This window comes from Actinoplanes sp. NPDC051537, assembly GCF_055586105.1.
Window position 1 is genome coordinate 564,042 of record NZ_JBVJIU010000002.1, and the last position, 56,296, is coordinate 620,337.

Genomic DNA, 56,296 nt, shown 5'->3' on the forward strand with positions numbered 1-56,296 from the left:
GCCCAAAACCACCACCCCGCACCCCCCCGCCCCCCCCCCCCCCGCCCCCCCTCCCCCCCCCCCCCCCCCCCCGCCCCCCCCCCCCCCCCGGGCCGGGTGGGCGGCGGCGAGTCATCGCAGGCCGGCCTCGTAGAGCAGGCGCTCGAGCAGCTCGTCGGCGTCCACTCGCAGCCCCCGCTGGGTGAACCAGCCCGCGACGTTGCGCACGTCCCGGGCGATGAAGTCGGCGCCCTGCGGGTTGGCGACGACGTCGACGATCTGCGGCAGGTCGATGAGCACCAGCCGGCCGTCGTGGACCAGCGTGTTGTACGGCGAGAGGTCGCCGTGCGCCACCTGCGAGCGCGCCAGCACCGACAGCGCGTCGGTCATCTGCCGCCACAGGTCGGCCAGCTCGTCCGGGTTTGCCCGCACCTGCGCCAATCGAGGTGCGGCCTCGCCGGTCTCCCAGTCGCCGATGAACTCCAGCATCAGCTCGGTGCCGATGAGCTGCACCGGGTAGGGCACCCGGACCAGCCCGCTGACCTGCCCGAGCTCCCACAGGTGGGACAGCGCGCCGAACTCGGCCACCGCCCACTGCCCGGCGATCATCTCCTTGCCGAACGACGAGCGGTTGGTCATCGCCCGCATCTCGCGGGAGCGACGGACCCGGCGCCCCTCGAGGTAGCCGGCGTCGCGGTGGAAGAGCCGGTGATCGCCGTCGCGGTAGCGCTTGGCGGCCAGCATGCTGATCTTGTCGGTGTCGGGGACATGCCGGCGTACCAGGAAGACGTCCGCTTCCTTGCCGGTCTTGAGCATGCCCAGCTCGTCGTCGACCGCGCCGTGCTCGGTGCGGACCCAGTCGGGCCGGGGCGTGGGGCCGTGCAGGGCGCCATCCCAGGTCGACCAGTTGTCACCGGTGTCGGGCAGGTCGGGTTCCTCGACGAGATGAGGCGTGGCGAAGCTGCTTCGCTTCAGGAAGTCGGGCTCGTCATCGTCGAACTTGCGGCGGCCCTTGCGCGTGGTTGCCGGGCCGAAAGAGTCGTGCGAACGCACTGGAGGATCTCCTCAGAGAAAGAAGGAAGGAAGAACGGGACAGCAGGCATCACAAAGGCAGCCACGAAGTCCACACCCCCTTCTTTCCGAGGAAACTGAGCACGAGTACGTGCGGGGATCACTGTGCCGGGGCCGGGAAAACCCCGCAACCGATTTATTGCGCGGCCATGATGGCCGACAGCCCCTGGATCACGTTGCCCACCACGCGGGTCGGCGCGAACCGGTTGTCGACCCAGTCCCGCCCGCGATGCAGCCACACGCTGGGCAGACCCATCGCGGCCGCGCCGCCGATGTCGGCCTCGGGGCTGTCGCCGACCACCCAGGCGCCGCCCAGCCGCATGCGCACACGCTGCGCGGCCAGGGCGAAGATGCGCGGGTTGGGCTTGCTCACGCCGGCCTGCTCGGAGATCACCCAGTCCGCCACGTATCGGTCGAGACCGGTGCGACGGATCCGGCTGTCCTGCACCTCGGCCTGCCCGTTGGTGACCACCACCGGCACCAGGCCCGCGTCGCCGGCGATCTGGAGGGCGCAGCCGACCATCGGGTCGAGCCGCTCGAACGTGAGCGGGCCCTCGTGCAGCTCCTCGAGCAGATCGATCGAGGGAATCGTCAGCCGGTACCGATCGCGGATCAGGTCGGCGAGGTCCCACCGCGAGGTGAGGCCGTCAGCATCAACCGAGAGTAACCAGTCGAGATCGTCCTGTGGAGCGCCGATCTCGTCCAGGAAACCCTTCGCCCACAGCCTGAACGCACCGCTGCGGTCGAGCAGGGTGTCGTCGAGAGCAATGAGGACGAGAGGCACCCGCGCACTTTACGTGAGGTAGGGCGGAAGCGAACAGTCCAGGACTGTTAACAACTTCCGGGCCGGATGGTGGATTTCGCATCATCCGGTCGTACCGGAGCACGTCGTTGACAAGACGTACGTACGGATTGCAGAAGAAAGCGCCTGCGTGACACGATCCATGACGTGCCCCGTGTGAGTCAGGACCAGCTCGACGCGCGACGCCACGAGATCCTCGCGGCCGCGCGGGACTGCTTCGCGCGGTTCGGCTACGAGGGTGCCACCGTACGCCGCCTCGAGGACGCCACGGGCCTGTCCCGCGGCGCGATTTTCCACCATTTTCGCGACAAGGAATCGCTGTTCCTGGCCGTGGCCGAGGACGACGCCGCGGCCATGGTCGAGACCGTCGCCCGCAACGGCCTCGTTCAGGTGATGCGCGACCTGCTGGAGCGGGCCGGCGGCAGCGAGGGCGACACGGCCGGCTGGCTCGGCACCCAGCTCGAGGTGTCCCGGCGGCTGCGCACCGACCCGGCGTTCGCCAAGCGCTGGGCCGAGCGCTCGGCCGCCATCGCCGACGCCACCCGCGACCGCCTCCAGCGCCAGCGCGAGGCCGGCGTGCTGCGCGACGACGTGCCGGTCGAGGTGCTCACCCAGTTCCTCGAGCTCGCCTACGACGGCCTCGTCCTCCACCTGGCCACCGGCCGCCCGCCCGGCGAGCTGAGCCGGGTCCTCGATCTGGTCGAGGAAGCCGTCCGCCGGGCCTAGATCGGAACCTTGCGCCAGTCTGCACAATGAGGCCATGCAGGACACCTGGGGGATTCCTGGCCCGACCTTCATCGTCGGGTATCTCGCCGCGCTGGGCATCGTGGCCCTCCTCGCCTATCTTCACCGGAAGATCAAGTTCAAGGGCGATGCGAGCGTACGGATCGACGACCTCGGTCCGCAGCAGCTCGCTTTCCTCAACGGCGGCGACCGGCTCGCCGTCTACTCCTCGCTGGGTGGCCTCCGCCAGGCGGGCGCTCTCGGCGCCGGCCCCGGCCGCACGCTGGTCCAGACCGGGTCGATCCCGGCCGGCGTCACCCCGCTCGACTCCGCCGTCCACCACGCCGCGAGCCGCCAGATCCGGGTCCGCGACCTCACCGACGACCAGTGGGTGCGCTCGGCCCTCGACGACCTGCGGTCCGGCCTCGAGCGCCGCCGCCTCGCGGTGACCGCCGAGACCGTACGGCAGACCCGGATGTGGGCCTTCGCGGCCGGCGCCCTGACGCTGGTCGGCATCTTCCGCCTGATCGCCGGCATCGAGAACGGCAAGCCGGTCGGCTTCCTGTTCCCGGCCGTGATCGTCGCGGCCTTCCTCACCTGGAAGCTGGCCCGCACCAAGCGGCTCGCCACCACCACGGCGCAGGCCCGCATGCGCGAGCTCCGCAGGCAGAACGACCACCTGGCCCCGCAGCTGTCCCCGTCCTACGCGACCTACGGCGCGACCGGGGCGGCGATGGGCGTGGCCCTGTACGGCGCCGCGTCGCTCTGGGCGATGGACCCGGCGTTCGCGGCCGAGGCCGAGATCCAGCGCTACACGATCGACGGCCTCTCGTCCGGCACCGCCGGCAGCAACTCGACCTGCGGCTCGAGCAGCTCGTGCGGCGGCAGCAGCTCCTGCGGCGGGGGCGGCGGGGGCGGCGGCTGCGGCGGCGGGGGTGGGTGCGGTGGCTGACCGCGCCACGTACGGCGTGGGGATCGGCTGGCGTCCGGAGATTTCCGGTTTCGTCGCCGGGCTGCCGGGATTGAGGTTCGCCGAGGTGGTCGCCGAGTCGGTGCACGCGCACGGCGACCTCCCCGACGGCCTGGCGGCGCTGCTCGACCGCGGCGTGGCGGTCGTGCCGCACGGCGTCCGGCTCTCCCTGGGCGGCGCCGAGCCGGTCGAGCCCGGGCGGGTGACACACCTGGCCGCCGTCGCCGACCGGCTGGGCGCGCCGCTGGTCAGCGAGCACATCGCGTTCGTACGGGCGGACGGCGTCGAGGCCGGCCACCTGTTGCCGATCCCGCGCAGCCGCGAGGCGGTCGACGCGGTGGTGGCCAACGTCGCCCGCACCACGGCCGAACTGTCCGTGCCGCTGGCGCTGGAACCGATCGCGGCTCTCTTCGACTGGCCCGACGACGAGCTCACCGAGGCCGACTTTCTCACCGAGATTCTCGACCGTACGGGCGCATTGTTGTTGCTCGATGTGGCCAACGTCTACGCGAACGCCCGCAACCGCGGCGAGGACCCGCTCGACCTGCTCGGCAAGCTCCCGCTCGACCGGGTCGCCTATGTCCACGTGGCCGGCGGCGCCGAGCATCAGGGGCTCTACCACGACACGCACACCGACGCCGTCCCGCCGGCGGTGCTCGACCTGGTCACCGAGCTGTGCGACCGGCACCGCCCGCCCGCGCTGATGCTGGAACGCGACGGCGACTACCCACCGGCGGCCGAGCTGAGCGCCGAGCTCGACGCGATCGCCGCCGCCTCCGGTTACCCGGCGATCACGTGAGCGACGACGACGGCCTCCGCGCAACCGGCCTCCACGCGACGGCCGGCCACGCGGCGGCCGGCGACGCGACGGCCGGCGACGCAGCGGCCGGCGACGCGACGGCCGGCCACGCGGGCGGGGACGGCCGCGGCCTCGCGGAGCGTCAGGCGGCGCTGGTCCGCGCGCTGACCGCGGGCGAGCCCGTACCCCCGGGATTTGATCTGTTCAAGGTCGATGCGGCGCGAGTCGCCCTGCTGCGCAAGCGGGCCGGTGAGGTCGCGCGGCATTGGCCGATGCTGGCCGCCGGATTCGGCGAGTCGTGGACGAAGGAGTTCGCCGGATGGGCCGCCGCGCGCCCGACGCAGGGTTCGTTGCGCGACGGCTGGGATCTGGCGCGAGACCTGCGGAAACGCGACGCCCTGCCGGCGATCGCGGCCGAGGAGCTGGCCACCTGTGAGGCGCGGTTCCGCTATGACGGCGCCACCGCGCCTCACCCCCGTCGTGGTCCCGCTCTGCGGTCCGCTTCCGGCGCCGTCGTGCTGCAAACGGCCGGTCGCGTACGGGTGATCCGCCGCCCGTGAGGAGGCGGACCGCGAGAGCGTCCGTTAAGCCGGGACCTTGTCGAGGAAGCCGAGCACCTGCCGGATCCGTCCGTCGGCGTCGAGCTCGGCCACGTCGAAGCCCACCACCAGCGGCTCGCCCGGCACCGCGCCCAGGTTCCAGGTGAAGCGGGCCTGGTCGTGGTGCGCGTCGACGGCGCCGCCCGGCGAGAAGGTCAGGCCCGGGAACTGCTGCTGCACCGCGCCGACCAGGGCGTCGAGCGCGTCCCGGCCGGTCACCGCGACCATCGGGTCGACGTAGCGGACGTCGTCGGCGAACAGGTCGTCGATCCGCTTGCGCCGGGCCACGGCGTCGGTGTCGTTCCACACGGCCAGGTACCGGGCCACCACGTTGTCGAAGTCGCTCATCGTTCTCGTCCTTTCTCGAAGTTGACGGGAACCACCGTCGCCCGGCCGGGGTAGGTGCGTCGATTACGCCGGAGGTAATGGCGGCGCTTCCCGGTGCCGCCTAGGCTCCGGCCATGGACGACGTGGGGAACCGGCTGCGCGAATGGCGGACCACCCGGCGCCTGAGCCAGCTCGAGCTCTCCGCCCGGGCCGGAGTGTCGGCGCGGCACCTGTCGTTCGTGGAGACCGGGCGGTCGCGGCCCACCCGCGAGATGATCCTGCGGTTGGCGTCGCGGCTCGACGTACCGCTGCGGGGGCAGAACGAGTTGCTCCTGGCCGGCGGCTATGCACCGGCCTGGAGCGAGTCGTCGCCGGCCGGGTCGCGCCTGGCCGCCGTGCTGTCCTCGTTGCGCGACGTGCTGACCGGCCATGAGCCCTATCCGGCGCTGCTGATCGACCGGCACTGGACGATGATCGACGCCAACGCGGCCGTCGCCCCGCTGACCGAGGGGTGCGCGGCCTGGCTGCTCGAGCCGCCGGTGAATGTGCTGCGCCTCTCGCTGCACCCGGAGGGGATGGCGCCGCGCATCCGCAACCTGGCCGAATGGCGCACCCATGTGCTGCACCGGCTCGACGAGCAGGCCGCCCACACGGCCGACCCGGAGCTGCGCGAGCTGCACGCCGAGCTGGCCGGATATCCCGGCGGCGAGACCGGCGAGCGACCGGCCGGGCTGGTCGTGCCGCTGCGCTACGACGACCTCTCGTTCTTCAGCATCACGTCGGTGCTGGGCACCCCGCTCGACGTGACGCTCGCCGAGCTGGCGATCGAGTCGTTCCTGCCCGCCGACGCCGCCACGGCCGCCGCTCTCCGCCCCCGCTGAGGGTGGCAGGATCGGGACCATGGATCTCGGACTCGACGGTCGCGTCTACATCATCACCGGCGGCTCGCGCGGGCTCGGCCGGGCCGCGGCCGAGGCGCTGGTCGCCGACGGGGCAAAGGTCGTGCTCTCGTCGCGCGACGCCGGCCACATCGCGGCGGCGGCGGAGTCGCTCGGCCCGAACGCGGCCGGCGTGGTCGCCGACCTGGCCGATCCGGCCGCCCCGGAGCGGCTGATCCACGAGGCCACGACCCGTTTCGGACGGCTGGACGGCGCGCTCATCTCGGTCGGCGGCCCGGCGATCGGGTCGGCGGCGTCGATGACCGACGACCAGTGGCGGCAGGCGTTCGAGACCGTCTTTCTCGGATCGATTCGCGCGGTACGCGTGATCGCCGGCGCGCTGAGTGACGGCGCGCTGGGCGGCGGCGCGCTGGGCGGCGGCGGCGCGATCGGGCTCGTCCTGTCGACCTCGGCCAAGACGCCGCTGCCCAACCTGGGGCTGTCGAACGGCCTGCGCCCGGGGCTGGCGATGGCGACCAAGGACATGGCCGACGAATACGCGCCGCGCGGCATCCGGATCGTCGGCCTGATGCCCGGCCGGGTCATGACCGACCGGAACCGGGAGCTGTTCGCCGCCACCGGGGACGCGGCCGCGGAGGAGGCCCGGGTGACCGCGGCGATCCCGATGAAGCGGATGGGCCGCCCCGAGGAGTTCGGCAAGGTGGCCGCGTTCGCGCTGTCCCCCGCCGCGAGCTACCTGACCGGCCTGCTCATCCCCATCGACGGCGGTTCGCTGCGTGCCCTCTGACGTCTTCCGGAAGCCGTCACCGGACGAGGTCGCGGCCGCCGCCGGACGGGTCATCCCCGATCTCGTCGGCCCCGATCTGAAGGTGCTGTTCTCGGGCATCAACCCGAGCCTTTACTCGGCCGCGACCGGCCACCACTTCGCCCGGCCCGGCAACCGCTTCTGGCCGGCGCTGCACCTGGCCGGCTTCACGCCCCGGCTGCTGCACCCGTCGGAGCAGTCCGCCCTGCCCGCGCTGGGCCTCGGCATCACCAACGTGGTCGCCCGGGCCACCGCCCGCGCCGACGAGCTCGCCCCGGCCGAGCTGGTCGCCGGCGGCCAGATCCTGGCCGCGCTCGTCGCCCGGTGGAAGCCCCGCTACCTGGCCGTCCTCGGCGTGACCGCCTACCGCACCGCGTTCGGCCGGCGCACGGCCGCGATCGGCCCGCGGGAGGAGACCGTCGGCGGCGTCCCGGTCTGGTTGCTGCCCAACCCGAGCGGCCTGAACGCGCACTTCCAGCTCGACGCGCTGGCGGCCGAGTTCGCCCGGTTGCGCGCGACCGTCCTCTGACGACCACGGTGGCCGGCCGGCGCCGATGGGCCGCGAGAGGGGCGACTTCGCCGAGATGACCGACTCCCCGCCGGACCTAGCCCGCCCGCCGGCCGCAAGCCGGCCTGACCAAGCCGCCACCCCGGACCGCGCCGACCGGTGCAGCCAAGCTGCCACGCCCGCCGCAAGCCAAGCCCGCCGCAGGCCACGCCGGGCGCGGCCAAGCCCGGCGCGGCCAAGCCCGGCGCAGCCAAGCTGCTGCCGCGCTCGGCGCGAGCCACGCCCGCCGCAAGCCCGGCCCGCCGCAAGCCGCGCCCGGCGCGGGCCGGTCAAGGCGGGCCGGTCAAGGCGGCCCGGTCAGGGCTCGACCGAACGCGCCGGGACCGTGACGATCTCGACGTCCTCCTCGACGAAGGCGGGCGATGTCACCGCGAACTGCGTGCGGTAGAGCTCCGCGTACAGCCCGCCCGCCGCGACCAGCTCCTCGTGCCGGCCGCGCTCGACGATGTGGCCCTGGTCGAGCACCAGGATCTGGTCGGCGTCGCGGACCGTGGACAACCGGTGGGCGATCACCAGCGCCGTGCGACCGGCCAGGGCTGCGGTCAGCGCCCGCTGCACGGCCGCCTCCGACTCGCTGTCGAGGTGGGCCGTCGCCTCGTCCATGATGACGATCGACGGGTGCTTGAGCAGCAGCCGCGCGATCGCGATGCGCTGCTTCTCGCCGCCGGAGAAGCGGTAGCCCCGCTCGCCCACCACAGTCTCGAGGCCCTCGGGCAGCGAATGCACCAGGTCGGCGACCTGCGCCCCGGTCAGCGCCGCCCACATCTCGTCATCGGTGGCGTCCGGTTTCGCGTACCGCAAATTCTCCGCGATGGTCTCGTGGAAGAGATGCGAGTCCTGCGTGACCACGCCGATGGCGTCGCGCAGCGAGCCGAGTGTCGCGTCCCGCACGTCGACCCCGTCGACCAGCACCGCGCCCTCGGTGACGTCGTAGACCCGGGAGACCAGCATCGACGTCGTCGACTTGCCGGCGCCGGACGGGCCGACCAGCGCCACCATCTGCCCGGGCTCGACCGTGAAGTCGACGCCCTTGAGCACGGGAGCGCTCTCGGTGCGGTCGAGGGTCGCCACGTCCTCCAGGGTCGCCAGCGACACCTCGCTCGCGTTCGGGTAGCGGAAGTGCACGTCGCGGAACTCGATGCGGCCCGCCCCGGCCGGGACGTCGACCGCGCCGGGTTTCTCCTCGATGCCGGGCTTGAGGTCGAGCACCTCGAAGACCCGGTCGAACGAGACCAGCGCGCTCATCACGTCGACCCGCACGTTGCTGAGCGCCGTGAGCGGGCCGTAGAGCCGGGTGAGCAGCAGCGCGAGGGTGACGACCGTACCGGCCGTGACGCTGCCGGTGACCGCGAGCCAGCCGCCGAGGCCGTAGGTGAGGGCCTGGGCCAGGGACGCGACCAGCAGCATCGCCACGAAGAACGTGCGGGAGTACATGGCTTGCTGGACGCCGATGTCGCGGACCCGCTCGGCGCGCGCCCCGAAGTGGGCGGCCTCGGCGTCGGGCCGGCCGAAGAGCTTGACCAGCAGCGCGCCCGAGACGTTGAAGCGCTCGGTCATGGTCGCGTTCATCTTGGCATCGAGGTTGTACGACTCGCGGGTGATCTCGGCGAGCCGCTTGCCGACCCGGCGGGCCGGGATGATGAAGACCGGCAGCAACGCCAGCGACAGCGCGGTGATCTGCCAGGACAGGCTGAACATGACCGCGGCCGTGAGCACGAGCTGGATGACGTTGCTGACCACGCCGGACAGCGTCGAGGTGAAGGCCCGCTGGGCGCCCATCACGTCGTTGTTCAGCCGGCTGACGAGCGCACCCGTCTGCGTACGCGTGAAGAACTGCAACGGCATGCGCTGGACGTGGTCGTAGACCTTGGTGCGCAGGTCGAGAATGATGCCCTCGCCGATGCGGGCGGAATACCACCTTTGGGCGAGGGACAGGAACGCGTCGATGACCGCCAGGCCGGCGATGGTCAGCGCGAGCTTGACGACCAGGGCCGCGGCGCCGGCGGCGCCGCCGGTGATCGCGTTGACCACGTGCCCGGCGAGCAGGGGCGTGGCCACCCCGATGCCGGCGTCGAGCACGACGGTGATCAGGAAGACCGCGATGTCGCGGCGGTAGGGCTGGGCGAACCGCAAGATCCGGCGGGTGGTGCCGCGGGTCAGGCGGTGCTGGGTGACCCGATCGGAATTCTGGATCGAGCGGAGCATCATCCAGCTGGACATGCTCGAGGACGGGCCCATCGGTTCACCTCCCGGGCTGTCGTGGGCGGGGCAGATGACAGTCTGCCCGGCGGGTACGACAACCCGGGACGCGCGAGCGCTATTCCGTGCCGGTCAGGTCCCGCAGACGGCGGGTCTGCGCCTCCCGCTCGGCCCGGTCCTGATCGGCGTACGACCGCTGACCAGCGCCGGCGATCAGGGCCTTGATCTCGGCGACCGCGCCGGCGTCCGCCGCGAGCACGGCGGCGGCCAGGTCGCTGACCGCGCCGGCGAGCGACGCCCCGGGCACGACCGCGGTGGCCAGGCCCGCGGAAAGAGCCTCGTCGGCCGGGATGCGCCGGCCGGTGACGCAGATCTCGAGCGCGCGGGACGGCCCGACCAGCTCGGTGAGGCGCTTGGTGCCGCCCAGATCGGGGACGAGCCCGAGCGTCACCTCCGCCATCGAGAAGCGCGCGTCATCGGCGAGCACCCGGAAGTCGCAGTTCAGCGCCAACTGAAATCCAGCGCCGATCGCGTGCCCCTGGACGGCCGCGATCGTCACGATGGACGGGTTACGCAGCCAGGTGAACGCGGACTGGAAGCCGGCAATCCGATCGGCGCACTCCGCCGGTGACAACTGCGCTAGTCGCGCGAGTGAAGAATCGCCGTCGCCGCGCGCGGCCGACAGATCCAGGCCCGCGGAAAACGCACGTCCCTCGCCTCGGACAATGACGACTCGTACGTCACCCGGTAATTTGCGGGAAATGCTTGCCAGCTCTGCCCACATCGCCGGAGTCTGCGCATTGAGAACCTCGGGCCGGCACAACGTCACCGTTGCGACCGGCCCATCCAGGTCGTAGCGAACTCCTGCCTCCTCGGCAGGGACGGCAATACCGGGCTCGGCGAACTCCCGCGTCACGCCTTCTTGCGCCGGCGAGCGCCGCCGCGCTGGCGGAGCTGCACGCCCGACTCGGTGAGCACGCGGTGCACGAATCCGTAGGAACGCCCGGTCGAGGCCGCGAGGGCGCGAATGCTCTCGCCAGAGGTGTAACGCTTGACCAGATCCTTCGCTAGTGACTGTCGCTCGCTGCCGACGATTCGGCGACCCTTCTCAGTGCTGGTGGCTGTGCCCGTGGCTGCCATGTTGAATCCTCACGTCCCAGACTGTGCGGTTCGATACGGTCCCACCTATTAGACCGCCTCCAACGATCATGCGCTAGGTATCCCGGCTTAGCCAACGTGCCCATTTAGCACTGTCAGGAACTTGACCCTGACCATCAGCATCAATGTCAGACAGTTAACTGACGTTAGGCAGAGTACGATTCCGACCACTCGGTAGGTAGCCGGACCACACCCCCCCAAGACCATCGATCACCTGCGGAAACACTCGATCGAGGCCGGCCGTGCGCGAGATATGACGCACCGTCGATGGAACGAACACGTAGAGCCGTCATGCCGGGTATGCCAACTTTGCGGTGCCCGGATGCCTGCCCGACCTGACCGCAAACGCCCGAACGTCGCACTGTCTGTGTGGGCACCAGTTGACAACTGACGATCAGCAAGTACCTGATCAGGCGAGTTCGACCAGCTCCAGGAGATCGTCGCTCCACGCGTCCTCGTCGCCGTCCGGCAGCAGGATCGCCCGATCGGGCTTGAGCGCCTGCACCGCGCCCGCGTCGTGGGTGACCAGCACGATCGCGCCCGGGTAGTTGGCGATCGCGTCCAGCACCTGCTCGCGGCTGACCGGGTCGAGGTTGTTCGTGGGCTCGTCGAGCAGCAGCACGTTCGCGCCCGAGCAGACCAGCGTGGCCAGCGCCAGCCGGGTCTTCTCGCCGCCGGACAGCACACCCGCGGGCTTCTCCACGTCGTCGCCGGAGAACAGGAAGGCACCGAGGATCTTGCGCAGGTCGGTGTCGGTCTGGTCGGCGGCGGCGCTGCGCATGTGCTCGAGGATCGTGCGGTCGACGTCGAGCGTCTCGTGCTCCTGGGCGTAGTAGCCGAGCCGCAGGCCGTGGCCCGGGCGCACCTCGCCGGTGTCGGAGTCGAGCAGGCCGCCGAGGATGCGCAGCAGCGTGGTCTTGCCGGCGCCGTTGAGGCCGAGGATGGCCACCCGGGAGCCGCGGTCGACCGCCACGTCGACATCGGCGAAGATCTCCAGCGACCCGTACGACTTCGACAGCCCCACCGCCGTGAGCGGTGTCTTGCCGCAGGCCGCCGGCTGCGGGAACCGCACCTTGGCCACCTTGTCGCTGACCCGGCTCTCCTCGAGGCCGCCCAGCAGCTTCTCGGCGCGGCGGGCCATGTTCTGCGCGGCGACCGTCTTGGTGGCCTTGGCCCGCATCTTGTCGGCCTGCGCCATCAGGGCGCCCGCCTTCTTCTCCGCGTTGGCCCGCTCGCGGCGGCGCCGGCGCTCGTCGGTCTCGCGCTGCTCGAGGTACTTCTTCCAGCCGACGTTGTACATGTCGACGACCGAGCGGTTGGCGTCGAGGTACCACACCTTGTTGACCGCGGCCTCGAGCAGCTCGACATCGTGGCTGATCACGATGAGGCCGCCCTTGTGCTGGGCCATGTAGCCGCGCAGCCAGGCGATCGAGTCCTGGTCGAGGTGGTTGGTCGGCTCGTCGAGCAGCAGGATGCCCTTGCCGTTCTGCCCCGAGTCGGCGAAGAGGATGCGGGCCAGCTCGATGCGGCGGCGCTGACCGCCGGAGAGGGTGCCGATGGTCTGGGCCAGCGCACGGTCGGGCAGGCCCAGGTTGGCGCAGATGCGGGCGGCCTCGGCCTCGGCGGCGTAGCCACCCAGGGCCGCGAACTGGTCCTCGAGGTTGCCGTAGCGCCGGACCAGCTTGTCGTCGGCGGACTCCTCGAGCTCGATCTCGAGCTTCTGCATCTCGGCCAGGATCGCGTCGAGCCCGCGGGCCGACAGCACCCGGTCGCGCCCGGTCACGTTCAGGTCGCCGGTCCGGGGGTCCTGCGGCAGGTAACCGACCTCGCTGGTGCGATCGACGTTTCCCGCGTACGGAGTGCCCTCGCCGGCCAGCACCTTGAGGGTGGTCGTCTTACCGGCGCCGTTGCGGCCGACCAGGCCGATCCGGTCGCCGGGCTGCACGCGCAGGGTGACCGGGGACAGCAGGATGCGGGCGCCGGCACGCAGTTCGAGTCCGGTGGCGGTGATCATTTCAAACTCGCTCTCGAGAGGAAGGCTGACTCCGGGCACACGAAAACGCCGGCCAAGCTAGTGGTCGGCGCGGGGCAGGTCAGCCTTCGCAGAGCAGCACTCCGCCATACTACCGGGCAGCCGGTTGCACCTCCCACCCGATTACCGATCAAGATCAACGGGTATCCCGGCGGCAACCGGAGCGTCAGTGAGGATGAGATGGAACTCAACGAGAACGCTGACATCGATACCAGTCAGGTCGAGGACCAGCGCGGCTCGGGCGGTGGCGGTGGAGGTGGCGGCTTCGGCGGCCTGCCGATCCCGATCGGCGGTGGCGGCCTCGTCGGCCTCATCATCACCGTCGTGCTGCTCGTGGCCGGCGGCTTCTTCGGCGTCAACCAGCTCGGCGGCAACAGCGGCAACTCCGGGGACAACAAGAACATCACCCAGGAGTGCGGCGACAAGACGACCGCCCGTACCAAGCTCGACTGCCGCAACGTGCTCTATGTGAACTCGATCCAGGCGTTCTGGAAAGAGGCCGAGCCGCAGTACTTCGGCAAGCAGTATCAACCGGCCAAGACGGTGCTGTTCTCCGACCGGGTGAGCACCGGCTGCGGCGCCGCCGACTCGGGCACCGGGCCGTTCTACTGCCCCGCCGACGACAAGGTGTACATCGATCTCACCTTCTACCAGCTGCTGGCTCAGCAGCTGGGCGCGCCCGGTGAGTTCGCCCAGCCGTACGTGCTCGCCCACGAGTACGGCCATCACATCCAGGACCTGGTCGGCACCGAGGCCAAGATGCGCCAGGCGCAGCAGAGCGCGTCGTCCGACGCCGAGCAGAACCTGCTGTCGGTCAAGCTCGAGCTGCAGGCCGACTGCTACGCCGGGGTCTGGGCCAAGCACGCCACCGAGACCAAGTCGTCGAACGGCCAGGCGATCTTCAAGAGCCTGACCGCCGACGACATCCAGGAGGGCATCCAGACCGCCGGCCAGATCGGCGACGACACCCTCCAGAAGCGCAGCGGCAACCAGATCAACCCGGCCGAGTTCACCCACGGCACGTCGGCCGACCGGCAGAAGTGGTTCTCCCAGGGCTACAACTCCGGGACGCCCGAGAAGTGCGACACCTTCGCGGCGGGGGCGGTCAAGGAGGGCGACTGACTCACGGTCCCTGTTGGCTTACGGTTCCTTCACCAGCACACGTACGGCCCGAGCCCCGGCCACCGCGGAGACCAGCACCGCGTGCCGGGGCTCCGGCACGTCCAGCAGCCGTTCGGCCAGCAGGCTCGCCACCACCGACAGCGAGGGCGGCGCGAGGATGGCGTCGATCGCGGCCCGGTCACCACCGGTCACGAGGGCGGCCAACGACCGTACCTCCGGAAGAAGAATGCGCCCCACGATGCCGGCGCCGTCGGCAGCTGCCGCTTTTGCCTGATTGTCCCGCCGGCGCGCGAAGCGTTGCTGGGACCAGCCACCCGCGGCCGTGCGGCCCTGGACATAGTGGGTCTCCACCTTGGACGCGACCAGCTCCGTCCCCTCGGCGATGCCCACCGCCACGGCGCCCTTGCGCGCCAGCAGCAGCCCGATGCGCCGCGGCTTCCGCGCCTCCTCGACGAGCTCAGCAAGCGTCGCGACCTTCGGCGCCCCCGGCGGTTCCTGCCAGCTCGCCGTGGCGCCATCCTCGGCGATCAGGAGCAACCCCTCCTCCGCGTACGCCCCATGGCGCCCCGCGAAGTTCTCCAGCCACCGCGACAGCCGCTCGGGCGCGACGTCCACCCACTTGCCGCCGCCGGCCGCCGTCCGCTCGCCCATTCTTGTCACACTACGGTGGCAGGATGCAGCTGTGACGGACCTGGTGGCAACGCTGCTCACCCGCCTGGGCGATCTCCTGGCCGAGGCCCGCGACCCGCAACGCGCCGCGGCCATGGCCGCGTACATGCGCGACCAGTTCGAGTACGCCGGCGTCCCCGCGCCCACGCTGCGTTCGGTCGAGCGGGCCGCGTTCGCCGGCCTGCCCCGCCCGTCCGAGTCCGACCTGCGCGACTTCGCCCTCTCCTGCTGGTCCCTGCCCGAGCGCGAGTACCAGTACGCGGCCTGCGACTACTTGCGCAAGCACGTCGGCGTGGCCGGCCCCGACTTCCTGGAAGTCACCCGCACCCTGATCACCACAAAGTCCTGGTGGGACACCGTAGACCCGCTGGCCACCCGCTTCACCGGCGACCTGGTGCGCTCGCATCCGGTGCTGGTCTACGAGATGGACGACTGGTCCCACGACGAGAACAAGTGGCTGGTCCGCACCGCGATCCTGTTCCAGCTGCACTACGGCGGTTCGACGGACACCGCGCGGCTCTTCGGTTATTGCACCCGGCAGGCCCGCCACCCGGATTTCTTCGTGCGCAAGGCGATCGGCTGGGCGTTGCGTCAGTACGCCCGCACCGACCCGGAGGCGGTGCGGGCTTTCGTGGTGGGCACGCCGGAGCTGTCGCCCCTATCCCGCCGCGAGGCGATGAAGCACCTGTAGGGGTCGCTCTGCTTACCTATACGCGCCACGCCCGCCCGGCCACCCCCGCCCGGGCCGACGCCGTCGCTCTGCTTACCTATACGCGCCACGCCCGCCCGGCCACCGCGCCCGGCCACCGCGCCCGGCCACCGCGCCCGGCCACCTCGCTCGGGCCGACGCCGTCGCTCTGCTTACCCATACGCGCCACGCCCGGCCGGCCAGCTCGGGCCAGTCGCATCGGACCGGGCGAAGGGCGAGGCGGGCCCAGCAGGCCGGGCAGCTCGGGCAAGCCGCGGCCCAACCGGACCGCGGGCCGACCGCGCGTGTCTGCCTGCGGAACGTGCCAAGCGAACGGCTACCGCGGTCGACGCGGCGATGCCCGCCCCGCCGCCCGCGACAGCCATCCCCCGAGCCGCAAGAAGCACGCCCGGCCCCAGGACCGGACAGAAACGACAGCGCTACAACAGCTTGATCGCCAGTACGGCGATCACCGCCGCGGAGACCAGGGCCGTAACCATCCGGCCGCGGTCGCCGGTCAGCAGGCGGCCGATCAAGCTGCCGCCACCGGCGATCAGCAATTGCCAGCTCGCCGAGGCCAGGAACGCGCCGACCACGAACCACACCCCGCCACCCTCGCCCGAGCGGCCCAGGACCAGCGCGGCGAAGTAGACGACCGTAGCCGGGTTGAGCAGGGTCAGGGCCAGGATCCCGGTGAAGGCCCGCATCGGCGTCGCCGGCCGGTCCGGGCGCGCGGCCTCATCGGGCTTGCGGAACGCACCCCGGGCGGTCAGCACGGCCAACCCCAGCAGCACCACCGCCGCGGCCCAGCGCAGTGGTGTCGCGATCGGGGCGATCAGGCCGGCCACGGCCGCGCCGCCCACCACCGCGATCGTCGCGTAGATGCCGTCCGCCGTGGCCGCGCCCATCCCGGCCGCCGCGCCCACCCGCAACGACGTGCGGGCGCTCAGGCCGGCGATCAGGACGCCGATGGCGCCCACGGGCATGGCTACGCCGTAGCCGGCGACCACGCCGGCCAGGAACGGCGCGCTCATGACAGCTGCTGGCGGACCGACCCTTCGGGGACGGGCGTCGTCTGCTGTCGGACGGCCGGGGCGGCCGCGGCGACAGGGACGACGGGATGCTTCAGCAGCTTGTTCACGCGCGCCATCATGCGGCCGGAAGCCGCGCCGCTGCCACCGATTTACCGGTTGTCCGCGAGCCAGGCCGCGATCCGCTCCTCCACATAGCCCAGCGCCGCGTCGATGTCGGCTACCTCGTCCGGCGTGCGGGCCAGCGCCACCAGCGACGCGTGCAGGTGGTCGGCGCTGCCGGCCAGCCAGCTGAACTCGTCGAACAGCGCGGCCAGGTCGGTACGCCAGCGGTCGGCCCCGGTGCGGACGCTGGCCAGCCGCACCCGGAACGTCTCCAGCTCGCCCCGCATCTCGTCGATGCCGGCCGACTCCCGGCCGCGGTCGAGCTTGCCCAGCACGTCGGGCACGCGCCGGCGACGGCGGGTGGCGGCGGCGCGGGCGCCCGCGAGCACGGCCGCCTTGTGGTCGTGGATGCGCGACCACTCCGAGCCGATCCGGGAGAAGACGATCTCCGCGAGCATCGCCGACTCGGGGCCGCCCGGGTCGAGGCGGTCGAGGATCTCGGCGGCCGCGCGCATCCAGGCGTCCACCGAGCCGAGCAGGCAGCGCATCACCATCAGCGCGGCCTCGGTCGGCGCGTCCCGGTCGGCCGTCAGCGCGGCGAACAGCTGATCGGCGTACAGGTCCCGCAGATCGTCGTCCCAGCCCGGGAACTCGAGGACGATCCGCAGGCAGCGCAGGTAGCTCTCGACGGCCTCGGCCGGCGTGGTCTTGGTCGCCGGCAGCAGCCAGACCTCGAGCAGCGCCTGGGCCGCGGACGGCGTGCGATCGGGCCACCACGAGGCGAACGAGCCGGCGGTCGGCGCCAGACGGGAGTCGAACAGCGGTTCCAGCACGTGCCAGGGCAGCTCGTTGTTCGTACACCCCTGGAAGAAGACCCGCCGCCGGCGCGCGTCCACCTCGAAGTTGTCGATGATCTCGGTGTTGCCGCGCAGGTCCTCGGGCCGGCGGAAAAGCCAGTGCGGGTCCGCCCGCGGCGAGTAGGAGCCGTCGTCGAGGGTGAGCCGCACGTCGTTGCCGGCCGGGCCGTGGCACCGCTCGATCGCGACCGCGTCGACCAGCGTGCCCCAGCCGTCGTGGTCGAGCTGCCCGTGCCAGAGCAGCGCGTGGTTGTGCCACTGCCGGAACGGGTCGTAGTCGCCGGGCTCGACCAGCTCGCCGAAGCGCACCTCACCGGCGGTGACAACGGCGAGCAACATCACATTTGCGGTGTACGCGGCGAAGCGCGCGGCCACGTTCTTGCCCGGTACCGGGCGATAGGCAGTCGCCGGCCACGCGCCGTCCCGCTCGGCCTGCCGGAACAGCCGGATCAGCACGTCGGTCCAGCGGTCCCGCTCCTCGGCGGAGAGCCGGATCGCCATCCCGCTGAGGAACTTCATGATCGGCGCACGCGCGGTGAGCGGCACCGCCGACAACAGGCTCGCCAGCAGGTCGTTCCCGGTCATCGGCCGCCCGGCGAGGGTCACCGCGTCGCGCGCCACCGCCTCGCCGAGCAGCCGCCAGGTGAGCCGGGCCACGAGATATTCGCCGAACGTGGCGTGCAGGAACTCGTACGTGTTGCGGGTCCGGTGGACGAAGAAGAACCGCCCGAAGATCAGGCCCGCCGGGGTGAGCGCGTCGGCCCGGCCCGGCACCGGATCGCCGAGCGTGGCCCGCAGGTCGCGGTCGACCTCCTCCTCGTCGACCCACTGGGCCGAGCGGTTCAGCATCGCGAACGCGACCACGGCGAGCCGGTCCAGCTCCTGCTCGGCGAGCGGTCCGAGCTGCGGCGCGGCGACGTTGGGGTACGCCTTGGCGACCTCACGCCGGGCGAAACCGGTCAGCAGCCGTTCGAACAGCTCGCCGGTGGTGAGCGGACCGGCCGGGCCCCGGCGCAGCGCGTGCCCGTCCGCGTCGTACAGGGCCAGCATGAGCAGCAGCAGCGGCTGACCGGCCAGGTCGGGGTGGGCGAGCACGTCCGCGGCGGCCAGCCCGGCGTCGTTCACCTCGTTCCACACGTCGACCCACCGGCGGATCCGCGCCTCGTCGAAGGGCTGCAGGCGCAGGAGTACGGTCTCGGCCGGCAGCGACGCGCGATCGGCCACGCTGGTGCGGCTCGTCACCACCACCGCCGCGGCCCGTCCCTGCTCGTGTTCGCGCTGCTGGAAGTCGGCCGCCTTCTGCAGGAAGTCGTGCTGGCTGACCCCGGTCGCCTGGAGCAGCTCGTCGAAGCCGTCGAAGATGATCACCGGGACCGCGTCGGTCGACCGGGCCAGGGTCGGCCACGTGGTCTCCTCGGTGGTGGCGGCCAGCACCGCCTGCTCGATCTGCCGCTGGAGCGGGAGCGCGCTGTCGACGTCGCGCAGCGGCACCCGGATCGGCAGGAAGCGGGTGCTGGCCAGCCGGGCCGCGAGGATCTTGGTGAGCACCGACTTGCCGGCGCCGGGCTGGCCGAGCACCAGCAGCGGCGCGCGCAGGGCCCGCGGCGAGCCCAGGTAGCCGGCCAGGAAGCGGTCGATGTCCGGCCGCACCTCGACGTCCTGCCAGAACGTCTCGTCGGCGGGCGAGCGGTTCTCGGCCCGGGTCGCGACCTGGAAGGCGGGCGGGATGTACGCGCGTTCCAGCGTCGGCACGCCGAGGCCGTCGGGCAGGTCGATCGACTCGACGACACCCTGCTCGAGCATGGCGCCGTGCGCGCGCTGGAGGGCGTCGGCCACCCCCTCGGCGATCGTCTCGGTGGTGACCGAGCGCAGCAGCCGTTCGAGCTCCCGCAACGACGGCTCCAGCGCGTCGAGCCGCTTCTCCACCCCGAGCTGATGGCGGTGGTCGATCCAGAGGGCCATGTCCGGGCAATCGGTCATGAGGTTGAGCAGCATCTCCTCGTACCTCTTGATCGCCCGCCGCCCGCCCGCCCGGATGTCCCGCCGCAGGATGGTCCGCTCGCCGTCGCTGAGCTCGTCGTAGGGGGCGAGTCCGGCGAGGAAGCGGGCGAGGCCGTCCGAGAGATGGTCGTAGAAGACCTCCAGCTCGGCGAGGAACTTCTCGTTCGGGACGTGCGGCTCGGGAAGGACCACCCCGGCCCGCAGCGACGCCGTGGTGAGATCGCGCGCGCCGTCCGCGCCCTGACCGGCCAGGCGCAGCTGGTCCTGCCGGGTCATCCGGGCCCAGGAGAGATCGACGTCGGAGATCGCGTCGAAGTAGGCCGCGATCACGATGACCGTGTGCGCGGCGGCGAGCCGCTCGGTGCGATCGCGGCGGGCCGAGCCGGTCATCGCCCGGGCCGCCGCGTTCACCAGCTCGCCGGAGACCCGGGCCAGCTCGGCTCGCAGGTCGAGCAGCCCGAGCAGCGAGGGCGCGGCGATCGCGGCCCCGGCCAGCAGCCCGCCGGTCATCGCGTCGACCCGGCGGAAGACCGCCGACTGGGAGCCGCCGCCGAGAATCCGGACGGCATCGGCATAACTGATCGTCTTCGCCACGCTACCGATTGTTCCGGCGCGCCCGCCCCGGCGGCAGTCCCCGTTTCCCGGCCCCTGGCCTATTGGTCGAAAAGAGAAGGATCATCATTTAAGTGGCATGATCCGATTTATGGGCGAGGAGCTGCTGTACCGCAGCGACCGGACGCAGGTCGCCCGCCAGCCCGGGGACGACGGCAGCGTCGTGTGCAAGCGCGCCACCGGCGCCGGAGCCGTCCGGCGCGTCGAGCACGAGCGGGCCGTGCTGCGACGACTGGACGGCATCCCCGGCGTGCCCCGGCTCGCCGCCCGCCAGCCCCGGCAGACGCTCGTTCTCGCCGACGACGGCGGCCACGCGCCCGGCGCCGCCCGTCTGCCGGTGAGCCGCCTCGTCGAGGTCGCCCGGGCACTCGCCGGCACCGTCGCGGCCGTGCACCGGGCCGGCGTGCTGCACCGCGACATCACCCCGGCCAACGTCGTGCTGACCGCCGCCGGGACGCCAATGCTGATCGATTTCGACCTCGCGCTGGTAATCCCCGGCGACGCGCCGCCGGAGGAGCCGATCGGCACGCTCGGCTACCTGCCGCCCGAGCAGACCGGGCGGATCCGGCTGCCGGTCGACCGCCGCGCCGACCTGTACGGGCTCGGCGCCACCCTCTACACGCTGGCCACCGGCGAGCCGCCGTTCCCCGGCGACGACCCGCTCGAGCTGATCCGCGACACCCTGGTCCGGGTCCCCGTGTCGCCCGCCGACCGCGAACCGCGGCTGCCCCGGCCCCTCGGCGCGATCATCCTGCGGCTGCTGGAGAAGGACCCCGACCGCCGCTACCAGAGCGCCGAGGCGCTGGCCCACGACCTGGCCCGGTTCGACGCCGGCCCGGACGTGCCGTGGCGGCTCGGCGAACGCGACTTCCCGGCCGTGCTGACCGGCCCGGACCACCTGGTCGGCCGCGACCGCGAGCTGCGCCGGCTGACCGGGGCCCTCGACCGGGCGCAGTCCGGCGGCGGCCCGCTGGTGCTGGTCGGCGGCCCGCCCGGGGTCGGCAAGAGCGCCCTGGTCACCGCCCTGCGCCCGATCGTCACGCGGCGCGGCGGCTGGTACGTGACCGGCAAGTACGACCAGTTCCGCACCGGCACCAGCACCGGCGGGATCCGGCGGGCCCTGCAGAACCTGGCCCGCCGGCTGCTGGCCGAGCCCGAGCCGGAGATGGCCGCCGACCGGCAGCGGCTGACCGCCGCGCTCGGGTCGAACGCGGCGCTCCTCGCCGAGGTCATCCCCGAGATGGGCATCCTGCTCGGCCAACGGCCCGAACCGGTCTCCGACGACCCGGGCACGGTCGGCGGGCGGCTCTGGCCGTCGATCGTGGCGCTGCTGCGGGCGGTGGCCGAGCGCCGCCCGCTCGTGCTCGCCGTCGACGACCTGCACTGGGCCAGCAGCGCGTCGCTGCGGGTCATGGACGCCATCGTGTCGGCCGGCCCGATTCCCGGCCTGCTCGTCGTGGCCACCTATCGCGACCCCTCCGACTCCGGCCAGGCGCTGGCGCCGCTGGCCGCCCGCTGGGAACGCGACGGCGACGCCGCCCCGCCGATGCGGCTCGACGGCCTCGCCGGCGACGGCCTGGCCGACCTGGTCGGGGCCGTCCTGTCGATGCCGCCGGCCGCCGCGGCCGGGCTCGCCGGCCTGCTGCTCGCGGGTGGCGGCGGGAACCCGTACGCGTCGGTCGAGCTTCTCAACGCCCTGCGCGCCGACGGCCTGCTCACGCTCGCCGGCAACGGCTGGTCCTGGGACCCGGCCGAGGTCCGCGCGTTCCTGGCCCGGAACCGGGTGCCCGAGCTGCTCGCGGCCCGCATCGGCCAGCAGCCGGAACCGACCCGCCGGGTGCTGACCGCGCTGGCCTGCCTCGGCGGCGACGCCCCGCGCGCGATGCTGGCCGCCGCCGTCCGGATGCCCGAGCCCCGGCTCGTCCAGCACCTCGCGCCCGCGATCGCCGAGCGCATGATCGTCGCCGACCGGTCCGGCCTGCGGTTCCGGCACGACCTGATCCTGCGGGCGGCGCGCGACGACATGCCGGCCGACGATCGCGACCGGCTCCAGCTCACCCTGGGCCGCCGGCTCGCCGACCGGGACGACACCCGCCAGGAGGCCGCCGAGCAGTACCTCGCGGTGGCCGGCCGGATCGAGACGCCCCGGGAGCGGCGGACGGCGGCGGCGCTGCTGTACGCGGCCGCCCGGCGGGCCGTCCAGGTCACCAACTTCACCGTCGCCGACGAGCTGCTGACCTGCGCCGAGGGCCTCGCGGCGGCGGCCGGCGGCCAGGCCCGGCCGATCCGGGACGCGGTCGCCGTCGAGCGGCACGCGGTGCTCTACTGCCTCGGCCGGCTGGACGAGGCCGACGTCGTCTACCGCGACCTGGTCGGCCGCTCCCCCGACCTGGTCACGCTGGCCGGGGCGAGCACCACCCAGATCAACGGGCTCGCCCAGCGCGGCGCCACCCCGGCCGCGATCGAGCTGGGCCTCGGCATCCTGCGCCGGCTCGGCCTGGTGCCGCCGCACGACCTGGCCCGCTGGGTCGACACGCACCTCGAGGGCCTCTACCGCTGGGCCGACCGGCCGGACACCGAGACCACCGACCCGCGCATCGTGGTCACCGGCCGGGTCATCAACCGGCTGCTCGCGCCGGCGTTCCAGGTCGACCCGCTGCTGCACGCCTGGCTGGTCATCGAGGCGCACGAGCTGTGGGTACGGCACGGCGTCTGCCCACCGTTCGTCGGCACTCTCGGCGCGGCCATCTGCGTGACCATCGACCAGCGCAACGACTACCGCGCCGGCTACCTGATCACCCGCAACACGGTGGCGGTCGGGCTCGAGCGCGGCTACCTGGCCGAGGCGGCGGTCGCGCAGTACATGCATCTGTGCCTGGCCGCGCACTGGTTCGAGCCGCTCGAACAAATCGCCGACACGGCGCAACAGGCCCGGGAAGACCTGCTCTCGGCGGGCGACGTCCAGGTGGCGACGCTTTTGGCCGTACGTCTGCTGGCCGTCACCCTGGACGGCGCGGAGACCCTCGACACGCTGTCCGAGGAGCTCACGCCCGTGCTCGCGTTCGCGCGGCAGACCGGGAGCCGCTTCCCGGCGCTCACCATGGTCGGCTACCAGCGGTTCGTGATGGCGATGCGCGGCGAGACGGCGGCGCCGGGGTCGTTCTCGACCTTCTCGTCCTTCTCGTTCGACGAGGATGAGTATCGCGAGTCGATCGCGGGCTACGAACCCGGGCTCGCGACCTATCACACCAACCGGGCGCTGGCCGCGCTGCTGTTCGGCGACGAGGTGGCCCTGCACGAGCACGCGGCCGCGGCCATGGGGCACGAGCGGGCGATGCGCGGGTTCTACGTGTCGGCGCTGGCCCGGGTGGCGTGGGCGCTCTCGCTCGCGGCCCGCTGCCGCCGGGGCGACCGGTCGGTCGTGGACGAGCTCGGCGCCACCCGCGAGTGGCTGGCCCGGCGGGCCGACGAGGCGCCCCGGAACTTCCGGCCGCTGCTGCACCTGGTCGACGCCGAGCGGGCGTGGGCGCTGGGCGAGCCGGCCCTGGCCGCCGTGCACTTCGACGCCGGGCTGGACGAGGTGGACGGGCGGCCCTGGCACCGGGCGCTGCTCGCCGAGCGGGCCGGGGTCTTCCACCTCGGGCAGGGCCTCGTCCACGTCGGACATGCGCTGCTCGCCGAGGCGCGTGACGCGTACCGCCGCTGGGGCGCCGACGGCAAGGTGACCGCTCTGGAGAACGCCCACCCGTTCCTGCGTACCACCGCCGCCCTCACCGGTCCGGCGCCGGCCGGCTCGCCCGGCATCGACCTCATGGCGATCTTGCGGGCGTCGCAGGCGCTCAGCTCGCAGACCACCCTGGCCGGCCTCCAGGAGCTGGTCGGCGACCTGCTCGGCGCGATGACCGGGGCCACCGACGCCCATCTGGTGCTGCAAAATCGGGAAACCTCGCATTGGTACGTGTCATCCGTAGCCGGCGCGCCCGTCGGCGCCCTCCCGCTTCCCGACCTGGAGGCGGCCGAGCACTCCGGGCTGCCGCTCTCCGCGGTCCGTTACGCGCTGCGCACCGGCGAGCCGCTGCTGGTCGCCGACGCCACCCGGGACGACCGGTTCGCCCGCGACCCCAGCCTGGCCGGGCTCGACACCTGCTCGCTGCTGGTCGTGCCGGTGCCCAGCCACAACCTCGCCCGGGCGCTGCTGGTGCTGGAGAACCGGCGCCAGCGCGGCGTCTTCTCGACCGACCGGCTCGAGACGGTCCGGCTCATCGCCGGCCAGCTGGCGGTGTCGCTCGACAACGCGATCCTCTACGACTCGCTGGAGAGCACGGTCCGATCTCGCACCGCCGACCTCGCGGCCACCAACCGCCGCCTGGCCGACAGCGAGCGGCGGCTGCGGTCCCATTTCGAGCACGCCGCCGTCGGCCAGGTCATCCACGGCACCGACGACCGCATCGAGGAGGCCAACCCCGCGTTCCTGGCGATGACCGGCACCGCCCGGCGCGACCTGGCCGGCACCCGGCTGACCGACCTCTTCGGCGACCCCGACCGCGAGTCGCACCGTCGCGACCTGGCCGCCGTCATCGCCGACCGGTTGCCGCAGATCAGCCGCGAGCTCTCGGTGCGGCGCGCCGACGGCACCACCATGGACGCCCACGTCACCGTCTCGGCCGTCCGCGACGCCACGGGCCGCCCCGACCACCTGATGACCATTTTCCAGGATATAAGCGCACGAAGGGCGGCCGAGGCCGCCCGCGACGCGGCCCACCTGGAGCTGGCCGAGCGCCACCGCGAGCTGGAGTCCGCCGACCGCCTGAAGGCGGACCTCATCGGCATGCTCGGCCACGAGATCAACAACCCGCTGGCGATGATCCTCGGGTACGTCGACCTGGCCCTCACCGAGGACCACGTCCCGCCGCCCATCCAGGAGCTGATCGCAAAGATCCACCGAAGCGCCCAGCGCCTCGACACGATCGTCAACGAGGTCCTGGCCCTGGTCCAGATCGACGCCGGTCGCCTCACCGCGATCCCCCGCCCCACCCGCGTGGCCGACCACATCGACGCGGCGCTGGCCGCCACCGCCACCACCGGCGTCCGCGTGGACTGCCCGCCCGACCTGGTGGCCGCCGTCCAGCCCGGCCACCTGGACCACATCCTGACCAACCTGATCAGCAACGCCGCCAAGTACGGCGGAGGCGCCACCACCATCGAGGCGGCCCCGTCCCCCGTGGCCCCCGCGATCACCGTGCAGGTCCGCGACCAGGGCCCCGGCGTCCCGCCCGACTTCCAGTCCCGCCTGTTCGACCGTTTCGCCCGAGCCGACCGCACCGCCACCAAGGTCCCCGGCACAGGCTTGGGCCTCTACATAGTCCGAGAGCTGGCCCGAGCCAACGGCGGCGACGTCGGCTACCGCCCCGCCCCCGGCCACGGTTCCATCTTCGAGCTGACCATGCCCGTCCCCGATTTCCCCACCCCCGCCCCCACTCCCCACGCCGCAGCCGCCGCCTCCTCCTGAAGCCGTGCCCGTCCCCCACCCCCGAGTTCCGCCCCGCCCACTCCCCACGCCGCGGCCGCCCCCTCCCCCGGAAGCAGCGCCCCAGCTCGCGCCGTCCCCGTGGCCGCCACCAACCCCCGAAGGCCTCGGCCCCCAGCCCCCGCCGTCCCCGTGGCCGCCACCAACCCCCGAAGGCCTCGGCCCGCAGCCCGCGCGTTTCCACAAGGCCGCCGGCCACCTCCTGAAGCCGCGCCCGCAACTACCGCCACCCCAAGGACCGCCGCCCTCCGCGAACGCCGCCTCCCCCCGAAGGCCGTGGATAGGGTTGGCCGGTGAGCCTTGTGAGCGAACTGATCCTCGTCCGGCACGGCCAGAGCCTCGCCAACGTCGCGTTCCAGCATGCCAACGAGCGCGGCCTCCTCGACGCGGAGGTGAGCGGCCGCGACGCCGAGGTGCCCCTCACCGAGATCGGCGAGAAGCAGGCCGCGGCGGTCGGCGGCTGGCTGTCCGACCTCCCGCCCGGCCAGCGCCCGACGGTGGTGATCACGTCGCCCTACCTGCGCGCGCGGGAGACCTGGCGGATCGCCGCCGACGCCTCCGGGCTCGACCTGCCCGCGCCGGTCACCGACGATCGCCTGGTCGACCGCCTGATGGGCGACCTCGAGCTGCTCACCCACGCCGCCGTGGCCCAGCGCTTCCCCGCCGAGGCGGACCGCCGCGCCGAGGCCGGCGAGTACCGCTACGCCCCACCGGGCGGCGAGTCCTTCGCCGACGTCGAGTCCCGCCTGGCCGGCTTCCTGGCCGACCTCAACCGCACCCACCCCGGCGCCCGCGTGGTCGTCGTCGCCCACGACGCCGTGGTCCTGATGATGCGCGCCGTCATCGAGCACCTCACCTGGGACGAGGTGATGGCGATGGAACGCGCCGAGGGCACGGTCCGGAACGCCTCGATCTCCCAGTTCCTGGCCCGGGAAGGCCGCCTCGAACTGGTCCGCTACAACGCCGTCGACCACCTCCCCGCCGCCTGACTCAGCGGCGCCACGCGGACGGGTCCGCTACCGCGCCGCCAACCCACCCGGCGGCATCCGGCCGCCCGACCGAGCGGGCGGCGGCATCACGACAGGCGCGCCTATTCCGTGTCGGACCAGGTGGTCAGCTCGGCCAGGACCGACGCGTCGCCGTCCACGCGGAGCTGGTCGTAGGGGATGCGTTTGTAGAGGGCCAGCACCAGGTCGCTGGCCGAGCCGTGCAGGGTGGTCACGGGCTCGCCGCTCGCGGCCGGGTCGAAGTGGACGCCGGTCGGGGACAGGTCGACCAGCCAGGACGGGCCCTCGGTGGCGGTGAAGGCGACCCGCGCCGGGCGGTGGGGCCACGCGCCGAGTGAGGACAGGCCGACGCTGAGGAACTCGGCGACGCCGTCGACGGCGATGGCGGCCGGGAGCGGCTCGGGCTTGCCGGCCGCCTCCTGCGCGTCGAACGCGTGGACGGCCGCCTCCTGCACCTGGTGACGGGCGATCGCCCGGGCCGTCATGGGGGCGCCCGAGGACTCCCACCACGTCCACGCGGGACGGTCGGGGCCGGCCGCGCGCAGGGCGTCGATCAGGAGCCGGGTCGACTCGCCGAACCACGTCAGCAGGTCGCCCGAGGGGGCGGTGTCGCCGCGCTGCTCGGGGGTGGGCGGGCCGGACGTGTCGGCCTGGCTCGTCGCGACGGCCCAGAAGCGCTGCACCTCGCCGAGGTGGGTGATCAGGTCGGTCAGCGACCAGTCGGGGCAGCCCGGCACCCGGGCCTCCAGAGACGAAGCGAGGCCGGCGGCCCCACGCAGGGCCGCCGACCTCTCGTCGATCAGGGTCAGGAGCTCGGGAAACGGCGGTGTGTCGGTCATGCCTCGGTTTTTACCACCGGGGTACGACAGAAAGAGACCGAAGAGCTAGACGTTGAACCCGAGCGCCCGGAGCTGCTCGCGACCGTCGTCGGTGATCTTGTCGGGGCCCCACGGCGGCAGCCACACCCAGTTGATCCGGAAGTCCTGCACCAGGCCGCCACCGGGGCCGGTGGTCAGCGCCGACCGCGTCTGGTCCTCGATCACGTCGGTGAGCGGGCAGGCGGCCGAGGTGAGCGTCATGTCCAGGGTCACCACGTTGTCGTCGTCGACGAACACTCCGTACACGAGACCGAGGTCCACCACGTTGATGCCGAGCTCGGGGTCGACGACATCCTTCATCGCCTCCTCGATGTCATCGACGGAGGCCTTGCTCACCGGGCCGCCGGAAGGAGAAGGAGGAGCAGGAGCAGCAGCGGCTGCATTCAGGTCCACGTCCGGCGCATCCGAAGCGGTGCCGGCCGCCGCCCGCTCCTCGGCCAGCCAGGCGGGAGTCTCGTCGGTAACGTTGTCAGTCATGCCTTCACCTCCGGGCTCACGCCCACGTCCACACCCGCACGCGCCGCCGCGTCCTTGAAGGCCATCCACGGCAGCAGCGCGCATTTGACCCGGGCCGGAAACTTGGCCACCCCGGCGAACGCCACCGCGTCCTCGAGCACATCCTCGTCCGGCTCGACCTGACCGCGCCCCTGCATCAGCTGCACGAACGCCTCGTGAATCGCGCCGATCTCCGCCGCCGACTTCCCGACCAGCAACTCGTGCAGGACCGAGGCGGACGCCTGCGAGATCGAGCAACCTACCCCATCGTACGAAATATCGGAAAAGTCGTCGGTGACGCGTACGGTGATCTCGTCCCCGCACGTCGGGTTCACATGATGCGCCTCACCAGCGTAAGGATCCCGCAGCCCACGGCCGTGCGGGTTCTTGTAGTGGTCGAGGATGATCTCCTGATACAGCCCGTCGAGCATCAGCCGAACACCTTCCGCACCTGGTCGAGCCCCCGCGCCAGCGCGTCGATCTCGTCCGTCGTCGTGTAGAGGTAGAACGACGCCCGCGTCATCGCCGGCACCCCGAACCGGGCACAGGTCGGCTTCGCGCAATGATGCCCCACCCGCACCTCGACACCGAGCGCGTCCAGGATCTGACCCACGTCGTGCGGGTGCACCCCGTCCACGGCGAACGAGAGCGTTCCCCCACGGCCTTCCGGCGTCGCGGGCCCGAAGATCCGCACACCGGGCACATCGCTGAGGGCCTTCAGCGCGTACGCGGTGATGTCCTGCTCGTGCTGATGGACCGCCTCCACGCCCAGCGCGCTCAGATAATCCACCGCCGCGCCCAGTCCGATCGCCTCGGCGATCGGCGGCGTCCCCGCCTCGAACCGGGCCGGCGGCGCCGCATACGTCGTGCCCGCCATCGTGACCGTCTCGATCATCGAGCCGCCACCCAGGAACGGCGGCATCTTGGCGAGCAGGTCGAACCGCCCCCAGAGCACGCCGATGCCGGTCGGCCCGAGCATCTTGTGCCCGGTGAACGCGATGAAGTCCGCGCCCAGCCCGCGCACGTCGACCGGCAGGTGCGGCACCGACTGCGAGCAGTCCAGCGCCACCAGCGCGCCGACCTCGCGGGCCCGCGCGACGATCGGCGACACGTCGTTGATCGTGCCCAGCGTGTTCGACATGTGCACGACCGACACCAGACGGGTGCGCTCGTTGATCAGGCCGGAAATGTCCGAAATGTCAAGCCGGCCGTCGTCCGTGATGCCGAACCACCGCAGCGTCGCGCCGGTCCGCTCGGCCAGCAGCTGCCACGGGACGATGTTGGAGTGATGCTCCATCTCGGAGATCACGATCTCGTCGCCCGGCTTCAGCGCCAGGTACTGACCGGCCGAATGCGCGACCAGGTTGAGCGCCTCGGTCGAGTTCTTCGTGAAGACGATCTCGTCGGGGGTGCCGGCGTTGATGAAGGCCGCGACCTTGGCGCGGGCCTCCTCGTACGCCGTCGTGGCCTCGGTGCCGAGCGTGTGCACCGAGCGGGACACGTTGCCGTTGTGCCGCTCGTGGTGCACCCGCATGGCCTCGAGCACCTGCGCCGGCTTCTGCGAGGTGTTCGCGCTGTCCAGGTAGACCAGCGGGTGCCCGTTGATCTCCCGCGACAGGATCGGGAAGTCCGCCCGGATCCGGGCCACGTCGAAGGTCATGGTCAGACCCGCGCGCCCACGTAGCGCTCGTAGCCCTCGGCTTCCAGCTGCTCGGCCAGCTCCGGCCCGCCCTCCTGCACGATCTTGCCGGCCACGAAGACGTGCACGAAGTCCGGCTTGATGTAGCGCAGGATGCGGGTGTAGTGGGTGATCAGCAGCAGGCCGGTGTCGCCGGTCTCGCGCACCCGGTTCACGCCCTCGCTCACCACGCGCAGCGCGTCGATGTCGAGGCCGGAGTCGGTCTCGTCGAGGATCGCCACCTTCGGCTTGAGCAGCTCGAGCTGCATGATCTCGTGCCGCTTCTTCTCACCGCCGGAGAAGCCCTCGTTCACGTTGCGCTGCGCGAACGCCGGGTCCATCTGCAGCTTCTCCATCGCCGACTTCAGCTCGCCCGCCCACGTACGCAGCTTGGGCGCCTCGCCGTCGATCGCGGTCTTGGCGGTACGCAGGAAGTTCGCCACCGACACGCCGGGAACCTCGACCGGGTACTGCATCGCCAGGAAGAGGCCGGCCCGGGCGCGCTCGTCCACGGTCATGGCCAGCACGTCGTTGCCGTCCAGGGTCACCGAGCCGCCGGTGATCTGGTACTTCGGGTGGCCCGCGATCGAGTACGCCAGCGTCGACTTGCCCGAGCCGTTCGGCCCCATGATCGCGTGGGTCTCGCCCGCCTTGACCGTCAGGTCGACACCGGACAGGATCGGCTTCAGCTCGCCCTCGGGCAGCTTCACCGACACCTTCAGGTCGCGGATCTCCAGGGTGCTCACGGATTTACTCCATTGCTCGGTGTGGTCGAAACGTAGAGGTCACCGTCGCGGATCTCGACGGCGAAGGTGGCCACCGGCTCGGTGGCGGGAAGACCGGTGGGCTCGCCCGTGCGCAGGTCGAAGCGCGAGCCGTGCAGCCAGCACTCGAGCGTGCAGCCGTCGACCTCACCCTCGGAGAGCGCCACGGCGGCGTGACTGCATTCATCCCGTACGGCGTAAAAGTTGTCGTCGTCGGCATGAACGATCGCGATCTCGAGACCGTCGACCTCCACCGAGATCGACGTTCCCTTCGCGACGTCGGCCGACGAGCCGACCAGCTCGAAACTCACGCCTTGCCCTCGAACTCCGCAAGCCGTGCCTCGATGGCGTCGCCCAGGCGCTCGCGCAGCTCCTCGACCGGAATCTTGTTGACCAGCTCGGCGAAGAAGCCGCGCACCACCAGCTTGCGGGCCTCGTGCTCGGTGATGCCGCGGGCCATCAGGTAGAACAGCTGCTCGTCGTCGAAACGCCCGGTCGCGCTCGCGTGGCCGGCGCCGGTCACCTCGCCGGTCTCGATCTCCAGGTTCGGCACCGAGTGCGCGATCGCCCCGTCGGTCAAGATCAAGTTCCGATTGATCTCGTACGTGTCGGTGCCCGTGGCCGTGGCGCGGATCAACACGTCGCCGACCCAGACGGTCTTCGTCGACGCGCCCTGCAGCGCCCCGCGGTAGCCGACGTAGCTGCGGCAGTCCGGCACGGCGTGGTCGACCAGCTGACGGTGCTCGAAGTGCTGCCCCGTGTCGGCGAAGTACAGACCCCACAGCTCGGCGTCGCCGCCGCGGCCGGCGTACTCGACGCTGGTGTACTGGCGGACCAGGTCGCCGCCCAGGGCCACCTGCACGTGCTGCACCCGGGCGTCCTTGCCGACCCGGAACTTCACGTGCTGGGCCTGCACCGCGCCGGCGTCCCACTCGGCCAGGGTCACGAACGTCAGGTGCGCACTGTCGCCGATCACCACCTCGACGTTGTCGGCCAGGGTGGCCGTACCCGTCTGCTCCAGAACGATGGTGACCTTGGCGAACGCGCCCACCGTGACCACCGTCCGGGCCGCGGCGGCATCGCCGCCCTTACCGACCACCCGAATCACGACCGCCTCGGCGACCTCGGTCTCCGGCGCCACCTCGATCAGCGTGACTCCGTCGGCCGAGCCGTAGGCCAGCGCCGAGACCCGGTCGAACGGGGTGAGGATCGCGTCCGCCGTCTCGGCGTGCTCGACCGTGACGCCGGTCGGCAGCTCACCGTGCTCGACGACCGGCGCGACACCGTCCAGCTTCGCGGCGGTGACCAGCGCACCGAGCCGCTTGAGCGGGGTGAAGCGCCACTCCTCCTCCAGGCCGTTGAGGGCCGGGAAGTCGGCGACGTCGAACGAGCGCAGCACCTGCGATTTGGTGCTGGGCGGGGCCGCACTCAAAGTTTCCGTGGTCATTGCTTAGCCGACCGCGCCTTCCATCTGCAGTTCGATAAGACGGTTCAGTTCGAGGGCGTACTCCATCGGGAGCTCCTTGGCGATCGGCTCGATGAAGCCGCGCACGATCATCGCCATCGCCTCGTCCTCGGTCAGGCCCCGGCTCATCAGGTAGAAGAGCTGGTCCTCGCTGACCTTGGACACGGTCGCCTCGTGACCCATCGAAACGTCGTCCTCGCGGATGTCGACGTAAGGGTAGGTGTCCGACCGGGAGATGGTGTCGACAAGGAGTGCGTCGCACTTGACGGTGCTCTTCGAGTGCGAAGAACCCTCCATGACCTGCACGAGGCCGCGGTAGCTCGTCCGGCCGCCGCCCCGCGCGATCGACTTGCTCACGATCGTGCTCGACGTGTACGGCGCGGCGTGCACCATCTTGGCGCCGGCGTCCTGGTGCTGGCCCTCGCCGGCCATCGCGACGCTGAGCACCTCGCCCTTGGCGTGCGGGCCGGTCATGTAGACCGCCGGGTACTTCATCGTGACCTTGGAGCCGATGTTGCCGTCGATCCACTCCATGGTCGCGCCCTCTTCGCAGGTGGCGCGCTTGGTGACCAGGTTGTAGACGTTGTTCGACCAGTTCTGGATGGTCGTGTACCGGCAGCGGGCGTTCTTCTTCACGATGATCTCGACGACCGCGGAGTGCAGCGAGTCCGACGAGTAGATCGGCGCGGTGCAGCCCTCGACGTAGTGCACGTAGGCGCCCTCGTCCACGATGATCAGGGTCCGCTCGAACTGGCCCATGTTCTCCGTGTTGATCCGGAAGTAGGCCTGCAGCGGGATCTCCACGTGCACGCCCTTCGGCACGTAGATGAACGACCCGCCCGACCACACGCTGGTGTTCAGCGCGGCGAACTTGTTGTCGCCGACCGGGATGACGGTGCCGAAGTACTCCTTGAAGATGTCCTCGTGCTGCTTGAGGGCGGTGTCGGTGTCGAGGAAGACGACACCCTGCTCCTCGAGGTCCTCACGGATCTTGTGGTAGACCACCTCGGACTCGTACTGCGCGGCGACACCGGCCACGAGGCGCTGCTTCTCCGCCTCGGGGATGCCCAGCCGGTCGTACGTGGCCTTGATGTCCTCGGGCAGGTCCTCCCAGGAAGCGGCCTGCTTCTCGGTCGAGCGCACGAAGTACTTGATGTTCTGGAAGTCGATCCCGGTCAGGTCGGCGCCCCACGACGGCATCGGCTTGCGGTCGAACAACCGCAGGCCCTTGAGCCGGAGGTTGAGCATCCACTCGGGCTCGTTCTTTTTCCCGGAGATGTCCCGCACCACGGCCTCGGACAGACCGCGCTGCGCCGCGGCGCCGGCAACATCGGCGTCGGCCCAGCCGTACTCGTACTTGCCCAGGGCGGCGAGATGCTCTTCCTGGCTGACGATCTGGTCGGTCATCTATCTGTCCTAACCGTGGTTGTTCGCGTGCGTGGTTGTTCGCGTGCTGGTCGTTCGCGTGCTGGTCGTTCGCGTGCCGGTTGTTCGCGTGTCGGTTGTTCGCGAGTCGGCCTTCTCGCGCGCCGGTCCGGGGATGTGCGTCGTGCACACCCCGTCGCCGTGCGCGATGGTGGCGAGACGCTGCACGTGGGTGCCGATGAGCCGCGAGATGACCTCGGTCTCGGCGTCGCACAGCTGGGGAAACTCGGCAGCCACGTGAGCCACCGGACAGTGGTGCTGGCACAGCTGCCCGCCGGACGCGATCGTGGTCGCGTTGGCAGCGTAGCCCTCGGCCGTCAGCGCCTCGGCGAGCGCCTCCGCCCTCGAGATCGGGTCGTCGCCGGCCTCGCAGATCGCCTGCCGGCACCGCTCCTCGAGGGCCGCGACCTGAGCGGCCGCGAACTCGCTGACCGCCTCCGGCCCGCCACGCTGAGCGATCCAGCGCAGGGCCGCGGTGGCGATGCCGTCGTAGAAATGCGGAAAGGACTCGCGGGCGGCCGCGGTGAGCACGAACGCCTTGGCCGGCCGGCCCCGCCCGCGCGGCCCCTGGTGACGGACCTCACGGGTCTCCACCAGCCGCTCGGCGAGCATCGCGTCCAGATGCTTGCGAATAGCCGCCGGCGACAGCCCCAGCTGAGCCCCGAGCTCGGCCGCAGTCGCCGCGCCCCGCTCGAGCAGCAGTTGCGCGACCCGGTCCCGGGTGCGACCGTCGGACGCGCTGGCCGACGCCACCGCCCCGCTCCCGATCAGCACCTCGTTTTTCACTACGCCAACGTTACGTATTTCCGCCGGAGGCTGCAAACCGACTCCCCGGTGATCCAGGCCACCGCCCTCGCGCGGGTGCCCGCTTCAAGCCGCCACCTTGAGCCCCGGATTTGGGTCCCGGCCTTGGGCCCCCGCTTTGTGCCCGCGATTCGTGCCCCGGTTTGTGCCCGCGGTTTGTGCCCCCGTGACGCTGCGTACGATGCCAAAGGTGAAGCTTCCCGCGCTGCGCCCGATGGCCCTCGCGTCCCTGATCGCGAACATCGCGCTGGTCGTCACCGGCGCGGCGGTCCGCCTGACCGACTCCGGCCTCGGCTGCCCCACCTGGCCCAAGTGCACCGACGGCTCATACACGACCACGTCGGCGATGGGCGTCCACGGCGTGATCGAGTTCGGCAACCGCCTGCTCGGCATAGCCCTGTTCGTGGTCGCGGTGGCCTGCTTCTGGGCGGCGTGGCGCTCGCGCCCCCGCCGCCGGCGTCAGGTCGCGCTGGCCCTGGCGGTGCTGCTGGGCATCCCCGGCCAGGGCGTGGTGGGCGGCATCACGGTGCTGACCAACCTCAACCCATGGGTGGTAGGCCTCCATTTCCTGCTCTCGATGGCGCTGATCTTCTTCGCGTACGCCCTGTGGCACTCGACGATCGAGGGGGATGGGCGGCCGGTCTTCCTCATCCCCGCCCCCCTCCGCCTCCTCACTCACTTGGTTGCCGCGGCCAGCGCCGCCGTGATCGTCCTGGGCGTGGTGGTGACCGGAAGCGGCCCCCACGCCGGCGACAACGGCGCCAAGCGCAACGGCCTCGACCCGGCCGCCGTCGCCCAGGCCCACGCCGACCTGGTGTTCCTCCTACTGGGCCTGACCGCGGCCGCCTACCTGGCCTTCCGCGCCGTCAACGCGCCCGCCGCCGCCCGGGCCGCCCTGACCCTCCTGGTGATCGAGCTGTCCCAGGGCTTGATCGGCTTCGTCCAGTACTTCACCCACCTCCCCGTGGCCTTGGTAGCAGCCCACATGCTCGGCGCCAGCCTCGTCTGGGCCGGCACGGCCGCAGTGCTGCTCTCCATCCGCGAACGCCCCTCGGTCCCCACCGAAGACCCCCACTCCCCCGCCGACGTGACCCCCGTTCCCGCCGACCGGGTCCCCGCTTCGTAGACACGCCCCACCGCCTGCTGCGCACCAGCAGCCACACCACCGCGCCGCGGTGCCGCCTCACCGCGGGACCCCGAGCCCCGGGCCACGAGGCCGCCGACGCCACGCGGATCACCGGATCACTGGATCGCCGTCGCCGTCCGCCGGATCGCCCACGAGCTGATTGCCCGACGCCAGCCGCGCAGCCACCACGACGTCCCCGCACCTAGACCCATCGCCGGCAGCTCAGGCCACGACAGCGCGACCTACTGCAGCACAAGCCACGGCGACGCGAAGCACGGCAGCGCGAGGCACTGCAGCGCGACCCACTGCAGCGCGAAGCACTGCAGCGCGAAGCACAGCAGCGCGAAGCACAGCAGCGCGAGGCACGGCAACCTGGAGCACGGCAACCCGAGCGAAGCAGCTTGCGCCCGACGAGTCATCCGGCCGTCTGGCGACCGGTCGCGACCGCTGGGCCGCCGTCCACGGTCCAGCAGTCGACATCGACCGGTCCGGGTGGGACCTCATGCCTAGGGCCCAACAACCGGTAGGGGTTCCCGCCGGCACCGGCTGGCGCAGTGGACGGTGCCGGCGGGACGGTGGCCGCTCAGGGAGACAGTGAGCGGCCACCCCGCTCGCACGATGAGTTGTCCTGGGGCCACCTCCTTTCTGGAACGCGTCGCCGGAGAGGGTGCGACGTGGTCCTGCTCGCTATGGCGGATCGGGCTGCGGCCCGGGCGGCAGGCTCCGGCCGCCACGCATCGCCCGGCGGGGGATCCGGGGCAGGCCGGACGGCCGGGAGCGTGGTCGGTCGGCCGGCCTGAGCGGGCGGCCGGAGCGCGATCAACCGCGTCGCCCCATGGCGGGCAGGCGCCTGCGGTGATCGGGAGCTCGGCTCGGGCGGCGGCACCCCTACGGAAGGCTGAGTCGCGTGCTCAGCCCGGCGCCCGCCGGGCGGTCGGCGATCGACCGCCGGTCAGGTGCGGCCATCGGCGGGACGCGACCGGCGATAAAGCGACAAAGCCGGGCTCGACGGGCGGCTGCGGGCGGAAGACGAGCGGCGGCCGGCGGCAGAAAGCGACGAGCGAGCGGAAGAAAGCGCGCGGCGGAAAGCGGCGAGAAGCGAACGGCGAGAGCGGCGCGATGCGACTGGTGAGATGCATGGGAGCAGCGTGACCGCCGGGAGCGATCAACGAAGGGAAAGTTTGCCGCCTGTGGACGACACGCCGAGTCGTCCACCGGGGCGTTGCCACCAGGCCCTGGTCAGGGCGATTTCCGAAAAGCTAAAGGCGCGCGACGATGGCGTCGGCCAAGCGGTCCGCGGCCTCGGGCGCCGTGCGGAGGAACAGCGACGGTTCGGTGAGCTCCAACTCCAGCAGCATCGGCTCCCCGGCGGGGCCGGTGATCAGGTCGACGCGGGCGTAGAGCAGGCGCGAAGCACCCCCGGGGATGGCGGCCAGCGCCTTCTCCGCGGCCGCCAGGTCGGCCGGCGTCGGGACGCGCGCCGAGATGTCCTCGCTGCCGGGGTCGATTTTGCCCTCGTCGGGGCCGGTCAGCATGGGGCCCTTGCGAGCCGCGTGGCTGAAGGTGAGACGGCCGGTCGCGTCGGGGAAGAACAGCATCGCCGTCTCGCCCTCGGTGTCCACGGCCGAGAGATACGGCTGGATCATCGCGGTGCGGCCGGCCGCGGTCAGCCGGGCCACGTGGGCGACGGCCAGCGACGCCTGGGCGGGCAGGACATAGCGACCGGTGTCCTGGCTGCCCGCGCTGATCGTGGGCTTCACGACCCACTCGCCGGGGGCCGCGGGTGGCGTCCACGACGAGCCGGGTCCCACGAAGGTCGTCGGCGTCACGGGGACGCCGAGCGCGGCCAGGTCGGCGAGATATCGCTTGTCGGTGTTCCACTCCACGATGTCCGCGGGGTTGAACAGGCGCGGCACCCGGTGCGCCCAGGCCACGAAGTCGTCGCGGCGCGGCACGTAGTCCCACGGCGACCGGAGCATCGCGAGGTCGTAACCGGTCCAGTCCACGGCCGGGTCGTCCCACCGTACGGCCGAAACGGGAACGCCTCGGGTGAGAAGCGCGTCGCGCAAGGGAAAGTCATCGTCCCAGAGGGACGGAAACAGATCGCAGGTAACGAGAGCGACCCGGGAGTCCTCCCGGGTCGTCTGGTGGTTGATGGACTGAGACAAGATCAGCGGGCCATGCTCCGGCGCGACATCGAGCGCCACAGGTCGTTGCTGGGTCGCATCTGCTCCAGGAGCTCGCGCTCCCACTCGTTCTCCACCTCGACGCCGGCGTTCTCACACGCCTGGCGGGCGACGTCCGTGCCGTCGGCGAACTGGTCGGACCACTCGCCGTCCTGGCCGACGAGGACAATGCGGGCACCACGCTTGCCGACGTACTCGATGACCGCCTTGGCACCGCCGTGTCCGGCGGCGAAGGACTTGATCCCCGCGGTCAGTGTCGTATCGGAACCTTGAGCCATGACCGGCAGCCTAAGCATCTCCGCGCCCGGAGCAAGCATCATAGGGGGCATTTTGTGATGCCAATTACCTGCGGGTTTAGGCGTTCAGGGCATTGGTATGAGCCAATTGCGCCCGAATTGCCCCATCAACAGTTTTCCATCGATGGTGTGACGCACCGTAACCTCAAACCGGGCGAAAAAGGTCAGACCAGAGCGTCCACCGCGACCGCGATGAACAAGATCGTGAGGTACGTGATGGACCAGTGGAACAACCGCATCGGCTTCGCCGGACCGCCCCCGCGCGTACGCCGCACCAGCAGGAACGCCTCGCCGAGGAACAAAGCACCCGTGACGATGGCCGTGATGCCGTAGATCGGGCCGAGCCCGAGCGGCCAGGCGACGAGGGACGCGACAACCGTCAGGACGGTGTAGAGGACGATCTCCCCGTTGACCCGGGCGACCGACCGGACTACAGGGAGCATCGGCACGCCGGCCCGCGCATAGTCGTCCTTGTACTTGATGGCGAGTGCGTAGAAGTGCGGCATCTGCCAAAAGAACACAACTGCGAAAAGCGCCCATCCCAGCGCCGACACCGTGCCGGTCACGGCCGCCCACCCGATGATCACCGGGGCCGACCCACAGATGCCGCCCCAGAACGTGTTGGCCGGGGTGCGCCGCTTCAACCAGAGCGTGTAGACGACGTCGTAGTAGAAGATGGCCCCCGCGGTCAGCGCCGTGGCCAGCCAGTTGGTGAAGACCGCCATCAGCACGACCGAGATGACCGCGAGCGTCAGTCCGAAGACGAGCACCGACCGCGGGGTGACGCTGTTGGCCGGGAGCGGCCGCCGCTTGGTGCGCCGCATCAGCTGGTCGATGTCGCGGTCGATGTAGCAGTTGAGCGCGCTGGCCGCGCCGCCCGCCAGCGCCCCGCCGACCAGCACGGCGGCGAGAGTGCCCAGGTCGGGCCAGCCACCGGCGGCGAGCATGAGGGCCGGGACCGTGGTCACCAGGAGCAGCTCGACGATCTGCGGCTTGGTCAGCGCGAGATAGGCGCGGAACAGCGCGACCGGGTCGCGACGCGTGGCGGCAGGGGGACCCTCCGGCGCCCGTCCAGGAGCGGGACGCTCGGTGATCATGCTCACGGACAGCCACCTTCCGGCATCGGCACCAGCCACATCACGGCCGCAGCCGGCGGCGCGCTCGGACAGCCTACGCTCAGCGGAATGCGCTGCTCCGGCGACCCGGGGCGGGTGCCCGGCGTCACACGTGGCGTGTCCGCTCTCAGCGTATGGGCCTCAGCCGTTCCCCGGGCGCGGGTTTACGGCAAGTGGATAGGGTCAACCACAAAAGGGTTCCTAATCCATGCCCCGAGGAGCACAACCGACGTGGCTGCCACACATCCTGCTCTCAATTGGTCCGACCTCGACCGCAAAGCGGTGGACACCGTCCGGGTGCTGGCCATGGACGCCGTCGAGAAGGCCGGCAACGGCCACCCCGGTACGGCCATGAGCCTCGCGCCGGCCGCCTACCTGCTGTTCAACCGGGTCATGCGCCACGACCCGACCGATCCGCACTGGCCCGGGCGCGACCGCTTCGTGCTCTCCTGTGGGCACTCCAGCCTCACGCTCTACATTCAGCTCTACCTCTCCGGCTACAGCCTCGCGCTCGACGACCTGAAGGCGCTGCGCCAGTGGGACTCACTGACCCCCGGCCACCCCGAGTTCGGGCACACCCCGGGCGTCGAGATCACCACCGGCCCGCTCGGCCAGGGCATCGGCAACGCGGTCGGCATGGCGATGGCGGCCCGCCGCCAGCGCGGCCTGTTCGACCCGGACGCCGCCGCCGGTGACTCTCCGTTCGACCACAACGTGTACGCGATGTGCTCGGACGGCGACATCGAGGAGGGCGTCAGCCACGAGTCCAGCGCCATCGCCGCGGTGCAGAAGCTCGGCAACCTCACGCTGATCTACGACGACAACGAGATCTCCATCGAGGACGACACCCGCATCGCCAAGGCCGAGGACGCCGGCGCGCGCTACGAGGCGTACGGCTGGCACGTCCAGACGGTCTCCTGGCGCAAGGGCGACCCGGCCAAGGGCGACTACCACGAGGACGTCGAGGCGCTCTGGAACGCGATCCAGACCGCCAAGTCGGTGACCGACCGGCCCTCGTTCATCGTCCTCAAGACGATCATCGGCTGGCCCGCGCCGAACAAGCAGAACACCGGCAAGATCCACGGCTCGGCCCTGGGCGCCGACGAGGTCAAGGCGACCAAGGAGATCCTCGGCTTCGACCCGAACGAGTCGTTCGCCGTCGAGCCGGCCGTGCTCGAGCACGCCCACGGGGCCGCCGAGCGTGGCCGCGCGGCGCACGCCGAGTGGGACAAGTCGTTCGGCGCGTGGGCGAAGGCCAACGGCGAGCGCAAGGAGCTGTGGGACCGGCTGTCCAAGCGCGCCCTGCCGGACAGCTGGGCGAAGTCGTTGCCCGACTTCCCGGCCGACGCCAAGGGCATCGCCACCCGCGCCGCGTCGCAGCAGGTGCTCAACGCCCTCGCGCCGGTGCTGCCGGAGCTGTGGGGCGGCTCGGCCGACCTCGCCGAGAGCAACAACACCACGATGAAGGGCGAGGCGTCCTTCATCCCGGCCGAGTACGCGACCAAGGAGTTCCCGGGCAACGAGTACGGCCGCACGCTGCACTTCGGCATCCGTGAGCACGGCATGGGCTCGATCCTCAACGGCATCGTCGCGGACGGGATGACCCGCCCGTACGGCGGCACCTTCCTGGTCTTCTCCGACTACATGCGCGGCGCGGTGCGGCTGAGCGCGCTGATGAAGCTACCGGTGATCTACGTGTGGACGCACGACTCCATCGGCCTGGGCGAGGACGGCCCGACGCACCAGCCGATCGAGACGCTCTCCGCGCTGCGCGCCATCGTCGGCCTCAACGTGGTCCGCCCGGCGGACGCCAACGAGACCGCGTGGGCCTGGCGTGGCGCCATCGAGCACACCGACTCCCCCACGGCGCTGGCCCTCAGCCGGCAGGCCCTGCCCACCATCGACCGCGCCAAGTACGCGTCGGCCGAGGGCGTCCTCAAGGGCGGCTACGTCCTCTCCGAGGCGGCCGGCGGCGAGCCCCAGGTGATCCTCGTCGGCACCGGCTCCGAGGTGCAGTACTCCCTCACCGCCCAGGAGCGCCTCGAGGCCGCGGGCACACCCACCCGGGTGGTGTCGATGCCGTGCCAGGAGTGGTTCTACGCGCAGCCCCTCGCGTACCAGGAAGAAGTCATTCCGCGTGGCGTCAAGGCGCGCGTCACCGTCGAGGCCGGCATCCGGATGAGCTGGGACCGCATCCTGGGCGATGCCGGCGAGCCGGTCAGCATCGAGCACTACGGCGCCAGCGCGCCCGCCAAGATCCTCTTCGAGCAGTTCGGGTTCACCGCGGACAACGTGGTGGCCAAGGCCAACGCCGCCCTGGCCAAGGTCGGCGAGATCACCGGTCACAAGACCGGTAACTGAGGGAGTGTAGAAGGCATGACTGATCGGCTTGCCGAGCTCTCCGCCCAAGGTGTGGCGGTCTGGCTCGACGATCTCTCCCGTGTCCGACTGACCAGCGGCTCGCTGAAGAAGATGCTCGACGAGCAGCACGTGGTCGGCGTGACCACGAACCCCAGCATCTTCCAGAAGGCGCTCTCCGACGCCGACGCGTACGACGCTCAGGTCAAGGACCTGTCGATGATGCGGGTCTCGGTCGAGGAGGCGGTGCGCCTGATGACCGCCCAGGACGTCCGCAACGCCTGCGACGTCGAGCGCCCGGCCTACGACGCGTCGAAGGGCGTGGACGGCCGCGTGTCCATCGAGGTCGACCCGCGCAAGGCGCACGAGACCGCGAGCACCGTCGCCGAGGCGAAGACGCTGTGGTGGCTGGTCGACCGGGAGAACCTCTACATCAAGATCCCGGCAACCGTCGAGGGCCTGCCCGCGATCACGGCGACGCTGGCCGAGGGCATCAGCGTGAACGTGACGCTGATCTTCTCGCTCGACCGCTACAAGGCGGTCATGGACGCATTCCTGGCCGGCGTCGAGCAGGCCAAGGCGAACGGCCACGACCTCTCCAAGATCGGCTCGGTCGCGTCGTTCTTCGTCTCCCGCGTCGACACCGAGGTGGACAAGCGCCTCGACAAGATCGGCAGCGAGGAGGCCAAGGCGCTGCGGGGCAAGGCCGCCATCGCCAACGCCCAGCTCGCGTACGAGGCCTATGAGGAGGTCTTCGGCGGCGACCGCTGGAAGGCCCTCGCGGCGGCCGGCGCGCACCCGCAGCGGCCGCTGTGGGCGTCGACCTCGACGAAGAACCCCGACTACAAGGACACCATCTACGTCGAGGAGCTCGTCGCCCCCGGCACGGTCAACACGATGCCGGAGTCGGTGATCCACGCGTTCGCCGACCACGGCGAGGTCCGCAGCGACGCCATCACCGGCGGCTACGACCAGGCCCGCAAGGTCTTCGCCGAGCTCAAGGCCGTCGGCATCGACTTCGACGACGTGGTCAAGGTCCTCGAGGACGAGGGCGTCGACAAGTTCGAGGTCAGCTGGAAGGAACTGCTGGAGAGCGTGCAGAAGTCGCTCCAGGCCGGCACCGGAGTCTGAACCGGAAGGGCCCGCCGCGAAGGCGGGCCCTTTTCATCTTCACTTGCACGACACCGAACCTGCATGACACCGAGAACTGGCAGGATGGACCACGTGGGCAATCCGCTGCGTACCGCACAGGACCGCAGGCTCCCGCGCATCCCGGAGCCGTGCGCTCTGGTGATCTTCGGAGTCACCGGTGACCTGTCCCGAAAGAAGCTCATCCCGGCCGTTTACGACCTGGCCAACCGCGGTCTGCTGCCGCCCGGTTTCGTGGTCCTGGGCTTCGCCCGCCGCGACTGGGGCGACGGCGACTTCGAGTCCCTGGCTCTCGAGGCGGCGAAGAAGGGCGCCCGGACCCCGTGGCGCGAGGACGTCTGGCAGCGATTGGCCAGCCAGTTCCAGTTCGTGCCCGGCTCGTTCGACGACGACGCCGCGTTCGACAACCTGGCGGCCACTCTGGACGACCTGCGCGAGCGCAACGGCATCCCTGGCAACGCCGCCTTCTACTTCTCGATCCCGCCGGCGGCGTTCCCGCTGGTGCTCAACCAGCTGGCCCGCACCGGCATGGCCGACAACGCGAAGTCCGGCGGCTGGCGCCGGGTCGTGGTGGAGAAGCCGTTCGGCAACGACCTGGCTACGGCGATCTCGCTGAACCAGCTCGTCGACGAGGTCTTCACGCCGCAGGACGTCTACCGGATCGACCACTACCTGGGCAAGGAGACGGTCCAGAACATCCTGGCCCTGCGCTTCGCGAACAGCCTGTTCGAGCCCGTGTGGAACTCCAAGTACGTCGACAGCGTGCAGATCACCATGGCCGAGGACGTCGGCATCGGCACCCGCGCCGCGTTCTACGACGCGTCCGGCGCCGCCCGCGACGTGCTTCAGAACCACCTGCTGCAGCTGCTGGCGCTGGTGGCGATGGAGGAGCCGACGAGCTTCGACCCCAACGACATCCGGGCCGAGAAGCTCAAGGTGCTCAAGGCGATCTCGCTGCCGAAGGACATCGCCAGGGGGACGGTCCGCGGGCAGTACCTCCCCGGCTGGGTGGCGGGCGAGCGCGCGGTGGGCTACCTCGAGGAGAAGGACATCCCGGCGGACTCCAACACGGAGACGTACGCGGCGGTCCGCCTCGGCATTCAGAACCGGCGCTGGGCGGAGGTTCCCTTCTTCGTACGCGTCGGAAAGCGCATGCCCCGCCGGGTGACCGAGATCGCGATCCTGTTCAAGCGCGCGCCGCACCTGCCCTTCGACCCGGCCGACGTCGAGATGCTCGGCAACAACCAGCTGGTGATCCGGGTCCAGCCGGACGAGGGCGTGGTGCTCAAGTTCGGCTCCAAGGTGCCCGGCACCGCCATGGAGGTCCGCGACATCGCGATGGACTTCCAGTACGGCGAGGCGTTCACCGAGTCCAGCCCCGAGGCGTACGAGCGGCTCATCCTCGACGTGCTGGTCGGCGACCGGACCCTGTTCCCGGACGCGGCCGAGATCGAGCAGTCCTGGCGGGTCATCGACCCGCTGGAGGCCGCGTGGTCGGGCACCAAGCCGGAGCCGTACCGGTCCGGCGAGTGGGGCCCGCGCGCGTCCGACGAGATGCTGGGCCGCGAAGGCCGTGCTTGGAGGCGAGCATGATCGGCTTGTGGGACACCACCGGCAACGAGGTCGTCAAGGCGCTCGCGGCCGAGCGGCGCAGCGCCGGCGGCGTGGCGTCCGGCCTCGCCCTGACCCTGGTCGCGGTGGTCGAGGAGAAGAAGGTCCGCGAGGCCGAGGCGGCCGCCACGATCGCCGCCGCGGCGCACCCGTGCCGCCTGCTCATCGTGGTGCGGTCCGACCTGGAGGGTCGCAGCCGGCTGGACGCCGAGATCGTCGTCGGCGGGCGGCTCGGCCCGGCCGAGGCGGTCGTCATGCGCATGTACGGCCGCCTGGCCCTGCACGCCGAGTCGGTGGTCATGCCGCTGCTCGCCCCCGACGTCCCGGTGGTCACCTGGTGGCACGAGGAGCCGCCGGACATGATCGCCAACGACTTCCTGGGTGTCGTGGCCGACCGCCGGATCACCGACTGCGCGCAGGCGCCCGACCCGGTGGCCGCGCTGCGGCAGCGGGCCACCGACTACGCGCCCGGCGACACCGACCTCACCTGGACCCGCATCACGCTCTGGCGCACGCTGGTGGCCGGCGCGTTCGACACCACCGAGGAGCGGGTCACCGGCGCGACCATCGTGGCGCCGGCCAAGGACCCGACGGCCTGGTTGATGAAGGGCTGGCTCCAGTCCCGCCTCGGCATCGAGCCGTCGATGGAGACCACCGACCGCTCGCCGCGCATGCACTCGGTCGAGCTCCAGTGCGCCAACGGCGACTGCGTCCGGGTCACCCGCGAGGAGAACACGGCGCTGTTCAGCCGTACCGGGCAGGAAGACCGCTACATGCCGCTGCCGAAGCGGCCGGTCGGCGACGAGCTCGCCGAGGAGCTGCGCCGGCTCGACGCCGACCAGATCTACTCGGACGCGCTGGGCGCCATGGCCGGGGTCACCGGCCTCGACCAGAAGCCGCCGATGCGGGTGCACGTCTGGAAGGACCCGGCGCTCGCCGCCCGCGCGAACGAGGAGGTCGGCGCGATGGCCGGCCCCGGCGGAACGGCCGCGTAGCACAAGACAACAGCAGGGCCGTCCGCCAACCCCGGCGGGCGGCCCTGACCCATAAGGAGGCGCAAGTGAGCAAGACCCTGGTCGTGGTGGTACCCGACGCCGACGTCCTGGCCGCGACCGTGGCGTCCCGCCTGGTCGCGAAGATCGTGGACGCGCAGGCCGAGCGAGGCGCCGCGAGCGTCGTGCTGACCGGCGGCCGGATCGCCGCCAAGGTGCTGCGCACGGTCAAGGACCTGCCGGCCGCGGCCGCGATCGACTGGTCGCAGGTGGACCTGTGGTGGGGCGACGAGCGTTTCCTGCCGGCCGGGGACCCCGACCGCAACGAGACCCAGGCCCGCGAGGCGCTGCTGGACGCGCTGCCGCTCGACCCGGCCCGGGTGCACGCGATGCCGGCCGACACCGGTCAGGGCGCGGAGGCCGGGGCGGCGGCGTACGCGGCCGAGCTGGGCGACCCGCTGACGCCGTTCGACGTGCTGATGCTCGGCGTCGGCGAGGACGGGCACGTGGCGTCGCTCTTCCCCGGGCACCCGGTGCTCGACGAGACCGGCACGACGGCCGCCGTGCACAACAGCCCGAAGCCGCCGCCCACCCGCGTCACGCTGACGATGCCGACGATCCGGACCGCCGACGAGGTGTGGCTGATCGCCGCCGGGCCGGACAAGACCGACGCCGTGGGCGCAGCGCTCAACGGCGACAAGACCAAGCCGGCCGCGCACGCCACCGGCGTGTCGAGGACCTATTGGCTATTGGACGAGGCGGCCGCGGCCAAGCGGAACTGAGTCACTCGCCGCGGCGCTGGCGTACCTTCGCGAGCGCCTCGGCGAGGATCTTCGCACCGTCCTCCTCGGAGCGGCGCTCCTTCACGTACGCGAGGTGCGACTTGTACGGCTCGGCGCGCAGCCGCCCGGGCGGGTTCTCCCCGTCCAGGCCCGCCGGCTGGCCGCAGCGCGGGCAGTCCCACGTCTCGGGCGCCGGGGCCTCCGCCGCGAACCGGATCTGGCTCGCGTGGCCGGCCGCGCAGAAGTAGATCACCTCACGGCGCGGGGCGGGTTCGCTGCGCTCGTCGGGGCGCATGGGGCTGGATCCGACGCGGCTGCCGCGGATCGCACTGCCACTGGACACGGACGTCACTCCTGTCTCGAGGGCGTTTGTGGGGGCCGGTAACACGGCCGAAACACTGGCAAATGAAATGCCGCGCGCCCGGCTGAACCGGACGCGCGGCAGAGTCTACGACTAAAGGTGCCGGTCAGCTAGAAGGCAGGGCCAAGCGTAGCCAGAGGCCCAGACCGACGATGCAGGCGAACCACACGATGCCGACCAGGACCGTGTAGCGGTCGAGGTTTTTCTCCGCCACCGAGGAGCCGGCCAGGCTGGACGTCACGCCGCCGCCGAACATGCTCGACATGCCGCCGCCCTTGCCGCGGTGCAGCAGGATCAGCAAGGTCAGCACCAGGCTGGTGATGATCAGCAACACGATCAACGTGTACGCGAACCACATCGGCATGATCGGGTTCATTTCTCTCGAAGGACGGACAGCGACCCAACAATAGCGGGTGCCCGGCCGCACGACGCGACCGGGCACATTGCTATCGCGCCACGTGCTCCCGGAAGCGCACGATCGACGAGAACTCCTCGGCGTCGAGCGCGGCGCCGCCGACCAGCGCGCCGTCCACGTCCGGCTGGGCCATGATCGAGGCGATGTTGGCCGCCTTGACCGAGCCGCCGTACTGGATGCGCACGGCCTCGGCGACGTCGTTGCCGTAGAGCTCGGCGAGCTTCGCCCGGATGGCCTTGCAGACCTCCTGGGCGTCCTCCGGCGTCGCGGTCTTGCCGGTGCCGATCGCCCAGACCGGCTCGTACGCGATGACCGCCTGCTTCACCTGGGCCGGAGTGAGCCCGGCCAGGCCCGCCTGGACCTGGTTGGTGCAGTGCGCGACGTGGGTGCCCTCCTCGCGGGTCACCAGGCCCTCGCCCACGCACAGGATCGGCGTGAGCCCGGCGGTGACGGCGGCCTTCACCTTCGCGTTGACGAGCGAGTCGTCCTCGTCGTGGTACTCGCGCCGCTCCGAGTGCCCGGCCAGCACGTACGAAACGTTGAGCTTGGCCAGCATGGCGCCGGAGATCTCGCCGGTGTACGCGCCGCTCGCGTGCTTGGAGATGTCCTGGGCGCCGAGCCCGAGCACCAGCTTGTCGCCCTCGATCGCGGTCTGCACGCTGCGCAGGTCGGTGAACGGGGGCACCACGACCGTCTCGACCTCGCCGAGCTGCTGCTCGTTGAGGCTGGCGGCCAGCTTCTGCACCAGGAGGATGGCCTCGAAGTGGTTGAGGTTCATCTTCCAGTTGCCGGCGATGATCGGCTTACGGGTGGTCTCGGTCATCACTTCTCCAGCGCTTCGACACCGGGCAGCTTCTTGCCCTCGAGGTACTCGAGGGAGGCGCCACCGCCGGTGGAGATGTGCCCGAACGCGGACTCGTCGATGCCGAGCGTGCGCACGGCCGCGGCCGAGTCGCCGCCGCCGACCACCGAGAAACCGTCGATCTTGGTGATGGCCTCGGCGACGCCCCGGGTGCCGGCCGCGAACGGCGCCAGCTCGAAGACGCCCATCGGGCCGTTCCAGAAGACGGTCTTGGCCGTCGCGATCGCCTCGGCGAACAGCGCCACCGACTTCGGCCCGATGTCGAGCCCGAGCCGATCGGCCGGAATGTCCGAGATGTCAACGATCGAGTGCTCTGCGGACGCCGCAAACTCGGTGGCGGCGACAACGTCGACGGGCAGGACGATCCGGCCGTCGGCCTGAGCCAGCAAATCGGCGCAGGTGGAGATCATCTCCTCCTCGAGCAGCGACTTGCCGACCTCGTGCCCCTGAGCCTTCAGGAACGTGAAGCACATGCCGCCGCCGACGAGCAGCTTGTCGACCTTCGGCAGCAGCGCCTTGATCACCGCGAGCTTGTCGGAGACCTTCGAGCCGCCGAGCACGACCACGTACGGCTGCTCGGGGCTCTCCGAGACGCGCTTGAGCACCTCGACCTCGCGCAGCACCAGGCCGCCCGCGTAGTGCGGCAGGATCGCCGGCACGTCGTAGACCGAGGCGTGCTTCCGGTGCACCGCGCCGAACGCGTCATCCACGTAGAAGTCCGCAAATTTCGCCAATTCTCCGGCGAAAGCCGCACGCTCGGCGTCGTCCTTGGCGGTCTCCCCCGCGTTGAAGCGGAGGTTCTCGAGCAGGAGCACGTCGCCATCACTCAGCGCCGCCACCTTGGCCGCCGCGTCTTCACCGACCGTGTCGGCAGCGAAGATCACCGGCGTTCCGAGCAGCTCCCCGAGCCGCGTGGCGACCGGCGAAAGCGTGTACTTGGGATCCGGCGCACCCTTCGGGCGGCCGAGGTGCGACATGACGATGACGCGGGCGCCGGCGTCACGCAGCGCAACGATCGTCGGCAGCACCGCGCGGGCCCGGCCGTCGTCGGTGATGACCCCAGGGTTGTTCTTGTCGAACGGGACGTTCAGGTCGGCGCGCACGAGCACGCGCCGACCCGAGACACCCTCGCCGAGCAGGTCGTCGAGAGTCTTCAAGATCAGGCCCCGACGAGCTTGACCAGGTCGACGAGGCGGTTCGAGTAGCCCCACTCGTTGTCGTACCAGCCGACGACCTTGACCTGGTTGCCGATGACCTTGGTGAGGCCGGCGTCGAAGATGCAGGAGGCCGGGTCGGTCACGATGTCCGACGACACGATCTGGTCCTCGGTGTAGGTCAGGATGCCCTTGAGCGGGCCGTCCGCGGCCGCCTTGATCGCGGCGTTGACCTCGTCGACCGAGGTCTCCTTCGCGGCCTGGAAGGTCAGGTCGGTGGCGGAGCCGGTCGGGATCGGCACGCGCATCGCGAAGCCGTCGAGCTTGCCCTTGAGCTCCGGCAGCACCAGGCTGACGGCCTTGGCGGCGCCGGTCGAGGTCGGCACCACGTTGAGGGCGGCGGCGCGGGCGCGACGCAGGTCCTTGTGCGGGCCGTCCTGCAGGTTCTGGTCCTGCGTGTAGGCGTGGATCGTGGTCATCAGGCCACGCTCGATGCCGATCGTGTCGTTGAGCACCTTCGCCATCGGGGCGAGGCAGTTGGTGGTGCAGGACGCGTTCGAGATCACGGTGTGCTTGGCGGCGTCGTACAGGCCGTCGTTGACACCCATCACGATCGTGATGTCCTCGTTCTTGGCCGGGGCCGAGATGATGACCTTCTTGGCGCCGTTGTCGGCGTGCACCTTGGCCTTGGTGGCGTCGGTGAAGAAGCCGGTCGACTCGATGACCACGTCGGCGCCGACGTCGGCCCACTTGAGGTTGGCCGGGTCGCGGTCGGCGAACGCCTTGAAGGTCTTGCCACCCACGGTGATCTCGTCGGCCGTGGCCTTCACCTCGTGCGGAAGCCGGCCCAGGATCGAGTCGTACTTGAGCAGGTGGGCCAGCGTCGCGTTGTCGGTGAGGTCGTTCACACCGACGATCTCGATGTCCGCGCCGGAGGCGAGCACCGCCCGGAAGAAGTTGCGTCCGATACGGCCGAAGCCGTTGATGCCAACCCGGATGGTCACAGGTGGATCTCCTCGTTTCGGTCCGCCGGATTTCGTCGACCGGCGGAGGGTCTGCACGCCGTTCCGGTACCGGTCGGCGTATGGCGTCCGGCCGAGCTGAAGGATGCGCCGCACCAGACTGGCGGCGTCGCAGCGCGGTCGGCCGAACTGCCGGCACCGTCGCCGTCGACAACGACCCTATCCGAGCGACGCGCAGGGCCGACCGCCGGGTGGGTTACCCAGGCCAAATCAAATCAAGCGGAAATACGGGATGAACGCCGGGTCCCGCTTCGGCGACGCGAGCCCGCCGCGGCGCCGGGCCGCGACGCGACTCGCGCGTGATGAGAGTGGTTCAGCAGGCCATCATCTCGGGCGTGACCGCCGCTTCGGTGTCCGGGATGCCGAGGTCGCGGGCCCGCTTGTCGGCCAGCGCCAGCAGCCGGCGGATGCGGCCGGCGATCGCGTCCTTGGTCAGCGGCGGGTCGGCCAGCGCGCCCAGCTCCTCGAGCGAGGCCTGGCGGTGCTCGAGCCGCAGCTGCCCGGCCGAGGTCAGGTGGTTGGGCGCCTCGTCGGCCAGGATCTCCAGCGCCCGGGTGACCCGCGCGGCCGCGGCGACCGCGGCCCGGGCCGAGCGGCGCAGGTTGGCGTCGTCGAAGTTGGCCAGGCGGTTGGCGGTGGCGCGCACCTCGCGGCGGACCCGGCGCTCCTCCCAGGCCAGCACCGAGGCGTGCGCGCCGATCCGGGTGAGCAGCGCGGCGATCGCGTCGCCGTCCTTGATCACGACCCGGTCGACGCCGCGGACCTCGCGCTCCTTGGCGGTGATGCCGATCCGGCGGGCGGCGCCGCGCAGGGCCAGCGCCGCCTCGGGGCCGGGGCAGGTGATCTCGAGCGCCGACGAGCGGCCGGGCTCGGTCAGCGAGCCGTGCGCCATGAACGCGCCGCGCCAGGCCGCCACCGCGCAGCAGACGTTGGCCGAGACCACGTGCGGCGGCAGGCCCCGCACCGGGCGGCCGCGCACGTCGAGCAGGCCGGTCTGCCGGGCGAGGGCCTCGCCGTCCTTGACGATGCGCACGATGTAGTGGCTGCCCTTGCGCAGGCCGCCGCTGGCCAGGACGTGCACCTCGCTCGGGTAGCCGTAGACGTCGGCGATCTCGCGGCGCAGGCGGCGGGCCACCGCGCCGGTGTCGAGCTCGGCCTCGACGACCACGCGCCCGCTGACGATGTGCAGGCCGCCCGCGAACCGCAGCAGCGCCGCCATCTCGGCCCGCCGGCAGCATGGCTTGGGCACGTCGACCCGGCTCAGCTCATCCTTGACCGCTGCCGTCATCGCCATCGTGTTGTCACCTCATGCGCCGGATCTGAACAATTTGTGCCGCGACTCGCCTGCTGCTTAACGAGCGGCGCCCAATACTGGCACCAGTGCAACGCCCAACGACTCAGGATCATGCCTGGGGCTGCCGTCCGCAACGGCCAAGGGTGCCAACACGAGGCGAGCACCCATCGATTCCGCGGCCCGGTGCACCGGCTCGGGCTCGCCGACCCACTTCGCGTCGGCCAGCACCGTGTCGACCCGCAGGGCCGGCAGGTACCACCCGAGGGCGGCCAGGTGGTCGGCGACCGACAGGCCGTGCGTCTCGTTGTCGGTGGCCAGGTTGAGCGTCACCAGGCGGCGGGCGTGGCTCGCGATGATCGCCTCGGCCAGACCGGGCGTGAGCAGGTGCGGGAGCACGCTCGTGTACCAGCTGCCGGGGCCGAACATGAGCCAGTCGGCGGCCCGGATGGCGTCGATCGCCTGGGAGCAGGTCGGCGGGTCGGCGGGCTCGATGCGTACCGCCTCGACGTGGCCCAGCGCCACCGCGACCGCGTGCTGGCCGCGCACCGTGACCACCTCGCCCGGCCGGGACGGGTCGGCGCCGAGCAGGTCGGCCTCGATGCCCACGGCGTGCCGGGCCATCGGCAGCACCCGGCCCTGCGCGCCGACCATGGCCGCCGCGTGGTCGAGCGCGACGACCGGGTCGCCGAGCATCTCCATGAGCCCGAGCAGCATCAGGTTGCCCACCGCGTGCCCGGCCAGCGAGTCGTCGCCGGCGAACCGGTGCTGGAACAGCTTGGCGGTGCGCTGCTCGACCGGATCGTCGCAGGCCAGCGCCGCGAGCGCCTGGCGCAGGTCGCCCACCGGCAGCAGCGCGTCGCGCTCGGCGAGCAGCCGCCCGCTCGAACCGCCGTCGTCGCCGACGGTGACGATCGCGGTGATGTCCAGATCGAGGTCGCGGCCGGCGTGCCGCAGGCCACGGAGGGCGGCGCCCAGTCCGTGCCCGCCCCCGAACGCGACGACTCGCGTGGTCGTGGCCGTCACTCCCGCCCCAGGTCGCGGTGCGAGGAATGGGCCGACAGGCGCATGTCACGCAGCTGGGCGGTCAGCTCCTCGGTGATCGCGACGCTGCGGTGCTTGCCGCCGGTGCAGCCGACCGCGACGGTGAGGTAGCGCTTGCCCTCGCGCTCGAACCCGGGCGCGGTGGCCGCGATGAGGCCGGCGTAGGTGCCGACGAAGTCGTGCGCGCCCTCCTGATCGAGCACGTACTTGCTGACGGCGTCCTCCAGGCCGGTGTGGTCGCGCAGCTCGGGCACCCAGAACGGGTTGGGCAGAAAGCGGGCGTCCAGCACGTAGTCGGCGTCGGGCGGCAGGCCGTACTTGAAGCCGAAGGACAGCACCGTGATGCGCAGGCGCCGCACGTCCTCCCCGCCGAACAGCTCCTCGACCCGCCGGCGGAGCTGGTTGACGTTCAGGTGGCTGGTGTCGATGATCACATCGGCCTGCTCGCGGGCCTCGGCCAGCAGCGTCCGCTCGGCCGCGATGCCGTCGGCCAGCCGCCCGTCGCCCTGCAGCGGGTGCGACCGGCGCACCGACTCGAACCGGCGGATCAGCACCTCGTCATCGGCGTCGACGAACACGACCCGGGGCGAGAACCCGCGGTCCTTGAGCGCCCGCACCGCGCCGGCCAGATCGGTGGAGAAGGCGCGGCTGCGCACGTCGAGCACCATGGCCGTGCGCCGGGCGGCCCCGCCGGCCTGAAAGGCGAGCTGCGCCATGTCGAGCATGAGCGCCTGCGGCAGGTTGTCGACCACGTAGAAGCCCACGTTCTCCAGCGCGCGGGCCACCGTGCTGCGCCCGCCCCCGGAAACGCCGGTCACGACCACCAGGTCGGTGGTCAGCTCGTCCGGGTTCACCGCGTCGGGGAACTCCGGCAACGACTCCGTCACGAACGCCTCCCGCGTCGCCTCGCCCGCACCCCGTCGGGCGGGCACACCATGCTATGCACTCTCATCGGCTCCGCCCGCCGCCGGGTTGAGGTCGTCCCCCGCCCCACCACGCCCCGCAATGGCCGGGTCGAGGCCCGTCTCCACCCCGGCGTCGCGCCCCGCCACGGCCGGGTCGAGGCCCGTCTCCACCCCGGCGTCGCGCCCCGCCACGGCCGGGTCGAGGCCCGTCTCCACCCCGGCGTCGCGCCCCGCGATGGCCGGGTCGAGGCCCGTCTCCACCCCGGCGTCGCGCCCCGCCACGGCCGGGTCGAGGCCGGCTCCCCAAGCGGCGGGCGCGGTTTCTTCGTCGACCAGGGCGGCCCGCACAGCCGAGGTCTTCACCGGGGCGGGTGGCGGCAGGCTCGACCCGGCGCGGGCGCGGGTGGCGCCGGCCTTGGTGCGGCCCGCGCCGCCCGGCGGGACCGCGCCGGGCTCGGCCGCCGGCTTCTCCGGCCCCTCCGCGGCGGGCGGGTTCAGCGCCGCCAGCAGCGTCTCGGCCGTGCGCCGGCCGATGCCGGGGATCTCGGTGATCTCCTCCGGGGTCGCGGCGGCCAGGCGCTTCAGCGAGCCGAAGTGCCGCAGCAGCGCCTTGCGGCGGGTCTCGCCCAGGCCGGGGATGTTGTCGAGAGCCGACCCGGTCATCCGCTTCGAGCGGCGCTGGCGGTGGAAGGTGATGGCGAACCGGTGCGCCTCGTCGCGGGCGCGCTGCAGCAGGTAGAGCGCCTCCGAGGTGCGCGGCAGGATCACCGGGAAGTCCTCGCCGGGCAGCCACACCTCCTCGAGCCGCTTGGCCAGGCCGCACAGCGCCACGTCGGTGATGCCCAGGTCGGCGAAGACCTCGGCGACGGCGTTCACCTGCGGCTGGCCACCGTCCACGACGACGAGCTGCGGCGGGTAGGCGAAGCGCCGCGGCCGGCCGGTGAGCGGGTCGATGCCGGGCAGCACGTTCGTGGCGAGCTCGCCGTCCCCGGTCTCGCCCTCGCCGATCTCGCCCTCGCCGATCTCGCCCTCGCCGATCTCGCCCTCGCCGGCCTCATCGAGGAGATCGTCGGGCTGGTCGCGGGGCGCCTCCGCACCCTCCTGCGCCTTGAAGCGGGCGAACCGCCGCCGCATGACCTCGCTCATCGCCGACAGGTCGTCCATGCCGCTGCCGTCCGCGTTGCCGCGCACCGCGAAGCGGCGGTACTCGCTCTTGCGGGCCAGCCCGTCCTCGAAGACCACCATGGACGCCACCACGTCGGTGCCCTGGATCTGCGACACGTCGAAGCACTCGATGCGCAGCGGCGCCGAGCCCATCCCGAGCGCCTCGGCGATCTCGTCGAGCGCCTTGCTGCGGGTGGTCAGGTCGCCGGCCCGGCGCAGCTTGTGCCGCTGCAGCGACTCCCCCGCGTTGCGCGCCACCGTCTCGAGCAGCGCCCGCTTGTCGCCGCGCTGCGGCACCCGCAGGTGGACCCGGCTGCTGCCGCGGTGGTCGGAGAGCCAGTCCTCGAGCGCCGCCTGGTCGTCGGGCAGGGCCGGCACCAGCAGCTCGCGCGGCACGTCGGTCTCGCCCTGCTCGCCGCCGTACATCTGCGAGCAGAAGTGGTGCACCAGGTCGCCGGTGGTCAGGTCTTCCACCTTTTCCACGACCCAGCCGCGCTGGCCGCGGACCCGGCCGTCGCGGACGTGGAAGACCTGGACGGCGGCCTCGAGCGGGTCCTCGGCGAAGGCGACCACGTCGGCGTCGGTGCCGTCGCCGAGCACGACGGTCTGTTTCTCCATGGCGCGGCGCAGGGCGGCGATGTCGTCGCGCAGCCGGGCCGCGCGCTCGAACTCGAGCTCGTCGGAGGCCTGCATCATCTCGCGCTCGAGCCGCTTCACGAACGTGTCGGTGCGGCCGGCCATGAAGTCGCAGAAGTCGTCGACGATGGCCCGGTGCTCGTCGGCGGAGACCCGGTCGACGCAGGGCGCCGAGCACTTGCCGATGTAGCCGAGCAGGCAGGGCCGCCCGATCTGGCCGGCTCGCTTGAAGACGCCGGACGAGCACGTACGCGCCGGGAAGACCCGCAGCAGCAGGTCGAGCGTCTCGCGGATCGCCCACGCGTGCGAGTAGGGCCCGAAGTAGCGCACGCCCTTGCGCTTGGCGCCCCGCATGACCTGCAGGCGCGGGTATTCCTCGTTGAGCGTGACGGCGAGGAACGGATACGACTTGTCGTCGCGGTACTTCACGTTGAAGCGCGGGTCGAACTCCTTGATCCAGGAGAACTCGAGCTGCAGCGCCTCGACCTCGGTGCCGACCGTGACCCAGTCCACACTCGCCGCCGTCGTCACCATCTGCTGCGTGCGCGCGTGCAGCGACCACGTGTCGGCGAAGTAGGAATTCAGCCGATTCCGCAGGTTTTTGGCCTTGCCGACGTAGATGACACGACCGGCCGGGTCACGGAAGCGGTAGACGCCGGGAGACTCGGGGATGGTTCCGGGCGCCGGACGATACGAGGACGGGTCTGGCACGGGGTCAACAGTAGTGCGGGGGACTGACATTATTGTCCGACCGGAGGTCCGTTGCCGCCGCCACGGCGTCGGACCTCCGGCCTACCGAACATCAGGCCTTGACGATGTTGTCCCCGTCCACCTTGACCTTGGTCTCGGCCAGGGCCTTGGTCGCCGGCCCGGTCGTCGGCTGGCCCGTCTCGATCGAGAACTTGCTGCCGTGGCACGGGCAGCTGATCACGCCACCCTCCACCTTGCTGACGTCGCAGCCCTGGTGCGTGCAGACCTTGCTGAACGCCTTGTACTGCCCGGCCTGCGGCTGGGTGATCACGAAGTCGGCGGTGATGATGCCGCCGCCCTGGGGGATGTCGCCGGTGGTGGCCAGCGCGTTCCCGCCGGTCGAGCCGCCGCCCGAGTCGCCGCTGCCGCCCGAGTCGCCGCCGGCGTTGGCGGCCCCGCTCCCGGCCGGGGCCGGGGTGTTCGAGTAGTCGGTGCCGCTGGTGTTGGTGCTACCGGTGTTGGTACCGCACGCGGCCAGGACTGCCGTGGCGCCGACCGCGCCGGCGCCGAGCAGAACGAGCCGGCGCGTCGAGCAGCAGGCACCGGAGTTCGCCTGCTCCTCGACGGGGTGCTCAATCTCGGGCGTCGTCTGCACGTCTGTCATCGGTTGTCCTCCAGTGGGGCTGGGTATCCGCGCGACTGGTCACGCGGCGTCGCAGTTATGTACGCGGGCGCGGCCGAGCCGGTTCAGGGATCCCACGAAATTGTCCGCCGTAACCGTCGCCTTTTCCGCGCTTTTGGGCGTCTTTGCCCGGCGTCTTTGCCTGGTGTTTACACGCAGCTCAACGCCCGGCCGAGACTATGATCTTGACCGGGCGTTGTAGCTATGAGTCACCTGTGACTCTGCTGGATATCAGACCGTAGCCTTCGCCCGGGCCCGCGTCGAGCGCGGCTTCGCGGCCGCCTTGGCCGGGGCGGCGCCGTTGGCCTTCGCCGCCCGGTCGGTGGGGGGGGGGGGGGGGGGGGGGGGGGAGGGGAGGGGGGGGGGGGGGGGGGGGGGGGGGGAGGGGGGGAGGGG

At 71.5% G+C, this 56,296-nt stretch carries 47 protein-coding genes and 3 pseudogenes; 17 read left to right on the forward strand and 33 right to left on the reverse strand.

Annotated elements, in window-relative coordinates; all coding sequences use genetic code 11:
- Positions 1-111: 111 nt before the first annotated feature.
- Both ACZ6TB_RS06385 and ACZ6TB_RS06390 read right to left on the reverse strand, forming a co-directional pair.
- Positions 112-1,032, reverse strand: a complete 921-nt coding sequence (locus ACZ6TB_RS06385; protein ID WP_465551250.1) for a serine protein kinase RIO — start codon at positions 1,030-1,032, stop codon at positions 112-114.
- Between the two features lie 154 nt (positions 1,033-1,186).
- Positions 1,187-1,834 (reverse strand): HAD family hydrolase, encoded by a 648-nt coding sequence (locus ACZ6TB_RS06390; RefSeq protein ID WP_465551252.1) that lies wholly within the window; start codon positions 1,832-1,834, stop codon positions 1,187-1,189.
- A gap of 165 nt (positions 1,835-1,999) precedes the next feature.
- On the opposite strand from ACZ6TB_RS06390, the gene ACZ6TB_RS06395 reads away from it, so the two are divergent.
- The 4 genes and pseudogenes from ACZ6TB_RS06395 to ACZ6TB_RS06410 all read left to right on the forward strand — a co-directional run.
- The gene (locus ACZ6TB_RS06395; protein ID WP_465551254.1) at positions 2,000-2,578 is read left to right on the forward strand and encodes a TetR/AcrR family transcriptional regulator; all 579 of its coding nucleotides are present in this window, start codon (positions 2,000-2,002) and stop codon (positions 2,576-2,578) included.
- A 34-nt stretch (positions 2,579-2,612) separates the two neighbouring features.
- Positions 2,613-3,527: a TIGR04222 domain-containing membrane protein gene (locus ACZ6TB_RS06400; RefSeq protein ID WP_465551256.1), complete on the forward strand. Its 915-nt coding sequence runs from the start codon at positions 2,613-2,615 to the stop codon at positions 3,525-3,527.
- Positions 3,520-4,344: an MbnB/TglH/ChrH family RiPP precursor modification enzyme gene (locus ACZ6TB_RS06405; RefSeq protein ID WP_465551258.1), complete on the forward strand. Its 825-nt coding sequence runs from the start codon at positions 3,520-3,522 to the stop codon at positions 4,342-4,344. The genes ACZ6TB_RS06400 and ACZ6TB_RS06405 overlap by 8 nt, the downstream gene beginning before the upstream one ends.
- A gap of 152 nt (positions 4,345-4,496) precedes the next feature.
- Positions 4,497-4,915: pseudogene (locus tag ACZ6TB_RS06410) on the forward strand (SCO6045 C-terminal-like domain-containing protein); the annotation flags it as partial.
- A gap of 13 nt (positions 4,916-4,928) precedes the next feature.
- Here ACZ6TB_RS06410 and ACZ6TB_RS06415 read toward each other — a convergent pair.
- On the reverse strand, positions 4,929-5,291 hold the full coding sequence (locus ACZ6TB_RS06415) for a nuclear transport factor 2 family protein (RefSeq protein WP_465551260.1): 363 nt from the start codon (positions 5,289-5,291) through the stop codon (positions 4,929-4,931).
- A 113-nt stretch (positions 5,292-5,404) separates the two neighbouring features.
- Between ACZ6TB_RS06415 and ACZ6TB_RS06420 the strand changes: the two genes are divergently transcribed.
- The 3 genes from ACZ6TB_RS06420 to mug are packed head-to-tail and all read left to right on the forward strand — an operon-like array spanning position 5,405 to position 7,503.
- Positions 5,405-6,151 (forward strand): helix-turn-helix domain-containing protein, encoded by a 747-nt coding sequence (locus ACZ6TB_RS06420; RefSeq protein ID WP_465551262.1) that lies wholly within the window; start codon positions 5,405-5,407, stop codon positions 6,149-6,151.
- Positions 6,152-6,170: 19 nt separating this feature from the next.
- Positions 6,171-6,956 carry an SDR family oxidoreductase gene (locus tag ACZ6TB_RS06425; RefSeq protein ID WP_465551263.1) on the forward strand — a complete coding sequence of 262 codons (786 nt, stop codon included), beginning with the start codon at positions 6,171-6,173 and terminating at the stop codon, positions 6,954-6,956.
- Positions 6,946-7,503, forward strand: coding sequence for a G/U mismatch-specific DNA glycosylase (gene mug / locus ACZ6TB_RS06430; RefSeq protein WP_465551265.1), 558 nt, complete (start codon positions 6,946-6,948; stop codon positions 7,501-7,503). The genes ACZ6TB_RS06425 and mug overlap by 11 nt, the downstream gene beginning before the upstream one ends.
- Positions 7,504-7,839: 336 nt before the next feature.
- Here mug and ACZ6TB_RS06435 read toward each other — a convergent pair whose 3' ends face one another.
- The 4 genes from ACZ6TB_RS06435 to ACZ6TB_RS06450 all read right to left on the reverse strand — a co-directional run bounded on the left by ACZ6TB_RS06435 (position 7,840) and on the right by ACZ6TB_RS06450 (position 12,913).
- Complete coding sequence (locus ACZ6TB_RS06435; protein WP_465551267.1) at positions 7,840-9,780, reverse strand: ABC transporter ATP-binding protein; 1,941 nt, start codon at positions 9,778-9,780, stop codon at positions 7,840-7,842.
- 79 nt (positions 9,781-9,859) lie between these two features.
- Positions 9,860-10,630, reverse strand: a complete 771-nt coding sequence (locus tag ACZ6TB_RS06440) for an enoyl-CoA hydratase/isomerase family protein (RefSeq protein ID WP_465551440.1) — start codon at positions 10,628-10,630, stop codon at positions 9,860-9,862.
- Positions 10,631-10,653: 23 nt separating this feature from the next.
- Complete coding sequence (locus ACZ6TB_RS06445; RefSeq protein ID WP_014441759.1) at positions 10,654-10,881, reverse strand: helix-turn-helix domain-containing protein; 228 nt, start codon at positions 10,879-10,881, stop codon at positions 10,654-10,656.
- Between the two features lie 427 nt (positions 10,882-11,308).
- A complete protein-coding gene (locus tag ACZ6TB_RS06450) occupies positions 11,309-12,913 on the reverse strand; it encodes an ABC-F family ATP-binding cassette domain-containing protein (protein ID WP_465551270.1) in 1,605 nt (534 codons plus the stop codon).
- A 198-nt stretch (positions 12,914-13,111) separates the two neighbouring features.
- Here ACZ6TB_RS06450 and ypfJ point away from each other — a divergent pair, with 198 nt between their 5' ends.
- A complete protein-coding gene (gene ypfJ / locus ACZ6TB_RS06455) occupies positions 13,112-14,053 on the forward strand; it encodes a KPN_02809 family neutral zinc metallopeptidase (protein WP_465551272.1) in 942 nt (313 codons plus the stop codon).
- 18 nt (positions 14,054-14,071) lie between these two features.
- Here ypfJ and ACZ6TB_RS06460 read toward each other — a convergent pair whose 3' ends face one another.
- Positions 14,072-14,704 (reverse strand): acVLRF1 family peptidyl-tRNA hydrolase, encoded by a 633-nt coding sequence (locus tag ACZ6TB_RS06460; protein ID WP_465551274.1) that lies wholly within the window; start codon positions 14,702-14,704, stop codon positions 14,072-14,074.
- A gap of 31 nt (positions 14,705-14,735) precedes the next feature.
- Between ACZ6TB_RS06460 and ACZ6TB_RS06465 the strand changes: the two genes are divergently transcribed.
- The gene (locus ACZ6TB_RS06465) at positions 14,736-15,413 is read left to right on the forward strand and encodes a DNA alkylation repair protein (protein WP_465551276.1); all 678 of its coding nucleotides are present in this window, start codon (positions 14,736-14,738) and stop codon (positions 15,411-15,413) included.
- A gap of 437 nt (positions 15,414-15,850) precedes the next feature.
- On the opposite strand, the gene ACZ6TB_RS06470 is transcribed toward ACZ6TB_RS06465, so the two are convergent.
- Both ACZ6TB_RS06470 and ACZ6TB_RS06475 read right to left on the reverse strand, forming a co-directional pair.
- Positions 15,851-16,444: a LysE family transporter gene (locus tag ACZ6TB_RS06470; RefSeq protein ID WP_465551278.1), complete on the reverse strand. Its 594-nt coding sequence runs from the start codon at positions 16,442-16,444 to the stop codon at positions 15,851-15,853.
- A 149-nt stretch (positions 16,445-16,593) separates the two neighbouring features.
- Positions 16,594-19,998 (reverse strand): NACHT domain-containing protein, encoded by a 3,405-nt coding sequence (locus ACZ6TB_RS06475; protein WP_465551279.1) that lies wholly within the window; start codon positions 19,996-19,998, stop codon positions 16,594-16,596.
- A 97-nt stretch (positions 19,999-20,095) separates the two neighbouring features.
- Between ACZ6TB_RS06475 and ACZ6TB_RS06480 the strand changes: the two genes are divergently transcribed.
- The gene (locus tag ACZ6TB_RS06480) at positions 20,096-25,525 is read left to right on the forward strand and encodes an AAA family ATPase (protein ID WP_465551281.1); all 5,430 of its coding nucleotides are present in this window, start codon (positions 20,096-20,098) and stop codon (positions 25,523-25,525) included.
- Between the two features lie 311 nt (positions 25,526-25,836).
- On the forward strand, positions 25,837-26,532 hold the full coding sequence (locus tag ACZ6TB_RS06485; RefSeq protein WP_465551283.1) for a histidine phosphatase family protein: 696 nt from the start codon (positions 25,837-25,839) through the stop codon (positions 26,530-26,532).
- Positions 26,533-26,633: 101 nt separating this feature from the next.
- On the opposite strand, the gene ACZ6TB_RS06490 is transcribed toward ACZ6TB_RS06485, so the two are convergent.
- The 9 genes and pseudogenes from ACZ6TB_RS06490 to ACZ6TB_RS06530 form a co-directional block, all read right to left on the reverse strand.
- Positions 26,634-27,389, reverse strand: coding sequence for a maleylpyruvate isomerase family mycothiol-dependent enzyme (locus tag ACZ6TB_RS06490; protein ID WP_465551285.1), 756 nt, complete (start codon positions 27,387-27,389; stop codon positions 26,634-26,636).
- A 45-nt stretch (positions 27,390-27,434) separates the two neighbouring features.
- Complete coding sequence (locus tag ACZ6TB_RS06495; protein WP_465551287.1) at positions 27,435-27,905, reverse strand: metal-sulfur cluster assembly factor; 471 nt, start codon at positions 27,903-27,905, stop codon at positions 27,435-27,437.
- The gene (gene sufU, locus ACZ6TB_RS06500; RefSeq protein ID WP_465551442.1) at positions 27,902-28,357 is read right to left on the reverse strand and encodes a Fe-S cluster assembly sulfur transfer protein SufU; all 456 of its coding nucleotides are present in this window, start codon (positions 28,355-28,357) and stop codon (positions 27,902-27,904) included. The genes ACZ6TB_RS06495 and sufU overlap by 4 nt, the downstream gene beginning before the upstream one ends.
- A complete protein-coding gene (locus ACZ6TB_RS06505; RefSeq protein WP_465551289.1) occupies positions 28,354-29,583 on the reverse strand; it encodes a cysteine desulfurase in 1,230 nt (409 codons plus the stop codon). Before ACZ6TB_RS06505 ends, sufU begins: the two co-directional genes overlap by 4 nt.
- A gap of 2 nt (positions 29,584-29,585) precedes the next feature.
- A complete protein-coding gene (gene sufC / locus ACZ6TB_RS06510; RefSeq protein WP_465551291.1) occupies positions 29,586-30,347 on the reverse strand; it encodes a Fe-S cluster assembly ATPase SufC in 762 nt (253 codons plus the stop codon).
- Positions 30,344-30,676: a non-heme iron oxygenase ferredoxin subunit gene (locus ACZ6TB_RS06515; RefSeq protein ID WP_465551293.1), complete on the reverse strand. Its 333-nt coding sequence runs from the start codon at positions 30,674-30,676 to the stop codon at positions 30,344-30,346. Before ACZ6TB_RS06515 ends, sufC begins: the two co-directional genes overlap by 4 nt.
- Positions 30,673-31,812, reverse strand: coding sequence for a Fe-S cluster assembly protein SufD (gene sufD, locus ACZ6TB_RS06520; protein ID WP_465551295.1), 1,140 nt, complete (start codon positions 31,810-31,812; stop codon positions 30,673-30,675). The genes ACZ6TB_RS06515 and sufD overlap by 4 nt, the downstream gene beginning before the upstream one ends.
- Before the next feature lie 3 nt (positions 31,813-31,815).
- Positions 31,816-33,237: a Fe-S cluster assembly protein SufB gene (gene sufB, locus ACZ6TB_RS06525; RefSeq protein WP_465551297.1), complete on the reverse strand. Its 1,422-nt coding sequence runs from the start codon at positions 33,235-33,237 to the stop codon at positions 31,816-31,818.
- A gap of 78 nt (positions 33,238-33,315) precedes the next feature.
- Positions 33,316-34,041 (reverse strand): annotated as a pseudogene (locus ACZ6TB_RS06530) (helix-turn-helix transcriptional regulator); the annotation flags it as partial.
- Between the two features lie 163 nt (positions 34,042-34,204).
- On the opposite strand from ACZ6TB_RS06530, the gene ACZ6TB_RS06535 reads away from it, so the two are divergent.
- The gene (locus ACZ6TB_RS06535; RefSeq protein ID WP_465551443.1) at positions 34,205-35,185 is read left to right on the forward strand and encodes a COX15/CtaA family protein; all 981 of its coding nucleotides are present in this window, start codon (positions 34,205-34,207) and stop codon (positions 35,183-35,185) included.
- 242 nt (positions 35,186-35,427) lie between these two features.
- On the opposite strand, the gene ACZ6TB_RS06540 is transcribed toward ACZ6TB_RS06535, so the two are convergent.
- From ACZ6TB_RS06540 to ACZ6TB_RS06555, 4 genes are all read right to left on the reverse strand, one after another.
- Entirely contained in the window at positions 35,428-35,571 is a 144-nt protein-coding gene (locus tag ACZ6TB_RS06540) for a hypothetical protein (protein ID WP_465551299.1), read from the reverse strand.
- 873 nt (positions 35,572-36,444) lie between these two features.
- Positions 36,445-37,341 (reverse strand): ATP-grasp domain-containing protein, encoded by an 897-nt coding sequence (locus ACZ6TB_RS06545; RefSeq protein ID WP_465551445.1) that lies wholly within the window; start codon positions 37,339-37,341, stop codon positions 36,445-36,447.
- Between the two features lie 14 nt (positions 37,342-37,355).
- A complete protein-coding gene (locus tag ACZ6TB_RS06550; protein WP_465551300.1) occupies positions 37,356-37,649 on the reverse strand; it encodes a hypothetical protein in 294 nt (97 codons plus the stop codon).
- Between the two features lie 182 nt (positions 37,650-37,831).
- The gene (locus tag ACZ6TB_RS06555; protein WP_465551447.1) at positions 37,832-38,764 is read right to left on the reverse strand and encodes a heme o synthase; all 933 of its coding nucleotides are present in this window, start codon (positions 38,762-38,764) and stop codon (positions 37,832-37,834) included.
- Positions 38,765-39,088: 324 nt separating this feature from the next.
- Between ACZ6TB_RS06555 and tkt the strand changes: the two genes are divergently transcribed.
- From tkt to pgl, 5 genes are all read left to right on the forward strand, one after another.
- Positions 39,089-41,143: a transketolase gene (gene tkt / locus ACZ6TB_RS06560; protein ID WP_465551449.1), complete on the forward strand. Its 2,055-nt coding sequence runs from the start codon at positions 39,089-39,091 to the stop codon at positions 41,141-41,143.
- A 15-nt stretch (positions 41,144-41,158) separates the two neighbouring features.
- On the forward strand, positions 41,159-42,271 hold the full coding sequence (gene tal / locus ACZ6TB_RS06565) for a transaldolase (protein WP_465551302.1): 1,113 nt from the start codon (positions 41,159-41,161) through the stop codon (positions 42,269-42,271).
- Positions 42,272-42,364: 93 nt separating this feature from the next.
- Entirely contained in the window at positions 42,365-43,882 is a 1,518-nt protein-coding gene (gene zwf, locus ACZ6TB_RS06570) for a glucose-6-phosphate dehydrogenase (protein ID WP_465551304.1), read from the forward strand.
- Entirely contained in the window at positions 43,879-44,895 is a 1,017-nt protein-coding gene (locus ACZ6TB_RS06575) for a glucose-6-phosphate dehydrogenase assembly protein OpcA (protein ID WP_465551306.1), read from the forward strand. The genes zwf and ACZ6TB_RS06575 overlap by 4 nt, the downstream gene beginning before the upstream one ends.
- A 65-nt stretch (positions 44,896-44,960) precedes the next feature.
- On the forward strand, positions 44,961-45,674 hold the full coding sequence (gene pgl, locus ACZ6TB_RS06580) for a 6-phosphogluconolactonase (RefSeq protein ID WP_465551308.1): 714 nt from the start codon (positions 44,961-44,963) through the stop codon (positions 45,672-45,674).
- Position 45,675: 1 nt separating this feature from the next.
- Here pgl and ACZ6TB_RS06585 read toward each other — a convergent pair whose 3' ends face one another.
- From ACZ6TB_RS06585 to ACZ6TB_RS06630, 10 genes and pseudogenes are all read right to left on the reverse strand, one after another.
- Positions 45,676-46,017, reverse strand: coding sequence for an RNA polymerase-binding protein RbpA (locus ACZ6TB_RS06585; RefSeq protein ID WP_465551310.1), 342 nt, complete (start codon positions 46,015-46,017; stop codon positions 45,676-45,678).
- 124 nt (positions 46,018-46,141) lie between these two features.
- Complete coding sequence (secG, locus tag ACZ6TB_RS06590; RefSeq protein WP_465551312.1) at positions 46,142-46,399, reverse strand: preprotein translocase subunit SecG; 258 nt, start codon at positions 46,397-46,399, stop codon at positions 46,142-46,144.
- Positions 46,400-46,481: 82 nt separating this feature from the next.
- Positions 46,482-47,273 (reverse strand): triose-phosphate isomerase, encoded by a 792-nt coding sequence (tpiA, locus tag ACZ6TB_RS06595; protein WP_465551314.1) that lies wholly within the window; start codon positions 47,271-47,273, stop codon positions 46,482-46,484.
- Positions 47,273-48,475, reverse strand: a complete 1,203-nt coding sequence (locus ACZ6TB_RS06600; RefSeq protein ID WP_465551450.1) for a phosphoglycerate kinase — start codon at positions 48,473-48,475, stop codon at positions 47,273-47,275. Before ACZ6TB_RS06600 ends, tpiA begins: the two co-directional genes overlap by 1 nt.
- The gene (gene gap / locus ACZ6TB_RS06605; RefSeq protein ID WP_465551316.1) at positions 48,472-49,470 is read right to left on the reverse strand and encodes a type I glyceraldehyde-3-phosphate dehydrogenase; all 999 of its coding nucleotides are present in this window, start codon (positions 49,468-49,470) and stop codon (positions 48,472-48,474) included. The genes ACZ6TB_RS06600 and gap overlap by 4 nt, the downstream gene beginning before the upstream one ends.
- A 331-nt stretch (positions 49,471-49,801) precedes the next feature.
- The gene (whiA, locus tag ACZ6TB_RS06610) at positions 49,802-50,782 is read right to left on the reverse strand and encodes a DNA-binding protein WhiA (protein ID WP_097322458.1); all 981 of its coding nucleotides are present in this window, start codon (positions 50,780-50,782) and stop codon (positions 49,802-49,804) included.
- A gap of 57 nt (positions 50,783-50,839) precedes the next feature.
- On the reverse strand, positions 50,840-51,805 hold the full coding sequence (locus tag ACZ6TB_RS06615; RefSeq protein WP_465551318.1) for a gluconeogenesis factor YvcK family protein: 966 nt from the start codon (positions 51,803-51,805) through the stop codon (positions 50,840-50,842).
- The gene (gene rapZ, locus ACZ6TB_RS06620) at positions 51,802-52,710 is read right to left on the reverse strand and encodes an RNase adapter RapZ (RefSeq protein WP_465551319.1); all 909 of its coding nucleotides are present in this window, start codon (positions 52,708-52,710) and stop codon (positions 51,802-51,804) included. Before rapZ ends, ACZ6TB_RS06615 begins: the two co-directional genes overlap by 4 nt.
- A 495-nt stretch (positions 52,711-53,205) precedes the next feature.
- Positions 53,206-55,239, reverse strand: a pseudogene (uvrC, locus tag ACZ6TB_RS06625) (excinuclease ABC subunit UvrC); the annotation flags it as partial.
- Positions 55,240-55,330: 91 nt separating this feature from the next.
- On the reverse strand, positions 55,331-55,882 hold the full coding sequence (locus ACZ6TB_RS06630; RefSeq protein ID WP_465551321.1) for a Rieske (2Fe-2S) protein: 552 nt from the start codon (positions 55,880-55,882) through the stop codon (positions 55,331-55,333).
- Positions 55,883-56,296: the final 414 nt, after the last annotated feature.

What these genes read in the sequence shown, in the direction of transcription:
- ACZ6TB_RS06400 (WP_465551256.1), top strand. Translation starts at nt 2,613, where the DNA reads ATGCAGGACACCTGGGGGATTCCTGGCCCGACCTTCATCGTCGGGTAT.
- ACZ6TB_RS06415 (WP_465551260.1), bottom strand. Translation starts at nt 5,291, where the DNA reads ATGAGCGACTTCGACAACGTGGTGGCCCGGTACCTGGCCGTGTGGAAC.
- ACZ6TB_RS06420 (WP_465551262.1), top strand. Translation starts at nt 5,405, where the DNA reads ATGGACGACGTGGGGAACCGGCTGCGCGAATGGCGGACCACCCGGCGC.
- ACZ6TB_RS06425 (WP_465551263.1), top strand. Translation starts at nt 6,171, where the DNA reads ATGGATCTCGGACTCGACGGTCGCGTCTACATCATCACCGGCGGCTCG.
- ACZ6TB_RS06435 (WP_465551267.1), bottom strand. Translation starts at nt 9,780, where the DNA reads ATGGGCCCGTCCTCGAGCATGTCCAGCTGGATGATGCTCCGCTCGATC.
- ACZ6TB_RS06445 (WP_014441759.1), bottom strand. Translation starts at nt 10,881, where the DNA reads ATGGCAGCCACGGGCACAGCCACCAGCACTGAGAAGGGTCGCCGAATC.
- ACZ6TB_RS06450 (WP_465551270.1), bottom strand. Translation starts at nt 12,913, where the DNA reads ATGATCACCGCCACCGGACTCGAACTGCGTGCCGGCGCCCGCATCCTG.
- ypfJ (WP_465551272.1), top strand. Translation starts at nt 13,112, where the DNA reads ATGGAACTCAACGAGAACGCTGACATCGATACCAGTCAGGTCGAGGAC.
- ACZ6TB_RS06460 (WP_465551274.1), bottom strand. Translation starts at nt 14,704, where the DNA reads ATGGGCGAGCGGACGGCGGCCGGCGGCGGCAAGTGGGTGGACGTCGCG.
- ACZ6TB_RS06470 (WP_465551278.1), bottom strand. Translation starts at nt 16,444, where the DNA reads ATGAGCGCGCCGTTCCTGGCCGGCGTGGTCGCCGGCTACGGCGTAGCC.
- ACZ6TB_RS06480 (WP_465551281.1), top strand. Translation starts at nt 20,096, where the DNA reads ATGATCCGATTTATGGGCGAGGAGCTGCTGTACCGCAGCGACCGGACG.
- ACZ6TB_RS06490 (WP_465551285.1), bottom strand. Translation starts at nt 27,389, where the DNA reads ATGACCGACACACCGCCGTTTCCCGAGCTCCTGACCCTGATCGACGAG.
- ACZ6TB_RS06495 (WP_465551287.1), bottom strand. Translation starts at nt 27,905, where the DNA reads ATGACTGACAACGTTACCGACGAGACTCCCGCCTGGCTGGCCGAGGAG.
- ACZ6TB_RS06505 (WP_465551289.1), bottom strand. Translation starts at nt 29,583, where the DNA reads ATGACCTTCGACGTGGCCCGGATCCGGGCGGACTTCCCGATCCTGTCG.
- sufD (WP_465551295.1), bottom strand. Translation starts at nt 31,812, where the DNA reads ATGACCACGGAAACTTTGAGTGCGGCCCCGCCCAGCACCAAATCGCAG.
- sufB (WP_465551297.1), bottom strand. Translation starts at nt 33,237, where the DNA reads ATGACCGACCAGATCGTCAGCCAGGAAGAGCATCTCGCCGCCCTGGGC.
- ACZ6TB_RS06550 (WP_465551300.1), bottom strand. Translation starts at nt 37,649, where the DNA reads ATGGCTCAAGGTTCCGATACGACACTGACCGCGGGGATCAAGTCCTTC.
- ACZ6TB_RS06555 (WP_465551447.1), bottom strand. Translation starts at nt 38,764, where the DNA reads ATGATCACCGAGCGTCCCGCTCCTGGACGGGCGCCGGAGGGTCCCCCT.
- tkt (WP_465551449.1), top strand. Translation starts at nt 39,089, where the DNA reads ATGGACGCCGTCGAGAAGGCCGGCAACGGCCACCCCGGTACGGCCATG.
- tal (WP_465551302.1), top strand. Translation starts at nt 41,159, where the DNA reads ATGACTGATCGGCTTGCCGAGCTCTCCGCCCAAGGTGTGGCGGTCTGG.
- ACZ6TB_RS06575 (WP_465551306.1), top strand. Translation starts at nt 43,879, where the DNA reads ATGATCGGCTTGTGGGACACCACCGGCAACGAGGTCGTCAAGGCGCTC.
- secG (WP_465551312.1), bottom strand. Translation starts at nt 46,399, where the DNA reads ATGCCGATGTGGTTCGCGTACACGTTGATCGTGTTGCTGATCATCACC.
- tpiA (WP_465551314.1), bottom strand. Translation starts at nt 47,273, where the DNA reads ATGACCGAGACCACCCGTAAGCCGATCATCGCCGGCAACTGGAAGATG.
- whiA (WP_097322458.1), bottom strand. Translation starts at nt 50,782, where the DNA reads ATGGCGATGACGGCAGCGGTCAAGGATGAGCTGAGCCGGGTCGACGTG.
- ACZ6TB_RS06630 (WP_465551321.1), bottom strand. Translation starts at nt 55,882, where the DNA reads ATGACAGACGTGCAGACGACGCCCGAGATTGAGCACCCCGTCGAGGAG.